This is a genomic window from Streptomyces sp. GESEQ-4 (genome assembly GCF_017948455.1).
Taxonomy (GTDB): Bacteria; Actinomycetota; Actinomycetes; order Streptomycetales; family Streptomycetaceae; genus Streptomyces.
Window position 1 is genome coordinate 57,672 of record NZ_JAFFSU010000029.1, and the last position, 50,170, is coordinate 107,841.

Sequence of the window (50,170 nt, forward strand, 5' to 3'; positions counted from 1 at the left end):
CCCCAGACCAGAGTGCCGCCGTATTTACGCTCGAATCCCTTGGCCTCCATGCGTTCGGTGAGGCCGAGTTCTTCCATGGGAACCATCACGCCGGGGATGAGGGACTCCCCGACGTGATACCGGGGGAACCGCTCACGGTCGAGCACGAGAACACGGTGCCCGCGTTTGGCGAGCAGTGCCGCCGTGGTCGCGCCGGCGGGCCCGCCGCCGATGACGACGACGTCGAAATCGCCAGAAAACCCGAAGAGATTGGACGACATATGAGACCTTCCCGTTCCGATGCAGCTGCACCAGCGATTCGCGTGAAGAACTCCTCCACGCACGCAGAACACGCTTCAAAGACCAGAATGCGGGGGCGTTTTCCCCGATGTCATCGCCCAGATTGCTCAGTGGAAAATCCACTGAAACAGGTTCGGGAGAGCGGCAGGATCCCGGTGCGGCGGCGCGGCCTGGAATCGTGCTGCAGCTGAACTCGACATTCCGCAGGGCGGGCGAGGGTTTCTGATCAGCTGCTCCTAGGGTGGATTCCGCAATTCCAACGGCGCACCCATCACCACTGCCCAAAGCAAGCAAAACCCCGGGGGAGCTTGGCCGCCCGTCGCCGCAGGGGAAGCGTCCGGCAGCAGCCCCGTCGACCAGGCCGGCGACACACCTCCTGCGGCTGCGACGCCGGTGGCCGGTGGCCGCAGCAGGACCCACACCCCAACCGGCTCGTCAGGGCCGCCCATTGGAGGAACGATGCTGAGTAGACGATCCCTTCTTCGCGGTGGTGGCAGCGTGGCGCTCGCGGCTGCCACTGTCGGGTCGTCGGTGAGGCCGGTATACGGAAGCGAAGGCACGTGGGGGCAGCTGCGCAGGCATCTGACGGGGGATGTGGTGCTGCCCTGGGACCAGGCCTACGCCTCCTCCAAGCAAGGCGTTCTGGTGGAGCTCGACGCCGTCACACCGCAGGCGATCGTCTACTGCGCCACTCCCCGGGACGTGAGCCGGGCCATCACGTTCGCCCGTGACCACGACATCGCGGTACACACCCGCAGCGGCGGCCACAGTCTGGCCGGCTGGTCCACCGGCCAGGGCATGGTCCTCGACGTGTCCCGGCTGAACCGTGTCTCGGTCGGCCACCACACGGTGCGGCTCGGCCCCGGGGTGCAGAACATCGACGCGCTGGCCGCGCTCAAGCCCTACAACAGGCAGATCGTCACGGGCACCTGCGCCACGATCCGCCAGGGCGGCTATCTCTCGGGCGGGGGCATCGGCTTTCAGGCACGGAAGTTCGGGATCGGCAGTGACCGCCTCGTCTCGGCCCGGATGGTCCTCTCGGACGGCTCCATCGTGCGCGCCTGCGAGGAGGTCAACCCCGACCTCTTCTGGGCCATACGCGGTGGCGGCGGCGGCAACTTCGGCGTGGCCGTCGACTTCGAGGTACGTCCGATACCGTCCCCCCGCATGGTGTACTTCGACACCCTGTGGCCGTGGGACAAGGCCCAGGAGGTCATCACGGCCTGGCAGCAGTGGTGCTCCAGCGGCTCGAACAACCTGGGTTCGACCCTGAACGTGCTCCTGCGCGACGGCGCCCCGGGCAATGTGCCGATCATCAAGATCAACGGCGGCTACCACGGGCCGCCATCCCAGATCGAGCAGGCCCTGAACGAACTGGCCGCCGAGGCGGGTGCCACCCCCACTCTCCGTACGGTCCAGGACCTCCCGTACGACGTGGCGATGAAGGCCGCCTACATCTGCGAGCAGTACACGGTGCAGGAGTGCCACCGCGTCGGCACGAACCCGGACGCCAAGATCCAGCGCACTCCCTTCCTGCGGGAGCGGACCCGGCTGCTCGACCGTCCCACCGGCAGCTCCGGGGTGGCCGACCTGCTCGCCGCCTTCGAAGCCAGCCGCCGGCCGGGCCACACCACCTACCTGTACTTCACGGCACTGGGCGGAGTCGCCAACGAGGTCCCCCGCGCACAGACCGCGTATGTGCACCGCGGCGCGGAGTTCTTCGTGGCCTGCGCGACCCTGCTGCCCACCGGGCAGCCCCCCGCGGAGGAGGCCGAGGCCGCCATGGTGTGGCCCACCCGCGCCTTCCGTGTCATCGACCCGCTCTCCAGCGGCGAGTCGTACCTCAACTTCCCCAACCCGGACCTGGGGGACTGGCGGCAGGCCTACTACGCCGAGAACTACTCCCGGCTGGTCTCGGTCAAACGCCGCTACGACGCGCCGGACTTCTTCCGGCACCCGCAGAGCATCGGCAGCTGAGCCCGGCCCGGGACGGCTTCTCTCCGGCGCCGGAGAGAAGCAGCCGGCCGCCTGCCGGCGGGCGACGGGCGGCCAGGACGAGCGGCATGATCAGCACGGCGCCGGGCCCCGCGGGCGTGCGGGCCGGGACGCCGCCGCCCGGGAAGACGTAGCCCTCCGGCCGCACCGGCACTCGCCGGCCGACCGCACCAGCCGATCCCCGCGGACCGCCCGCCGAGAGCTGCCGGGCGCCGGCGCGCCCCCGGCCACCGCACCGGCCAGTGACCCACCTCACACCCGGCTCCTGTCAGGAATCGCTGCGCTGTCCCGCTCAAGGGGCAAGCGATTCAGACAGGAGCCTCACCATGAAGCACCGCATCCTCGTCCTCGGCGCCGGCTACGCCGGGGCTTTCGCCGCCGGGAGCCTGGCCCGCCGCCTCTCGCCCGCCGACACCGAGATCACCGTCGTCAACGCCGAGCCGGTCTTCGTCGAGCGGATGCGCCTGCACCAGCTCGCGGCCGGCCGCCAGCCGGCGACCGTGCCGCTCGCCGACGTGTTCGCGGGCACCGGGGTACGGCTGCGCGTGGCGCGCGTCAGCGCGGTGGACCCGCAGCGCAGGACCGTCGCCGTGACCGGCGAGGACGGTGACGGCGAGCTCGGGTACGACACGCTGCTGTACACGCTCGGCAGCCGGGTCGCCGACCACGGTGTCCCCGGGGTGGCCGAGCACGCCTTCGACGTCGCGGGACGGGCCTCCGCGCTGCGGCTGCGCGCCCGCCTGGACAGCCTGGGCCCCGGCGCCACCGTGCTGGTCGTCGGCGAGGGCCTGACTGGCATCGAGACCGCCACCGAGATCGCCGAGTCGCGTCCCGGTCTGTGCGTGGCGCTCGCCGCCCGTGGCGAGCTGGGAGCCTGGCTCTGCCCGGGGGCCCGGCGCCACCTGCGAGAAGCCTTCGACCGCCTGGGCATCACCGTCCACGAGCACACCACCATCGAAGCCGTCCAGGCGCGGTACGCGGTCGGCGGCGACGGCACCTCCATCCCGGCCGACGCGACCGTGTGGACGGGCGGGTTCGCCGTCGACCCCATCGCGGCCGCCGCCGGTCTCGAGGTCACCGAGGACGGCCGGATCGTCGTCGACGACACCATGCGCTCGCTGTCGCACCCGGACATCTACGCCGCGGGCGACAGCGCGTACGCGATCGGCGCGAACGGCCGGCCGCTGCCGATGTCCTGCGCCTCGGCGGGACACACCAACATGCAGGCGACGGACGCGATCGTGGCACGGCTGACCGGACGCCGGGTCCCCAGCGTCAAGAAGACCTACATCGGCAACCACATCAGCCTCGGCTGGCACGACGCGATCTTCCAGATGGTCGACGGCGACGCAGAGGCGAAGTCCTGGTTCGTGGGCGGCCGCAAGGCCGCGCGGCTGAAGGCGGGCGTCCTCAAGGCCAGCCTGTGGGGCGTCTCGCATCCGACCTTCGGCATGCCCAAGCGCAAGCGCCGCCTGACCGCCGCCACGACGGCCGCCGCCGCCACGACCGCTGCCGCCGCGCCCGGGAACGCCGCCGCATAAGGCCGCCTGCATGGACAGCGCCGTCGCTGACCGCTTCGAGGCCGGCCGGGCGCGGCCGGCCTCGCTCGCGTACCGTCTGCTCGGCTCGGCGGCCGACGCCGAGGACATCGTGCAGGACGCGTACCTGCGCCGGCACGCCGCCGACCGGGAACGGATCGAGGTGCCTCAAGCGTGGCTGACCAAAGTCGTCACCAACCTGTGCCTGGACCGGCTCCGCTCGGCGCCGGTGCGCCGGGAACGCGCGGCCGGCGTCTGGATGCCCGAGCCGCTTCTCGACGGCGATCCGATGCTCGGCCCCCCGTTCCACCGGGGAGAGCCGCTCCATCAGGGTCTGCGCGAGGCGTTCTCCTACCGTTCCTCATCAGTGAGCAGGAGTGGGTCTTAGATCCATTCCTGCTCACTGCGGACGCCCCGAACGGTGTTGGGTGTCCTGGTTGCCCGCGTACTCGCCGCGTCCGGCGGCACGGATCGTGTCCGTGGTCCGGGGATGCGGGGGCGGGGTCCCTCACGCCCGGGGACACGCCGGTCGGCCTGGACGGTCCGATGCCCGTACACATCGCTCTGGTGTGCACGGGGCGGTGTCGTCCGTCGCCGGATCGGGTGTCCCTGAGCGCGTCGTCCGATCGCGATGCTGGCCGCATCGTGCCGGGTGGTCTTACGGGTGGGGCCGGTCATCGGCTTTTGCCAGTGCTGGGCGCCCCACTTGCTGGTGTAGGCCGGGTCCACGGCGATGATCGCGATACCTGTGGCGTCGGCCATGGAGGTCAGCCGGGCGCGGAGCTTGCCGGTCGGCATGCCGGAGATGAGATGCCGGAATCGGCGCTTGCGTCCGTGCTTCTCTCTGGTTTTCTCGGCCTGGAAGTCGAGGTCTTCGACCGCGATGGCTTTGACGCCGCAGGTTTTGGCCCAGTTCAGCAGCCGCGTGAGGGCGTGCCGGACCTGGGCGTCGCGGTGCTGCGCGCTACCCGTGAGGTCGAACAAGAACCGGCGCGGCTTCCCGGTCGGGTTGCCGTGGGCGTCGAGGCGCCAGGCCGCGAGGTGATTGGCGTTCATGTCGACGCCGATCACACCGTGTGCGAGGGCGGCGGTCATCGGAATGGTCCGGGAGACCGGGATCTGCCAGGAGGCCGTCACATACCAGCGGCCCCGTCCCGTGTCGTAGTGGATGCGGTAGGCCACGGCCCGGTTCGCCTCCGCCCGGTCCGCCCACTCCTGTCCCCGGTGAGGGAACCGCACCTGCGCGGCGAGTACGTACCGGCCGTGCTTGGCGTTCGCCAGGTCTGCGAGCGGAGCCGGGAGCTTGATCGACACTCCGCCCTCGGGCGTGATGCGAATCGTCTCGTTGCCGAACCTCTTCCCCGACTCGCCGTCCGCCTGGAGGAACCAGCGCCCGGCTTCCCACCGCTCACGCCAATCGGCCTCGGTGAGCGGCGCCTTGTCGAGGTGGTGACGGGCGCCCAGCAAATGCTTACCGCCCCGCACAACATGCACCCGGCCCGCTTCCCGGTCGGCCCGGACCTGCTCGAACCGGTCCTCCAGCACATGCAGGCGGCGTGCTTTGTTAAACCACTCGTGCGCGGAGCGGTAGCCTCCCGGAGCCCGCTTGGTGCCCTTCTGACCGACCGGCAGCGACAGCCGGTGCCGGATCGTCGTGATACCCGCTTCGAGGGACTGCACGTGCGCGGCCTGGCCGCGCCGGGCGAGCGCCCACTGGTCATGCGTGGCCCTCGTGATCGACCCGGCCCACCTGGACGACGACTGGGCCGTCAGGTCCCCCTTGCGAGCCGCCCATGACTCGGTGGAGTGCTCCAATCCGTCAGCGCAACGCGCTTTGAGGTCCTTCGAGGCGAGCGAGCCCAAGTGCGCACCCACCCAGCGCAAAACCGTCTCGTCCTCAGGCGTGAGGTCCTTGAGCCGGGTACGTACCGCCACACCGGAGGGGCCGGGAGCGACGAACGGCGCGGCGATCCGGCGGAGGTCAGCCATGTGCGGCGGCTTCCAGTGCCTTGCGGGCGCGGTTCTTCGCCGACCTGCGCCCGTACAGGCGGGCGCACAACGACGTCAGCACCTCCACCATGTCCGGCACCAGGTCGTCTTCGACCTCGCCGTCGTCCAGCACCAGCAGGCGACGGCCCGTCGCGGACAAGGCGGCCTCGACAAGCTCGACGTTCATCCGGCCGAGCCGGTCCTTGTGCTCCACCACCACGCAGGTCACGTTCGGGTCGGCCAGCAGACGCCGGGCCCTGGAACGGCAGCCGTTCATCCCGGAAGCGACCTCCGCCTCCACACGGACGACCCGGTGACCGGCCTTCACCGCCCACGCCGACAATCGTGCGACCTGGTGTTCCAGATCGCTCTTCTGATCGTGCGAGGACACGCGGGCATACAGGCCCACACCGCCGATGGCCTCAGGCGTGGTGTTCGCGTCGATGTTCACCAGGATCGTGCGTGGCCCGACCCGCTGAGCCGGTACCGGCAACGTCCCCTCACGGAACCAGCGATACGCGGTCTGCGGATGCACGCCCTGCGTCTTCGCCCATTCCGTCAGATTCACGCTCTGACAACGACACTCACTCATACATGGTTACGCTCACTTACCCGACATCGAGGACCAGCAGGTGGAGACCCCCACTGCGAGATCGCCCAGATCCTCGACATCTCGCAGTCCGCGAGCCAGCAGTACGTCCACCGGGCCCGGCGCCGGATCGCCGCCGCGCGCCGCGGCGGCGGTGAGGTGGACCCGGCGTCCGCGCGCAAGGTCCTCGAGGAGTTCCTTGCCGCCGCGTCCTCGGGGCGTGCCGAACGTCTGGTGGCGCTCCTCACCGACGACGCGACCGCCCTCTCCGACGGCGCGGGCCTGTCCAGGACGCTGTGGCGCTACGAGAGCCCCGCGCGGGTCGCCACCGTGATGCGGTCCGCCTTCAGGCCCACTCCCGCGAAGCGGCGCCTGGCCGGCGGCTCGCCCGCGATCCACCTCGGGCAGGTCAACGGCTGGCCCGCCGTGCTCGTCGTGCTCGGCGACCGGATCGTGGGCGCCACGGCGTTCGAGATCAGCGACGGCAAGGTGGCGGCGCTGCACGGCTTCGCCGCCACGCAGCGGCTCGCCCGCCTCACCGGGATGTGGCGGCAGCACGAGGCAGACCCGGCGGCCGTCGGCCAGTGGTGAGAGGGGTCCCGGCCGCCTCTGCGCAGGCGCAGAGGCGCCTCTGTGCGCAGGCGTTGGGGCCGTGGCCGGCTGCGTGCTCGATGATCCGGCCGGGCGCGGCCGGGCCGGGATCGACGCGGTCCGGGGCACGTGGATGTTTCCCGAGGCCGTTTCATGGCGGTTCGCCCGGGGGCGAGCGCGTGCTGCCACGGCACGGCCGGGCGTGGTGGAGACGAACGCCTTGGCACGGGCAGCCGGATGCCCAGGACATCGCTGCGGCGGCGTGCGCTTGAGTTCCGCTCCTACGGAGCTCGAGGTTCCGTAGACGCTGCGGGACGTGGTGGGGTGCCGCCCCTAGGTTGGTTCTGCCTGGTGTTGCGTCCGCTCGCCTCCGCACCCCCTCCGGGAGACGGGCGGGCGCCGTTTTCTGCCCGTGCCGGCTTCCTGCCCCCGCCCTCCCGCCCGCTGTACGCCGGCCGCCGGCCGGCACACAGCCGGCGGGAGGCCCAGGGGGAGTGGTGGCCGGGGCGGGATACCCCGCAGCCGGCCGGACAGGCCGTGGCGCGGGGACGGGACGACCGGGGGGCGGGGCAGCCTGCACGGCGGAGGAAAGCACGGCCGGGACATACAGGGTCCGCCCAGGCGGCCTGGATTCAAGGAGGGGCGTGGGTGAGCCGGAACGAGGAGTTCAAGGAGCTGCGGCCCCTGCTGTTCTCGATCGCCCACCGGATCCTGGGCAGCCGGCCCGCGGCCGAGGACGCGGTGCACGAGGCCTGGCTGCGCTACGAGGCCGCCCTCACGCTGCCCATGCCGGGCAGGGCGTTCCTGCCGGCCACCGTGACCCGGATCTCGGTCGGCTTGCGGCGTTCGGCCCGCGTCCAGCGGGACAAGCCCGCCGGGCCGTGGTCTTCCGAGCCGCTGATGAGCGACGCCGGCCAGGACCGGGAGCAGCCGGTGGAGCCTGCCGAGTCGTTGTCGACGGCGGCCGTGCTGCTGCTGGAGCGTCTGTCCCCGCTCGAGCGCGCGGTTTTCGTGCTGCGGGAGGTCTTCGGGTGCGGCCTGTCGCAGATCGCATCGGCCGTGGGGTCCTCCGAGGCGGCCTGTGACCAGCTCGCCGCCGCTGTGTCGCAAGCGGACCACGGAGGCATGGCTCTGCGCTGGCCGAGGCTCATCGTCGGCGCGGAGCATGTGGCCCGGGTGCTGGCCGCGATGGTCCCCGCGCTGGTCCGCATCGGCGTCACCATGGAGCCGCAGCAGGTGCACCACGGCCCCGGCGCAGTCTTCCGCGACCGCCACGGCACGATCCTCAGCGCCCTGGCGTTCGACATCCTCGACGGCCAGATCCAGACCATCCGCTGGGTGATCCACCCCAGTGCTTCCCGCGGTCCGGCAGCACACGCCCCCGGCGCCACCTGACCCCGCGCTGAGGGCCCCGGATCCTGCCGCATCAACGACGAGGAAGACGAGGCAGCATGACGAGCAGTGCCCCTGCGGCCAAGAGCTGCGCCCGCCGGCGACAGGCCCACCCGGCCGCCCACGCGCAGACGGCGATCAGCCGGCTCCGCCGTCAACACCGCCGGCCGCGCGTCGAGGCGATCGCCGCACGGGCTGCGGGCACCGCGGTCCTGTGCGTGGACAGCGGCCCGCGCGCACGGGTGACGGACGCCGGCCGCCGTTGCCGCCGTCACGGCGGTCAAGAGCAGCGGCACGTCCTGCTCGAAGCGACGGGGCGCGAGCAAAAGGCCGGGCAGGAAGCCAGGGGCACCCGGCACGGCCTCGAGCAGCGGCCCAGGACAGCCCGCCGTGGCCTTCGGTGTGCGGGCGAGCGCATCACCGGCTGCGGGGCCGTGTTCCGAGCCCGGCCGGCCCCGCACCGCGCGGCATGATCCGCATCCTGCTCGCCGACGGTCAGCCGCTGCTGCGCAGCGGACTGGGCGCGCTCCTGGACGCCGAGGACGACATCGAGGTGGTGGCCGAGGCCGCCCACGGGCAGCAGACCCTGGAACTCGCACGCAAGCACCTGCCCGACATCGTCCTCACCGACATCCAGATGCCCGTCCTCGACGGCATCGAGGCGACCCGCCGCATCGCCGCCGACCCGGCCCTGGCCCGGGTCCGTGTCGTCATCCTGACCAGCTACGGCCCCGACGACGACGTCTTCGACGCGCTGAGCGCCGGCGCCGCCGGATTCCTCGTCAAGGACATCGCGCCCGACGACCTCGTGCACGCCGTACGCGTCATCGCGCGCGGCGACGCCCTGCTCGCCCCCTGCGTCACCCGCACCGTGCTCAGCCGGCTCTTCGCCCAGCCGCACCGCATCCCCGCCGCGGCCGGCCTGGCAGAGCTGACCGGGCGGGAACGCGAGGCCGTCACCTTGGTCGCGCAGGGGCTTTCCACCCGCCAGATCGCCGACCGTATGGTGATCAGCCCGCTGACCGCGAAGTCCTATATCGAGCGGGCCAAGTCCAAACTCCGCGCCCGCGGCCGCACCCAACTCGTGGCCCACGCCTACGCATCCGGACTGGTCGCCCCCCATGAGCACTGACCTGGCACCGAGCCGGCCCGGCAGGCCCGCCCATCGGGCTCACTCAGCCGCCCATCCGTGTGCCGCAGGCGCGGGGCACGGCGCATACGGTCGCACCCCGTGCACCAGGCGGACCATACGGCCGGGCACGGCAGACGAGCCCCACCACGGTCGCCGCCTCGTGAGGGCGGCAGACGCCGCCGGGGCCGCGCCGCCCGCGCCGCGCCGTGCGTTCCATGTCCCCCGCCATGTCACCGACGGGGCGGGGGCCTCGTCCCAGATGCCGACGGCAGCCGCAAGCGGGGCCTCGGCCGACCCCTGCGCTGCCCGCCGTGGCGGCAGGGCTTGACGGAGGAGCCGGCATGAGGCGGACCAAGGAGTTCGAGGAACTGCGGCCGCTGCTGTCCTCGATCGCCTACCGGATCCTGGGCAGCGTGAGCGAGGCCGAGGACGCGGTCCAGGAGACCTGGCTGCGCTTCGACGCCTCCCCGACCCAGCCCCGGTCGGCCAAGGCCTTCCTCTCGGCCACCGTGACCCGGATCTCGATCGACGTCCTGCGCTCGGCGCGCGTGCGACGCGAGCAGTACGTCGGGCAGTGGCTGCCCGAACCCCTGCTCACCGACCCCTACGAGGACCCGGCCCGGTCCGCGGAGCTGGCCGACTCGCTGTCGATGGCCGCTCTGCTGCTGCTGGAACGGCTCAGCCCGCCGGAGCGCGCGGTCTTCGTCCTGCGGGACGTGTTCTCCTTCGGCTTCCCGGAGATCGCCTCCGCACTGGGACGCTCGCAGTCCGCGTGCCGCCAGCTCGCGGTGCGCGCACGCCGCCACATGGACGCCGGACGCCCGCGTTTCGTGGCCGACCGCCGCCAGCGCGAGGAGCTCGCCGAGCGGTTCTTCGCCGCTCTGAGGGAAGGCGACGTCGACTGCCTGCTCGACCTGCTCGCCGCCGACATCCAGGTGATCGGGGACGGCGGCGGGAAGGCACCGCAACTGGCCAGGACCATCGCCGGCGCCGGCAACGCGGCCCGGCTGCTCGCCCTGTTCGTCGACGCGCTCATGCGGGTGGACGTGACGGTGCAGCCGCACGAGGTGAACGGCCAGCCCGGCGCGATCTTCCGCGACCGGGACGGCAAGGTCCTCACCATCTGGACACTCGACATACGCGACGGGCAGATCCAGACGATCCACTCGGTCATCAACCCGGACAAGCTCGCCCACCTGGGCCCGGTCGCGGACGCCTGGGCACTCGACCGCGAAGTACGACAGGCACGCCGCTGCACCAACTGACCACCCCAGCCCCCACGCCGCCGGGCGCGGACGGTGTCCGGACGCTGCCCCGGCGTCCAGGGACGCGATGGCCGACCGGGGGGATACCGGTTCGCAAGGGTGCTGCCGGAGCAGGACGCCGCGGACGGGGAACGTGACGCCGCGCACGGGTCTGTGCGTGCGGGACTGGCGGCGTGGTGCGTCCGGCGGCCGCACCAGGAGCCGGATGAGGCGGGCACCGGCCTGCGGGCCGAACCGCTGCGGCGCCGCGGTCCGCAGGAGACGTCCCGACTGCCCGCAGGCGCGGACCGGCCGGACCTAACAGGCCGGGCGCGAGCAGCGTCCCGCCGTGCCTGCCGGGGCCGGCCCCCCTTGTGCCCCGCTGACGCTGCACGCCCGCAGCCGAAGACACCTGGCTGAACCGCATTACGAGCCGCGGCCGCGTGCAGCCCTCCCTCGTCCGCGAGCGGTCATCGGGTTCCTCCGCGGACACTGCGCGCCCCAGGCACGGCAGGCGGCCGCTGGGTCTGGAACCGTGCCGCAACTGAGCTCGAAGTTCCGCAGCACGTACGGGACTTGCCGGCCTGCCGCTCCTAGGGTGGAGCCCGCAAGTCCCCCCTGGGCGTGCCCGCCGCTCTCATCCCCCGACGGCGGGCACGCCCGCCTTGAGCACCGGGGGGCGAGGGCCGTCCACGATCCGTTTCCCGACTGCCTGCGCACCGCGTGGGACAGCCGTCCGGACCGCCTGCCCGGGGCGGGCGCGATGCCCGGGCGACGGCGGAGCCCCTTCCGCGCGGCCGGCATACCTCGGATGACCGCGGCCACCAGCGGCGGCCGGGAGCGAGCGGGAGCCCGCAGGAATTTCTAGGAGGAGCCGGTGAGACGGACCGAGGAGTTCGAGGAGCTGCGGCCGCTGCTGTTCGCGATCGCCCACCGGATCCTGGGCAGCGCGAGCGAGGCGGACGACGCCGTCCAGGCGACCTGGCTGCGCTGGGCGGCCACCCCGACGCGGCCCGCGTCGACCGAGGGCCATCTCGCGGCCGAGGTCACCCGGATCAGTACCGATGCCCTGCGGTCGGCCCACCTGCGCCGGGAGGGGCCTGGCGGGCCCTGGCCCGCCGAGCCGCTGCTGGGTGGCTTCCGTCAGGACCCCGAGCGGCCGGTGGAGCTGGCCGACTCGCTGCTGACGGCGGCCCTGCTGGTGCTCGAGCGGCTCTCCCCGCTCGAGCGCGCGGTCTTCGTGCTGCGGGAGGCGTTCGGGTGCAGCATCCGCGAGATCGCATCGGCCATAGGGTGCTCGCAGGCCGCCTGCCGCCAGCTCGTCGCCGCGATCGCCCTGGCCAGCGACGGTGGCCGCGAGCCCCTGCCCTGGCCCTCCTACATAGCCGGCGCCCACAACGTGGCCCGGCTGCTCGCGGCGATCGTCCCTGCGCTGCTGCACGTCGGCGTCACGCTGGAAGAGCGCCTGGTCAACGGCCGGCCCGGTTCGGTCTTCCGCGACCGCAACGGCAAGATCCTCAACGCCCTGGCACTCGACGTCTTCGAAGGACGGATCAAAGAGATCCACTTCGTCGTCAACCCCGACGAGCCCGGGCGCCCGGATCCCGTGGCCGAGGCCTACGCGATCATCCGCGAGGCGAACCGGGCCCGCTGAGCCGCCACACCTCCCCACACGCCCACACGTGCGCTGGGGACACCGAAAATCCAGCCGGCGGCTCCTGACGCCCGCTTCGAACGCGGACCGCTCGCCGGGCGAAGCGAGGGGCGCCGGTGGACGCGGCGTCAGGCTGCGGGCCGCCTGCTGGCGGGGAAGCTAGTGCCCGCGGCTCGTGGCGGAGGCGAAGCCCAGCCAGGTGTGGCGGTTGCCCCACCAGCACCAGCCGACCTTCGGGGCGTTGCGCCGCTTCGAGCCGTCCCGCCCTGTGCCGTTGCTGATCCAGATCGCCGGGGTGCGGGCGTCCAGGGTGCCGTTCGCCTTGCGCAGCCGGGAGCCGATGGTCATGAAGCAGCGGTTGCGTTCGAGGACGGCCGGCTGCTGGAGCACCCAGTGGATGCCCTCGGTGAGCAGCAGCGGGGTGCGGTCCTCCTTGGACAGGGCGGGCAGGGCCTCGTTGGGGCTCCAGTTGGCCAGGTGGTCGCCGCGGTCGAGGCCGGCGACGAGGTAGAGGGGAGCGTCAGGCAGCTCGACGGCGTGGGGGGCGAAGCGGTCGACGTCGGGCATGTCGGTGACGACGAAGCCGGGCTTGCCCTCGTGGCGGAGCAGCGGTGCGAGGACGGAGGCGGGGGCGCGGTCCGGGTGGACGGCGAGCAGGGCATCGCCGCCGGCACTGCCGGCGTCCTCGGCGAACGTACGCAGCGCGTCGGCGGGTATCCCCGCGAGCTCATGCACCCCAAGCTCGATCAGGTGCTCTGCCTGGGCGGTGAGCTGCGGGAGAGGGGAGGACGCGGCGGCGGATGACGTGTCGGGCAAGGCACTCCTCGGTTCGCGGGGCGGATTCAACCGGTCTTCAGCAGTGGGACTTGAGATCAACGACTCTGGCCTGACGGCATGTTCCCAGCGCGGTGTGACGTCGCGCCAGACGCGGCTTTCAGCCGTCGGCGATGCCTGTACGGCCGGTGAGCCGGGGCCGGTGGCCCGGTTCCCGAGGGCAGCCCATGGCCCGGAACGGCGCGCGGCTGCGGCCGCTCTCCCGGACTGCGGACCCGCCTCTCACGCAACCGGTGAGCCGGGTGAACTCACGCGGTGCGACCCGTGGTTGCCTCCCGCACAGATCCCGCTCGGCTCCGCGCGGACGGCGAGAGGGCCAGCACCGGCGGCTGGCGGCCGGCCACACGCGCGGGACCACGGCCAGGACCGCCAGCGTTCTCAACTCGCTGCAGCGGGCGGTTCGATCGGCCTGGCGACGTGTGTCACCGTCTCGTCGCACACCGGGGGGATGACCTATGCCGCGAGGACGGACGCGGCCACCGGCCCCTGCTGTGTCAGGGGCCGGTGGGCCCGGCCGCGGCGGGCGGCGAAGACGTACAGACGCAGGACGACGAAGCGGGCCGTACCGGCCAGACCGCAGGCGCCGAGGTAGACGATCTGCTCGGCCGGCAGGCCGGGGGAGGGCTGCACCAGATGCAGGACGTACACGGCCATGCTGGTCGCCAGATAGGCGGCGACGGCCGAGCCCGCCGACTGCCCGTGCTCCCGCCAGCTAGCGCCGCGCCCTGTGGCGAAGGTGTAGCGGGCGTGGAGCTCGGTGCACAGCAGGGTGGAGGCGGCGGTGATGACCGCGTTCGAGACCGCCCAGGGCATGGCCAGAGCCAGCAGCGGCACGGCGAAGCTGGACAGGACTCCGATGCCGCCTCCGAAGAGCACGAACCGCAGGAACGAGGCGAGGGGTCCGGGGCCGGCCGGCGTCGCCGGCCCGGGCCGGCACGCGCGTGGCGACGTCATGGGCGTGCTCCTTTCTGGCGGGGCGTCAGGGGCGTTGGGGGCCTTACAGGCTGCGGGCCGTGATGTCGCCGTGCTGGGTGGTGGCGTAGAGGGTGAAGCCGGCGCCGCGGAACTCGGCGTCGGCCGCCTTCGCCTCGACGCGGGAGCCGGCGGGCAGGACCTCGACGGTGGTGTCGGTGCGGTCGGCGGGGATGCCGAGGACGACGGAGACGGGGGCGGAGGTGGCGTACTGCTTCATGGGGTGATCCTTCGACTCGTCGTTTCTGATGACAGAAACGCTACGTTGCATTCAATGATCCGGCAACAGAATCGTTGCGCACATTCATCATAAACGCAGGTTAAAGCCGAGAAATCGTTGCAACGACTCTGGATGTAATGCAACAGTGTCTGCTTCGTTCATTGCAATGAATGGAGGTGAACGCTATGCCGGGCCCCGGGGTCGACCCGGCAGCACGGGCGTCCCGCCGGGACGCGGGCGAGGGAGCGGACGCACTGAGCTCTTTCAGCGTGCAGACCGGCGGATACGTCACTCAATCCGCACACGGGCGGCGCCTCCGCGCCAAGAACACCTGAAAGTGGCCTGGGTCACTCTCTGGTGGTGGCGCGCTGGGCGGAGCCCCCGACGGGCGCGCGGACGGCGCCGTGGTGGGCCCGGAAGAGGCGGGCATCCTTCGGTGAGCGGGCGTGAGGGCCGCCACGGGAGGGGGGAGATGGTCAACGCCAGCCTGTATCAGGCCCGGTGGGCCGGCGGTGGCGCTGCCTGCCGCACGGCCTCCGCCCTGCACCGCCGTCCACTACTACGGCAAGTGGCGTGACGACGGCACCGACCAGGCCGTGGGTGCCTTGCTCAACGCGCTCCAGGAGAAGACCGGACTGGATCCGGGCAAGAAGAGCCGGGGCTGCAAGCGGGGCATCGTCACTGACGCGCCGGACTGCTCATCGCCGTGATCGTGGTCGCCGGATCCGTCCACGACAACGCCACCGGCATCACACTGCTCAACAAGGTGGCTGCCGGCAGCACGGGCGTGACCCAGGGCTGGGTGGACGCCGGGTTCAAGAACGCCGTCACTGCCCATGGCCGCACCCCGGGCGTCGACGTCGAGGTCGGGCAACGCACGCCGCAGACAAGCGGGTTCGCGCCGGACTCGAAGCCGAAACGCCGGGTCACCCGCGTCATTCCGGCTCAGCCGACCGGTGCGCGAGGCGGGTTGGTCGGCCGTGGTCATGCTCGGCGCGGGCTTGCTCATCAAGGAGGCCGAGCTACGCCGCGCGTAAGCCGGCCGGGTCTTCGCGATCAGGGCCGATCGACGTTGCCTTAAGAGTCAACCCGAGCGCTGCTCGCGAGGGTCGTCCGGGCCTTTGGCCAATCAATGTCATCGACCTTGTTGAGCGTCATGGCCGAAGCGGCGGAGCCCTGGCTTACAGCAGAAGTGAGGTCGAGGTGTGAGCGCATGTCATCTCCAGACGGACGGGACTGGTGGTGAGAAGCGATGTGAAGAACTGCTGAACGGGCAGGTCATGCCCGGCTTGAGCATCATGGCCCGGTAGTGGGCGGCCTCATTGCGGTGTGGGGTGGTATTGGTATTGCCAACATTGTTAAAGTCAAAGGCAACATCGAGTTGCACATTTTGCGTCTCTAATCTCCATCCTGGCAATCGATCTTGTCATCAGTTGTTCGAGCGGTTACTCTGAGGCACGGTGGGCATGGGGTATCCCATCCCGGAATGGAATGCGGGACTCAACATGACTCAAGAGTCATCCTTCGGGTTGCGCCTGCGGGCCCTGAGGCAGCAACAAGGACTCTCTCAGGCCGCGTTGGCCGGTGGGGAAATCTCGACGGGGTACCTATCACGTCTCGAGTCGGGCTCCAGGCAGCCGACCGAGCGGGTGATCGTCTACCTGGCCGAGCGACTGGGAGTCGACCGATCGGCCTTTGACATCCTGCCGCGCAGCAGCTCGCTGACGCAGGCCCTGAGCATCGCGGCCACCACGGACAATGACGCGGCCGTCGAGGACCTCATCGAAGTGCTGGGCACGGCACAGGACGAGGACCCGCTGTTGCGCTGGCAGGCCATGTGGCTGATCGCCGGGTACTGGCGGCGGCGTGGTGACCGTGCGGCGGAGGAGAACTGCCTGGCGGACACCGCGAAGATCGCGGACGAGCTGGAGATCCCCGCACTGCAGTGCAGGTCCAGGACCCAGCTGGCGCGCTGTCTGCGGTCCACCGGACAGGCCGCGCGGGCCCTCGAGCTCGCGGTGGCCGCCTACGAGGGAGCCAAGCGCGCCGAACTGCCCGTGTCCGACACGGGAGACGCGCTGCTGGCGCTCGTCTCGGCCGAAGCCGAGGCCGGCAGGCTGCCCGATGCCCAGGCGCATGTGCAGGAACTGGTCGAGCTCGTCGCGGACGGTTCGTCCACGATGCGTGCCGAGGCCTTGTGGGCGGCGGCCACGGTCTCCTCCCGCCGCGGGGACGACGAGGCCGCGCGCGAGTACCTCCAGAAGGCGATGCAAACGCTGGACAGCCGCGTCGATCTCGTCCTGTGGGCGAGGCTCAGGCTGGCCGCCGCGTCGCTGTATCTGCAGTCCAGTCCGGCGCTCACCGTTCGCGCCCGTGAATGCCTGGAGGAAGCGGAGAAGGCCCTCTCGCTGGTCGGCACACCGGTCCAGGCGCAGGAACTGCTGGCGCTGCAGGCACATCTCGCGTTCGAGGAAGGTCGTTTCGCGGATGCCCGGGAGGCGCACGACCGGCTGGACTTCGACAAGTTGATGCTGGCCTATCGGGACCGCATCCGGTTGCGGACGCTCGACAGTCTGCTGCTGATCGTGGAGGGCCGCCAGGAGGAAGGGCTTGGCCGGCTCAAGCAGTTGGGCGAGGACGCTCGTCGTAACTCGAATCTGGACCTGGCTGCCGAGATCTGGCGTGTCCTGGCCGAGACGCTGGAGAAGAACGAGCGGCACAAGACAGAGAAGAACGAGCGGCCGAGGGCGGCGAGGAGCGAGCGGCCCAGGGCGGCGAAGAAGCGCTGACCGGCCGGGCCGCACGGGACCCGGGACCTGGTGAAGCATGACCGCACCCGTCATCGGCGCATGCCGCGTCGATGACGGGTGCGGTTCGCGTCCGGCCCTGGCCGGTCACCCGGCGACGTCCGCCAGTGCTTGTTCGAGGCGGGCGACGATCAGGTCCACTCCCTCGATGTCGATGGTCAGCGGCGGCGCGATCAGCACGCAGTGTCCCTGCGGGCCCTGCCTGCGGAGCAACAGTCCCCGTTCCTGGGCGCGGTCCAGCACCTGTTGGGCTTTCTCGGCGGATGTCATCTCCACGATCACGGCGAGACCGAGACCGCGTACGTCCGCCACCTCTTCGGTGTTGGCCAGCGGGGCCAGCCGGGTGCGCAGGCGGTCGCCGAAGTAGTCGGCATGGGCCACCAGGTTGTCCCGCTCCAGGACGTCCAGCGTGGCCAGCGCGGCGGCGCACCCCACCGCGTGCCCGGAGTTGGTGTGGCCGTAGCGGATGCCGCCGATCACGGGGTCACGGCCGAAGCTCTCATAGATGCGCTGCTGGACGGTCACCGCCGCCAGCGGTACGTAACCGCTGGTGAGCCCCTTGCTGGTGATGAGGATGTCGGGTTCGACATCCTCGCGCTGACAGGCGAACATGCGCCCACTGCGGCCGTACGCCGTAAAGACCTCGTCCAGTACGAGCAGTATCCCCGCCGCGTCGCAGCGTTCGCGCAGCCCGCTCAGGAACCCGGGCGGGAGGACGATGCCCCCGCCGACGTTGAGGAAGGGCTCGACCACCACGGCGGCGGGCAGGTCGGCCGGATCGTCGCCGATGGCCCGGTCGAAGGCGTCCAGCAGGAGCGGAAGCGCGGCCGGGGCGCGTGCTTCACGCGGCGCCACGGGCAGTTCCACGCGGGTGACGGGCAAGGGGGCGCGGAACGGGTGCGCCACGCGTGGCAGCGCGGACAGACCGCGGCTCAGCAGCGTCGAACCGTGGTAACCGAGGGCGAAGGTGACCATCCGTGAGCGGGACATGCCCAGGTGGGACCAGTAGCTGGTGGCGATCAGCATCGCGGCGTCGAAGCCCTCGGAACCACTGTTGACGAACAGCGTCCGTGACAGATCGGGTGGCAGGTACGAGGCCAGGCGCTCGGCGAGCAGCCCGGCCGGCTCATTGCTGCCCCGGGACAGATCGAAGTGGTGCAGCCGGCCGAGCTGGCGGGCGATGGCCGCGGTCACCTCGGGGTGGGCATAACCGCAGACGGCGCTCAGTGCCGAACTGGTGCCGTCGATGTACTCCTTGCCGTCGGCGTCCCAGACCCGGTAGCCCGCGCCATGGTGGAGCATCAGCTCGGACCGGTCGACCGTCAGTGGTGTCCAGGTGTGCCACAGATGACTGCGGTCCCGTGCCCGTACGGCCTCGATGGACTCGATCGTGTCGCTCTCGGTTTGCATGGCGTGCCTGCCTCCGCAGATTCGTCGTATCGGGCGGGTGGTTGCGACAACCGCGCGGGCGGCGACTGGGCACCCACCGACCTCATGGGCGGGCTTTCACACCGGCGTTACGACACGGCGTGCGACGCGCTCCGCCTCGCGCAGCACGGTCTCCCGGTACGGGGCGCCGAGCCGCAGCACGGGCGGCAGGAGTAGGCACTCGCTCACGCTGTGCTCGTCGAAGGGCAGCGCGAGTCCGACGAGCGGGAGCACCACGTCCGGGGCGCCTGCGTCGAACAGCGCATCGTGCTCGCCGTCGTGGATCCGTCCCTGCTCGTCGAGCACGGCACCGATGAGGAGGGTGTCGGCACCGTCGACGGTGCCGCGCGCGACCCCGAGCCGGAGACTGCTGTCGCCGGTGGCAGAGGCCACTTCGCTGCGAGCCTCGTCGTACCGGCGGTTGGCCTCCCAGCACTCGTATGCTCGATACAACTCGACTTCGAGCACAGGCCACTTGGCCAGGAAGTAGTCCTTGTTGACGCCGCAGGTGCGGAAGTTCGCCGCGACGTTGCGGGCGTGGGGCAGGTGCAGTCCGTACACGTCCTCGCCGCGCACGATCGGGGTGCCCGAGGCGCCGACGCGGTAGCCCCACTCCAGGTCCTCGCCGCCCCAGCCCCAGAAGTTCTCGTCGAAGTACAGATCATGGCGCCGGACCGCCGCGGCGGGCAGGGCGACGAAGCCGGTCCACACGATGGTCCAGGGCAGCACCACCGGGTCGAAGCGCCACCGCTTGTCACCACGGAGTCCGGATGCCGCGTCCAGTTCGGCGAGCCGCTCCCGGTGGTGCGTCTGCTCCGGAAGGTCTGCTTCCGCGACGTCCGTGAGGCCGTCGTGACCGATGAGCTGGCCGAGCACGCACACGTTCTGGCCGGTGGCATAGTAGCGGTCGTACAGCGACTCGAGGCACCGTTTTGGCAGCGCCACGTCGGCGTCCAGGAGCACGACCACCTCGCCGGCGGCCTGACGCAGCGCCATGTTCCTGGCTCGGCTGCAGTTCCACTCGCCGTCGGCCATCACCGTGACCAGGTTCAGCCGTCCGGCGAACTCCCGGCACAGCTCGAGGTATTCCTCGGCATACTCCATCGCGCCGACGACCACCTCGAAGCGCGAGCCGGGCAGTGTCTGCTCCGCGAGTGAGGAGAGCACGATCCGCAAGTTGCGCAGTCGCTGCTTGTAAGGGATCACAACGCTGAACGCAAACTCGCCCATGCCTTCTGCTCCTTGTCCCGCGACCGGTCCGGCTCACCTGACACACGATTATGTTGCCTAAGGTTGCCCAAATTGGCAAGACTTGGCAGTATGGCGAGTTGCCAGGTTCGGCTCTCAGGAAGGACCGCGTCATGCCCCAGGAATCGATCGGCGTCGTCACGGTGACGCGAGGCAGGCCGCACATCCTGCGGCGGGCCATGCTCTCCGTATACCGCCAGGACTACGCCGGACCCGTCGAACACGTGATCGTCGTCGACGACGACGCGGAGACGGTCGCCGCCGCATCCGCCGCACTGTCCCGGCCCGGACTGGGGGTTGTCGTCCAGCAGGTGCCGCGCCCGGCCGCCGAGGTCAACGAGCCGCCGGGGGACCAGCGCCGGATCTACCCGCGGCTGTCCCGGCTCTTCAATGCCGGTGTGCGGGCCTCGTCGGCCGACTGGATCGCCTTCCTCGACGACGACAACGAGTACGAGCCCAACCATCTGAGCAGCCTGATGGAGTGCGCCCGGGCGAACGGCGTCCAGGTGGCCCACTCCGGCCGGACCATGTGGCGCCCGGACGGCACCCCCTACCTCGACGAGGCCTGGCACACCGTCCGCGACCCGCAGGAGGCCTCCCGGATCTACCGGGTGATGTGCGACAAGGGTGTCCGCGTGCACGGCACCAACATCCTGCTGGACCGTGCCGATCCGGCGCGGCCGGGTGCGAAGTTCAGTACCAGCAGTGTGATGCAGGCCGACGACCCGGTCTCCCTCGTGGACCAGAGCGTGTGGCTGGTGCGCCGCGAGGTGCTGCTGCGGCTGCCGATCCCGGAGACCTTCACCGAGGAGGAGCACGCGGCGAACACCGGGCCGGACGACAAGCTCCTCAAGACCTTGATGGACAACGGCGTACCCATGGTTTCCAGTCGCCTGCCCACCGTTCGCTACTACCTCGGCGGCGTGTCCAACAGTCACCGCACCTACGAGACGGTCCGCGCCTGATCCGGATGGGGCGCGGCCGGTGCACACTGCCTCACGATTGTCATTTGGTTGCCTAATTTGGCAAGGTTCTGTCGTCCCGCGCAGTGCTGGGGCCGCCGGTGGAACGGACGAGTGGAGGCGGACTGCCATGAACGCGCTTCCCGAGCTGCGGGAGCAGGGCCGGCTGGGTACCGAGCGTCTGTCCTCGCCGCTGGTGGTCGACTTGGACCCGACGACGGTGTGCGATCTGGCCTGCCCGGAGTGCATCAGCGCCGATGTGCTCCACAACGGGCAGCTCGGCCGCGACCGCATCGTCCGGCTCGCCGAGGAGTTGGCCGGGTCCGAGGTGCGCGCGGTGATCCTGATCGGCGGCGGCGAACCCCTGCTGCACCGCTCCATCGGTGAGGTCATGGAGGTGCTGCACGGCGCCGGCATCGACATCGGCCTGGTCACCAACGGGACGCAGATCCGCCGTCACCTGGACCGGCTGGCCGAGACGGTGTCGTGGGTGCGGGTTTCCATGGACGCGGGCACCGAGGCGACGTACGGCCGCTTCCGGCCCGGGCGGGGCAAGCGGAACCACTTCTCCCAGGTGATCGAGAACATGCGGCTCCTCGCCGAACGCAAGTCCGGCCGCATCGGCTACTCGTTCCTGCTCATGCAGCGGTTCGACGCGGAAGGCCAGGTCGTCGACTCCAACTTCAAGGCCATGCTCGACGACGACCACTTCATGGTCAATCAGCGCGCCGAGGACATCGCCCTGGTCGAGGAACAACTCGACCGGCTCCGCGAGTTGGAGGACCCCGGCTTCCATCTGCTGAGCTCCTCCAACTGGGAGGCCGTGCGGGTGGGCGCCGACTCCGTTCAGGACAAGGACTGCCATCGTTGCCACGTCGCCGAGCTGCGCACCACGGTGACACCGAGCGGGGTCTACGTCTGCCCGTACCACCGGGGAAACGAAGGCAGCCGGATCGGCGACATCTCCAACGCCTCGTTCGCCGAGACCTGGGCCGCTGCCGACACCACCGCGATCGACCCGAACCGGGACTGCCGGTTCGGGTGCGCGCGGAACGCCACCAACCTCACCGTCGCCGGGCTGCGGGACCGGACAGGGACGGCTCGCCTTGCCGACGACTTCGACCCGTTCATCTGAAGGCAGGCACCCGTGACCGCGCCCCTGTGCTGCTCCGTGATCGTGCCCACATACAACCGGGTGGAGCGGCTGCGGCACACCCTCGACTCGCTGGTCCGTCAGGACCTGCCCCGCGACGCCTACGAGGTACTCGCGATCATCAACACCCCGGTCGACACCGAGGCGTTCGGCACCGCCTGCCCCTACTTCGAGGCGATAGCGTCCTGGGCGTTGCGGGTGTTCACCGGGCAGGCGGCCTTGCCGGACCGGGACACCAGGGCCCAGTGGTGCCGCACCCACATGGACCGGCTCGACGACCGGCGATACCACGACTGCTGGCTCGAGACGATTCGGATCGGCCTGCCGGCCGGCACGCTGCCCGATCCGGAGCAGCGCTTCGACGACTACTGGCGCCTCGCCGCCGGCCAGGTCGACCCGGCGCACCTGCGCCCCGGTCATACCGGCTCCCGCCCGGCTGCCTACGACGACGTCCTCTTCGACCTGGCGGAACTCAAGCACCGTGTGCTGGCTGCCCTGCCCGGTCGAGCGCGGGCGGACCTGCCGGTCTCGGGCCGGATCACCGCGGCCGACGACGCGGATGCTCGCGGCGCGGCCCCCGGGCGGCAGATCGCGCCCTGGTTGCCGTACCGCACCCGGACCGCGACAACGGAGGCCGCCCAGTGACGACGTCGCCCCGTGCCCCCGAGGCGCAGCGCCCGGCACGCGCCCGCCTCGGCCGCACCGCTGAGCTGATGCGGGACGGTGCCCTTGGCGGTCTGGTCGGCAGCACCGGTCTGATGGGCATCGCCGGAGCGATGATGGCCACTTCCGTCAGCCTGTTCCTGGCTGACGAGATCGGCGCCACCCCGCTGATGATCGGTCTCTTCGCCATGGGCCGAGGTGCGCTCGACATCTTCTTCGGGCTCACCCTCGGCGCACTGTCCGACCGGAGAGGCAACCGGCGTCAGCTGCTCGCCCTGTGCACGTTCCTGTCGGCGGCCGGCGCTCTGTCGTACATGGTGCTGCGCAACTACTACCTCCTGCTCGGCATCGGTGCGGTGCTGTTCGGCGTCGGCAGCGCGTGCTTCTCCCAACTCCTCGCCTACACACGGAACGTCGCGGAGGACCGGGAGCTGAACGTCACCTTCTTCAACTCGGTGCTGCGCTCCGTCATCTCGTTCACCTGGATCGTCGGTCCGCCGCTGGGCTTCATGCTGATCGCCGCCCAGGGGTTCGGCGTCCTGTACTTCACCGCGGGCGTGCTCTATCTGGCCTCCGGGGTCATGACGCTGTGGCTGCTGCCGAACCTGAATACGGTCACCACCCGTGAGACCAAACGCAAACGCAGCAGCCCGCTCTCCGATGTCAGCCGGGGGATCTGGCGGCTGCTCTGCGCGATCGTGCTGCTCATGGCGGTCAACGCCGCCTATCAGATCGACATCGCGCTGTTCATCACGCGAGATCTCGGGTTCGACGCGGGCTTCACCGGACTGCTGCTCGGGCTTGGCGCCGCCCTCGAAGTGCCGATCATGCTGCTGGTGGGGTCCCACGCGGACCGCATCGGCAAGTGGCGGCTGCTGGTGTTCGCCGCGGTCTGCGCCGCGGCGTTCTTCTGCGCGCTTCCTCTGGTCCACTCCAAGACCGCCCTGCTGCTGCTCCAGATACCCAACGCGCTGTGGACCGCGATTGTGCTGAGCATCCCGGTGACGATCCTGCAGGACGCCATGTCCGACCGCGTCGGCGCGGCCTCCTCGCTCTACACCAGTTCGTTCAACATTGGTGTGCTGCTCGGCGGCGCCACCACGGGGGTGGTGACCCAGTGGGTCGGGTTCACCGACGTCTTTTGGGTGTGCGCGATGCTCTCGGCCGTCGCCGCCCTGCTGCTTGCCCTTGGGAGGGGCAACGACACCGTCCACAGCTCAGTGCAGCGTGATCGTCCCGACGTACAACCGGCAACGTCTGCTCAGGCTGACGCTGGAGTCGCTGACCCGGCAGAGTCTGCCGACTGACCGCTTCGAAGTCCTCGTCGCGGACGACGGTTCGTCGGACGGCACCAGGGGGAGCGCTCCGCAGGCTCCGCGTGTAGTGGTGCCGGCAATGTCCTCTTGACGAGCCGTGGGCCCAACGACCAGCGGACTCGCCATGGACAGGCGATAACTTGCCAACTGAATTCCCAGTATTGCCAACTATTTGACAGTTAGGCAATACTGGGGGTGGCGTCCGACCGTCATGCCCGGTCCGCAGCCGGGCCGAACAGCCGACCAGCCGACCAGGAGGACAACGTGCGCGTCATTGTCACCGGAGGGGCCGGCTTCCTCGGGTCGCACCTGTGCGACGCCCTGCTGGAGCGGGGCGACAGCGTCGTATGCGTGGACGACCTGTCGACGGGACGACGGGACAACCTGCGGCACCTGGCGGACCACCCCGCCTTCCGGTTCGTGGAACACGACGTCACTCAGGGGCTCTACGTCCCCGGACCGGTCGACGCCGTCGCCCACCTGGCGAGTCCGGCCTCCCCGCCGGACTACCTGCAGCGCCCCCTGCAGACGCCGGCGGCCGGCAGCCACGGCACCGAGCACGCGCTGCGGCTGGCGCGGCGCCACGGCGCCCGCTTTCTGCTCGCCTCGACGAGCGAGGTCTACGGAAGCCCCAGCGTGCACCCCCAGCCGGAGGAGTACTGGGGCCACGTCAACCCGATCGGTCCGCGCAGCGTCCACGACGAGGCGAAGCGCTTCGCGGAGGCCCTGACCATGGCGCACGCGCGGAGCCTGGACACCAACGCCGGCATCGTCCGCATCTTCGACACGTACGGGCCCCGCATGAGCGCACACGACGGTCGGGTGGTCACCAATTTCATCACCCAGGCCCTCGACGGCGTACCGCTGACCGTCTACGGCGGTACACAGACCCGAAGTTTCTGCTACGTCGACGATCTCGTCCGCGGCCTCGTCGCCATGCTGGACTCCACCGAGACCGGCCCCGTGAACCTGGGCAATCCGCAGGAGCGGACGGTCCTGGAACTCGCCGAACTCATCCGCGGGCTGACCGGGTCGCGCTCGCCGCTCCACCACCGGCCGGTCCCGCAGGACGACCCGCCCCGGCACCGCCCCGTCATCGACCGCGCCGCGCGGACACTGGGCTGGAGCCCCACGGTCGGCCTTGAGGAAGGCCTGCGCCGCACACTCGCCTGGTTCGCGGGCCGGCCAGAAAAACCGCGCGACGTCGCTCTGGCGTCGATCGAACGATGAGCAGCGCCGCCATGACGACCACGGGCGTGGCCCTGGTGACCGGAGCGAACAAGGGCCTGGGCAGGGAGACCGCACGGCAGTTGGCACACCGCGGCCTGACAGTGCTGCTGGGCAGTCGCGACCGCGCACGCGGCGCCGAGGCAGCGCGCGCCCTGGCCGCCGACGGCGTCACGGTCACCCCGGTCGGGCTCGACGTCACCGACCCGCCCGACGTCCGGGCACTGGCGGCCCGGGTGCGTGAGGAGTACGGGCGACTGGACGTCCTGGTCAACAACGCCGGTACGTTCGTGGGGAGCCTGGCCCATGAGACGACCGCGGCCGAGATGCGGGACATCTTCGAGGTCAACGTCTTCGGTGTGGTCACCGTGACCCATGCCTTCCTGCCCCTGCTGAGCCGTTCCACCGCGCCGCGCATCGTCAACGTCTCCAGCACCACGGCCTCGCTCACGCTGACCAGTGACGGCGCCGACCTCCCCGGAAACGCGGAGGTGCGCATGGCGTACACGAGCTCCAAGGCCGCGCTCAACATGCTGACCGTGCAGTACGCCCGCGCCTTCGCGCGGGACCCGGAGCGTGCCCATATCAAGGTCAACTCGGCGACGCCCGGCTATACCGCGACCGACATGAACGACCACCGGGGCAGCCGCCACGTCAGCGAGGCGGCGCGCGCCGTCGTCGAACTGGCCACGCTGCCGGACGACGGACCCACGGGAGCGTTCCTCGGTGATGACGGCGTGGTGAGCTGGTAGCGGTCCGGCGGTCCTCGGCCTGGCGGACCGTCAGACGCCCATGCCTCCGAAAGGCCATCAGATCGGAAGCGAAGAAGGTCCGTCAGTACGTTGCGGTATCCGTCCAGACGGTCGACCGCGGCCGCGTGACTCAGGAAATCGGCGACGCGCGGATAGTCCTCCGGCTCTGCGGGTCGTTTCGGTCCGGCGCTGCCCTGCGCCGGACCGAAACCGTCCAGAGGATACGGAACAGCGTCGGCTCGGCATGGGCGGCTGTGGGTACACATCTGGCGCGGTGGCCGGTTCCTGACGGCCTGGTGCTCAAGGCGCTGGTCCGCGGGATACCCGCCGTCCGCTCCCGGCGCATACCGCGCGACGCCGCCCCGTCGAACTCCACGCCGACAAGGCGTACTTCTCCGCCGAGCGCCTTGCCTGGCTGCGGGACCGGGGCCTCGTCCCGCGCATCGCCCGGCGGGCATCGAAGAACTGCAGACATCCGGACTGTCACCGCATCCTCGCTGTCTTCCACGAGGTGGCCGGCCCGCTGCGGGCCAGGGACGTCTGCCGAGCCCTCGGCCACGAACCACTGCCGGGGCATGTCGCAGGCACCCGAGCCAAGCTGAAACGACTGGTCAGACTCGGCCTCCTCGCCGAAGCCGACATCAACTCACGAGCCGTCCTCTCAGAAGGTTGACTCGAGCCCGCCCATGGGGCGAGGGGGTCAGCTGACGTCCCAGTCGGCGAGTGCCGCCAGAATCTGACGGGACGTCACAGCGGCGATCCGTGGCGAGGTGGCCGCGTAGGAGGTATACGCGTTCAGGCCGGTAGTCAGGGCCCAGCCGCGACCCCGGGCCCAGGTGGCGTCGTCCACGTCGAGCGCCGCCCGGAAGATGGCCCGGCTCGTCGGGGTCATCAGTGTGTAGGCGATCATCATGTCGCAGGCCGGATCCCCGACTCCCATACCGCCGAAGTCGATCACCGCGCTGAGGCGACCGCCGGCCGTCAGCAGATTGCCCGTGTGGAAGTCACCGTGGAACCAGACGGGCTCACGGCTCCAGGAGGCGGCCGTGAGGGCCGCCTCCCACACCGCGGTCAGCGCGGCGGCGTCGAAGGTGTCCGCGACCTGCGCGATCGCCTCGCGGGTCGAACGGTCGCGTTCGGCCAAGGACTCTTGGGCGAGCTCCGCGAGGGCCGGCGCCGTAGCACCCGCCTGGCCGAACTTCTGCAAGGCGACGAGGAAGTCCGCGAGTTTCAGTGCCACGGAGGGGGAGTCGCCCAGGGTGTCGACCGAGGCCGCCTCACCGTCCAGCCAGCGGAACACCGACCACGGCCAGGGGTAGCCGAAGCCGGGCCTACCCTTGGCCACCGGGACGGGAATGGCCAACGGGAGATGGGGAGCCAGCTGCGGGAGCCACTCGAATTCCTTGGCGATGTGCCCGATGGGCCCCGAGTGGCAGGGCAGGCGTACCGCGAGCTCGGTGCCGAGCCGGTAGATGACATGGTCCGAGCCCGCCGGATCCAAGCGTCTCAGGGGAAGCTCGGCCCATTGGGGAAACTGGGCGGAGACGAGCCGCTTGGCAAGGGTGCTGTCGATGACGGGGCGCTCGCTCGTGCCTGTCCCGACTGTCAAGAGCTCCTCCTGGGCTGGGCTTCGATGTGCTCGACACGCCTGTGATCCACTGCAACTGCCGAGTCAGTGGACGATAACGCTCTTGGCATCGAAGGTGAACGAAGCGTTGAGGCCGTTGCCGCTCAGGGGAAGCGGGCTGCCGGTGCAGTCGCTTCCGGCAAACAGGACGGGCGTCTGCGGTGCGTTGTTCACCGCCGAGCGGGCCCTCGTGCCGCCCCAGCCGTGCTCGACAAGGTCGACGCAGACACCTGTGGGGGGATTCAGGGACTGCGCGGTGAACCGGGCCCCGTTGTAGTCAGGCTGGTCGAAGAGGCACAGGGTGCGACTGAAGGGGCATGCCGTAGCGGGGTCGGCCGTGGTGTCTGCCTGGGCCGTTCCGCTTCCCGTCGACAGCAGCAGGCCGATCGAGGCCGCAAGCGGCACTGCCACTCGAAGGGGACGTACACGTGCACTGATTGCGGACATTCTCATGGTGATTCCTCTCAACGTGGAAGCGCTGCACGGGCCGCGCGGCGTTCCTGGTTGCTTCGAAGCCGGAGCTCGTCCTGGGCTGCTGAGCGACGCGGGAGCGTCTTGCTGACATTGCTTGCGTGCGCCTCACGCAGTCACGGAGATTGTGCCACATGAGGCACGTGCCTGGTAATATATTTGCCACACATAGGCAACTCATGCCCGTCGCAGCACCGCATGGCACCTGTGGCCGCACGTGCGGAGAGGGAAGGGTCATGTCCAAGTTCGACGATCCGGCATTTTTCGGGCACCTTTGGGCGGACACCTACGACCAGAGCACCGACCTCGACCCGGCGCCGGCGGTGGACTTCCTCGCCCCGCTCGCCGGGGGCGGCGAGGCTCTGGAACTGGCCGTCGGCACCGGCAGGGTGGCGCTCCCGCTCGCCCACCGCGGCATCAAGGTTCAGGGTGTCGATGCCTCGCGCGAGATGATCGACAAAATGCTCGCCAAGCCGGACGGCGACCAAGTGGCGGCCACAGTCGGCGACTTCGCGGATGTCCCGGTCAGCGGCCCCTTCCGGCTGGTGTACCTGGTGTACAACACCCTGTTCAATCTCCGGGACGCCGACCGGCAGGCCGCCTGTTTCCGTAACGTTGCCGAGGTGCTGGAACCCGGTGGCGCGTTCGTGATCGAGTGCTACGTCCCCGATCCGCCGTCCTACGAACGCACCAAGCAGCTGTCGGTGAACGAGGTGACGGAGGACTCCGCGACGATCGCCGTCCACTCCCACGACCGCAACGCCCAGACGTTCCTGCGCCAGCGGATCACTTTCGATGCCCGGGGAGTGCATCTGCGACCCCACTCCGAGCGGTACTGCTGGCCGAATGAACTCGACCTGATGGCCTCGCTGGCCGGGCTGAAGCTCACCGAGCGCTACGCCGACTGGAACCGGGAGCCGTTCGGACCGGCCAGCCGCAGTCATGTCTCGGTGTACCGCTCACCGGCCACGGCCGCCCCGTGAACCGGTCGTCCGTGAACCGGTCCGTATCGGAGCGACGCAGGAAGCGGCGGCTTTACATGACTTGACATTTGCTTGCCTCACGTGACAATATTATTGTCAACTTGCGCCCCGACTTCTAGGGTTGTGCTATGGCCAATCCGAAGCTCAGCATCGTGATCCCGTACAAACAACGCCTGGACAACATCCGGGCGGTCTTCTTGTCCCTCGCGGAGCAGACCCTGCATCCGGCAGAGTTCGAAGTGGTCGTCGGCGTCATGGAATACGACCCTCACTATGTCGAGCTCTGCCGGGAGTTCACCGATCGGCTGCGTATCGTCTCGGTGCTCGTCGCTGACGAGTGGAACACCAGCCAGGCGCGCAATCTGGGCATCCGGCACGCCACCGGGCAGGTCCTCGTGGTCCTCGATGCCGATGTGATCCTGGCCCCCACCGCCCTGCTGAACCTCTGGGAGCAGTACTTTCGGCACGGACAGAACATCTGCGTCCAGGGCCAGGTCTTCGGCTACGACGACGTCCTCGACGACACCGTCGAAGCGGTGGACGTCCAGCCGTACAGCGTCTACCGGAAGACCTTCGCCGAGCTCGCGAGCACGGACTGCCCTCGTCTCGACCCTCGCTGGTCACCCGAGGCCGCCCCCGCCTTCGCCCGGTTCCCCTGGGCCTTCGTCCGCACCGGTTTCATGGCCCTGCCCACCGACACCGTCCGGCGGCACGGGCTGACGCTCGACGAGGGCTTCACCGGCTGGGGCGCCGAGGACCAGGAATGGGGCCTGCGTATCTCCCTGACCGGGACGCCTATCGTGCTCGGTCAGAACGTCTACGGCATCCATCTGCCACACCGGCGCGACTTCGCTGCGCAGGACCGCTCGGCGACCTTGACCAACCGCTACTACCTCGCCAAGTGGCCTCGCCTGGAACTGGAGTTGGCGCTCGCCTTCGGTGGCTGGCCGACGGCCGAACAGCTCTATGCCGAGGCCGAGGAACAACTGGCCGAGGCCGGATCGGGGCGCCGCCTGGGCACGGTGCTCGGCACCGTGGGCGGCGCCCGCGTGCTTGCCGTCGGGGCCCTGCTCGCCCCCGCACCGGCCGACGGACGCTATGACGTCGCCGACCCCGAGGTCGAGGCGCTGTTCGGGCCGGGGCCGTGGGCGTACGACGAGGTGGCCCCGCTGGCCGGGTTCGCGCTGCCCCACGCCGACGCGAGCATCGACGAGTGCCACCTCCTGCCGCCGGTGGACCGGCTCGGCGAGCGCTACCGCGAGGCGGTCCGGCGCGAAGCGGAGCGGGTAGCACTCATGGTCATGACGTCGCCGACGCCGGTTCGATGACCGTACGCGAACCGCACGCCCACCGTCCCCCTTCTTCTGTGGAGCTTACGTTGACCACCGCACCCATACGGCTTTCGGCCGCTGTGATGAGCCATCCCAAGCGCGCCGCGGCTGCCCATGCCCTCGCCGCCCGCTTCCCCGAGCTGAACGTCCAGGTCGCTCTCGATCCCGAACCGGACGGCCCGCCCAGTGCGCTGCGCAGCGCCCGCCTCGCCTGGGCGGCGGTCGCCCCCGACGCCACGCATCACCTCGTCCTGCAGGACGACGCGCTGCCGGCCGACAACTTCCTGGAGCGACTGCACGCTCTCATCGTGGCCCAACCCGAGGCCGCTCTCAGCCTGTTCGCCGAGTGGTGCTCGCGCACCTCGTACGCGGTGCGCATCGCGGCGATGCACGGTCACCACCTGGCCCCGGTCATCGACAGCTACGTTCCGTGTCAGGCACTGGTCCTGCCGGCGGAGACGGCTCGCGGATTCGATGCGTACGTCGAGGCGAAGGTGGACAAGTCCACCGAGGACGACGTGGCGCTGCTGCACTACCTGGCCGACCGCGGCATCAGCAGGCTGATCCCGGTGGCCAACCTCGCCGACCACGACACTGATGTCAGCCTTGTCGGCAACAACGTCCACGGGCTGCGTACCTCCGCCTGTCTGGTACCGGCGCACCTCGCGCCTCTGCCCGCCGTTCCCTCCGTCCTGACCGGGCTCGGCACCGTTCCGTGCTACGACTTCTGGGGCCAGTACGCCGACGCATGCATCATCGACCCGGCCTCGGTGGACGGCCGTGTGCGCAGCTCGGCGCGGGTCTTCCTGCTCGAACAGGGCATCACCGAGGGGGAGATGGCGACCGAACTGCAGGCGGCACTCGGCCGGTTGCCCGGGCGCGCCTTCCTCACCGACCGGGTCAGTGACATTGTCCTGACCGAGGTGTGGATCGTGTCGTACCTGCTCGGCTTCCTCGCTGCCGACCTCGATGGACGGGGTGGTGCCTCGCTGGACCTCACGGGGCCGGTGGCGAGTGCCGCCCTCGCCAGCCTTGCGCCCGGTGCGATCCGCCGGATCGTTCCCGTCCGCTGGCTCCCGGCCGTGGGGGAACTGCTCACGCTTTTGGTCCTGGACGGTGTGCGCGCAGGGATGGCTCGGGTGCCCGTGCGGGGCTGAGCATACGAAGGGAGCCCTTCCGCCGGTCGGTACCGGCGGAAGGGCTCCCTTCGTATGACGGATGAATCGAGCTGTGAGGACAGCGGTCAGCGATAACTGCGGGCCTGCAGCGAGAACAGGTCCGCGTACAGGCCGTCCCGGGCGAGCAGTTCGGCATGCCCACCGGTCTCGGCCACGGTGCCGCCCTCCAGCACCACGATCTGGTCGGCCATCAGTACCGTGGAGAAGCGGTGCGACACGAACAGCGTGACGCCGCCGCGGCTGCCCACCTCGCCCGCCGATCCCGCGTACCGTTCGAAGACGGCATGCTCCGCCGTGGCGTCGAGGGCGGACGCCGGTTCGTCGAGCACCAGCAGCAGCGGCTCCTCGCGCAGGGCCGCGCGGGCCAGGCCGAGTGACTGCCATTGCCCGCCCGAGAGTTCCGCCCCGTCGGTGTAGCCCCGGCCGAGAGCTCCGTCGAGCCCGTCCGGTACCCGCCGCAGAACGTGCTCGGCGCCTGCCGTGCGCACGGCCGCCAGGATCGCCTCGTCGTCGCCGAGCCGCCGCAGCTCGCCCAGGCCGACGTTCTCGCGCAGCGTGAGTTCGAATCGGGCGAAGTCCTGGAACAGCGTGGACACCCGGCTCTTCCACTCCTGGGCAGGCAGGGTGCTCAGGTCGACGCCGTCGACCAGGATCCGCCCTGCCGTCGGCTGGTAGAGCCCGCACAACAGTTTGACCAGGGTGGTCTTGCCCGCCCCGTTCTCACCGACCAGGGCGATGGTGCGTCCGGCGGGCAGGTCGAGGGTGACATCGCTGAGCACCGGACGGTCGGTGCCCGGGTAGGTGAAGCCGACGCCTTCGAGCCGGATGCCACGGTGCAGCCGTTCGGGCGCGGAGCCGGTGGCGGGGCTCGCCGCCGGTGGGCGCGTGGGCCAGGTCCGCAGCCGCTCCAGTCGGCGTGCGGTGTGCCCGGCGGACTGCAGCGTGCCCAGCAAGCCCAGAGCAGCCGCGACCTGCACATTGATCTGCACGGCGACAGTGATGACCATGACGACCTCACCCATGGTGATGCCTCCGTCGACCGCTCGGCGCAGCACGACGTACAGGGCCGTGAAACAGGCCAGGGCGAAGGCGAGCTGGCCCAGGGCACGGAGCCCCGCCCCGGTGAGCTGGCCACGCCTGATATGCGCGGACGCTGTGCCCCAGCTCTGATCGTGCAGCCGCACCAGCGCCTCGTCGGAGCCGAAGAGGCGAGCCTCCTTCGCGGATTGGGACGAGGTGGCGACGTGCAGCAGATGGCGGGATCGCCGGTTGTGCTCGGCCGCCGCGGCCTTGCCCGCATCGACGCGGCGCTGGGCGATCCGGCCCATGACGACGGGCGGCAGCGCACCCAGCGGGAGCAGGAGCAGCCACGGCTCGAGGTTGCCGAGGATCGCCGTGGTCAGCGCGAGCTGCGCCGACAGTGCGGAGATCTGCAGTAGGGACTCGATGTAGACGCGCATCTTCTGGATCTCATGGCGGACCAGGACCATGGTGTCGGCGAACTCGGAGCTGTCCAGGTGCTCCACGCCGTCGGTCCCGTTGGTGTGGTGGATCAGCTCGGAGTTGATCCGCCACTCGGCCTCTTCGCCCAGCTCGAAGTAGTAGAGGTGGGCGAAGTGGCCCAGCATCAGTTCGGCGATGAGGGCGAGCGCGATGACGCCGCCCAGGATGAGGGCGACACGCAGGTCGTCGGCGAGCAGCCGGTCGGTGAATTCGCTCAGGGCGAGTGCGACGGCCGGGGTCGCGAGATAGCCGACGAACAGCAGGACGGCCGCCTTGAGGAACCGGCCGCGGTCCGTGGTCCACGCGAGCTTCAGCAGCCAGCGCGCGGTGTGGGTGAGGTTCCTCATGAGGTCACGTCCGTCATCGTCTCCGAAGCCAACTCACCTGTATGCAGGACCTGTTGAGGCGTGGAATGCTCACTCTCCCCGCCGGTGTGGGGCCGGCGGGTGTCGACGGCGTCGTACGACGCTGCCTGCGCGACGTCGTAGGAGTCCTCGTGCTGCTGGGTGAACCGCTCGGCCTGCAGGCGGAACAGCGCGGCGTACCGCCCGTCCGCTGCCATGAGTTCGTCATGGGTGCCGCGCTCGGCGACCCGCCCCTGTTCGAGGACGACGATCTGGTCCGCCCGGCGCACGGTGGAGAAGCGGTGCGAGATGATCACCGAGGTGAGGCCGCGGGTGAGGTCGAGGAAGCGGTCGAAGAACTCGGCTTCGGCACGCACGTCGAGTTGTGCGGTGGGCTCGTCGAGCACCATCACCGAGGCCCCCGCACCCACGGCGTACAGGGCCCGAGCCAGCCCGATGCGCTGCCACTGTCCGCCCGACAGATCGCGCCCTCCCTGGTACTGGCGCGACAGCACGGTGCGCAGTCCGTCGGGGAGCCGGTCGAGTACGTCCTCGGCACCGGCGCGCCGGGCGGCGTCGCGCAGCGCCTCGTCGGTCGCCGGTACATGGGGTGCGCCGAGGGCGATGTTGTCGGCGGCGCTGAGTTCGTAGCGTACGTAATCCTGGAAGATCACCCCGAAGCGGCCGTGCCAGTCGCGGGCGTCGATGTCCGTCAAGGCGTGGCCGTCGACGGTGATGCGGCCCTCGGTGGGGTCGTAGAGCCGGGTGAGCAGTTTGACCAGGGTGGTCTTGCCCGCGCCGTTGAGACCTACGACGGCCGTGGACATGCCTGCGGGCAGTTCCAGGTCGAGTCCGTCGATGACCGCGGGGCCGTCGTCGTGGTAGCGGAAGCCGACGCTCTCGAACCTGATGGACTGCCCCGGCAGACCCTGCGCCGGTACGGAACGGCTCGGGGCCAGGGCCGGCAGAGCGCGGGAGCCGTCGCGGAAGGCCCTCATCGCGTCGAGGGCGATGAGCCCGTACTGGGTCTGCACATCGCACTCGGGGAAGTACACGCCGAAGCGCAGCAGGATCAGGATGGCCTGCAGTGCGAGCCCCAGATGCAGCAGATTCAGCCCGTCGTGCACGCCGGCGAGGGCGAGTTGGGTGACGGCAACGGTACCGCCGGCCAGGCCGACCAGCGCGAGCGCGAGGAAGGGACGGCCGAGGATGCGCCGTCTGCCCTGCCACATCGTGGACAGATACGCCATGGTCTCGCTGCGATGGCGGGCCCGCAGCCAGTCGACGAGGCCGAGCAGCCTGATCTCCTTGGCCGCGTGGGTACCGGTCGCCAGCTGCTTCACATAGGTCGCCCGGCGCTTCTCGGCGGTGAGCCCGTCGTAGAAGTCGCCGAACGCGCCGAGTGAACCGCGCTGCCCGAACCGGATGGTCATGGCCGTCGCGCCGATGACCACAGCGGCGAGCGGGTTGAGGGCGTATCCCACCAAGGCGATGGCGCCGACGAGTTGGGTGTACCGGGCGACGAGCGCCAGCACCCCGGCAGCGGCGTCGCCGGGTGAGGCGGCGGCACCGTCGAAGGCCTCGCGCGCCACATCGAGCCGGTCGAGCAACCGCTGGTCGTCGAGGGCCATGGCGGGCGCGTCGGCGAGCGCGGCGCGCATCAGCTCGCCCCGGCAGCGCTGGTCGACATGGCGGATGACGAGCTCACCGGCGGCCGCCTGGAAAGGCGCCAGGGCCTGTTGCGTGGCGAAAGCGGCACCCGCGATGCCCAGGACGATCAGCAGGGTGGCCCAGTTGTCGCCCCCTGTGCTGCCGATGGCGTCGGGAATGCGCTGCAGCAGCACGCTCATGGCGGTGACGAATACGAGAGGCAGCAGCCCGAGAGTTACGTTGAGCAGCAGTGTCAACATCCTGGTGCCGAGCGGCACATGGCGGAGCAGGGCAAGAATGTCGATCCAGCGCCGCGCACGGCGGTGGATCCTGGCGGTCGGCTTCGTCACAGGGACGTCTCCCTCGCGGGTGAGTGGGCAGGGCCGGTGTACGGTGCCGGGCAGCGGCTCGGCGCCCCTTCGGGGCCCGCGTCACCGCAGGACGGGCGACTCCCGGTTCCCCTCGTTCCTCCGGTGCGGCCGGTCACCGACTTCATGCTGTGAGTACGCGCCGCAGCCAGGCCACACGTGCCTGGTGCGCGGCCTGGGAGACGACCGCGTCGGGAACCCATTCGTCGAAGCTGTGGAAGGCGCCCGCCCAGACGTGCAGTTCGGCCTGGCCCCCGGCCTGCCAGATCCGTGACGCATAGGCGAGGCCCTCGTCGCGCAGTGCCTCGACGGATCCCACCTCGATGTAGGCCGGTGGCAGGCCCGAGAGGTCTTCGGCCCGGGCCGGCGCGGCGTAGCCCGACACGTCCGGGGTGCCACGCCGTTCACCGAGCAGGGCGGTCCAGCCGGTCCGGTTGGACAGGCCGTCCCACAGGCCCACGTGCTCCATCTGTCCTGCCGAGAACGTGTCGCAGCGGTCGTCGAGCATCGGGAACTGGAGCAGCTGGCCGCGGGGTGCGGGGCCCGAGCGGTCCCGCGTCAGGAGCGAGAGTCCGGCGGCGAGCGCGCCGCCGGCACTGTTGCCGCTGAGGATGATGCGGTCCGGATCGAGGCCCAGGTCCGGGGCGTGATCGGCGAGCCAGCACAGACCGGCGTAGCAGTCCTCCACCGGAGCCGGATCGGGATGCTCGGGAGCCAGCCGGTATTCCACGGCCACCACCGCCAGTTGCAGCTCCTGAGCGCGGTTCAGCTCGCCGACCAGCTCCGTACTGCGATGGCTGCCCGCCACCATGCCGCCGCCGTGCGTGTGGTAGATGACCGGCAGGGGTCCGGTGGCGGCAGTCGGCCGGCAGATCAGCAAGGTGATCTCGGGAGCACCGGCCGGCCCCGGCACGTTTCGTTCCTCGATCTCGAAGGCCGAACCGCGGCGGATGTCCTCGTCGCGGAGGCGGCCGGCGAGAGAACGCCGGCGCCGGTCCTCGATCAGCTGCGGTGTCAAAGGCATCGGCAGCTCCCGCAGGATCTTGCGCAGGGGGGCTGCCAGCTCGGCGTCGAAGGGCGGGGGCGGCGCTTGCGTGCCGTCCTGGTGGCGGGTGAGCTGGGCGGAGGTCACGGTGCTCCTCACAGGGCGGTCAGCATGGCGAATGCGTCGACTTCGAGCAGCAGGTCGGGTCGGTAGAGCGCGGCGATCTGCACCACGGTGCTCGCGGGCGGCCGGCTCGTGTCGATGAACTCGTCCCGGACCGCCAGGATCTGGGGTACGAAGGCGATGTCGGTGACGTAGTAGGTGAGCTTGACGACATCGTCGAAAGTGGCGCCGGAGGCCGCGAGACAGCGGTCCATGTTGGTGAAGACCTGGCGCGCCTGCGCCACCGGGTCGTTCGCCCCGACCAGTTCACCCTGGGTGTCGAACGCCATCTGCCCGGCGATCGCGGCCATCCGTCCGGGCCCGCTCACCACATGGGTGTATCCATCGCTCGGGAAGACCCCCGCAGGGGCGGACAGCCGGGTGAGCGCACGCTGCTCGCGGGCCGCGTCCGCGGCCCCGCCGGCGTCCTGGCGGGCGGTCGACTGCGCCCGGAACCACTCGGTGAGCTGCCACATGCGGGTGATGAGCTGCTGCTCGTCCTGGCCCTCCACAACGGCCACGGCGGCAGGAGCGGCTTTCGCGTCGGTGAGTGCGGCGTTGGCGTCGGCGGGCGTGGCGGGCACCTCGGCCGGACCGGTGGGTGCCGCTCCCCGGCCTGCCCCGGTCACCACCCGACGGACACCTTCCTGCCGGGCCAGATCGTCCTCGTCCGGGCCGGAGCCGAGGATGCCGTCCACGGTGAAGAGGGACACCCAGCCGATGGACGTCGGGTCGACCACGGGTGCCGGCACGGACTCCAGACCGAGTACGGCCCGTGCCCACTCCTCGTCCAGGTCCACCCCGTGCTGCAGGCGGATCATCGAGGCGGTCGCACCACCGGGTGTGCGCACCGCGTACTCACCGAAGACGAGTCGGTCCTCCTGCTCGACGACCTCCATGCAGAAGACGCCGTCCTGGTGCCCGAGGGACTTCGCCGCCCGCTGTGCGATGCCCTGAGCCTGGACATGGACTGTCTCGTTGGTGCGGGGATGCAGCACATACGCGGCTTTGATCCCGCCGGTGCCGCTCGCGCGAAGGCTCCGCAGAGCGCAGCTGACCGAGACGAACCGGACCTCTGCGCCGCGGACCACCCCGTGGAGGTGCAGCTCCCGTCCGTCCACCCGTTGCTCGGCGAGCCAGGGGCCCTGGGGGCCCTCGTCGGTGAGCCGGTGAGCGAGGGCGATGCGCTCGTCCTCGCCGGTCCAGGTCCGCACCCCGGTGGCCGTGCCGTCGAGCGGCTTGAGCACTCCTCGCTGGTGGGGAAACGTCTCGAGCTCGAGGGCGCGCACGATGAGCCGGGAGTGCGCTACGGGGATTCCGGCCTCGCGTATGCACCTCTTCTGCAGGTCCCTGTCGCGGAGCAGCAGCGTGTCCTTGATGGTCCGTCCGCCCGAACTGCCCGCCAGGACAGCCGCATTGACGAGGGCCGGTTCGCCGGGCGAGCAGATCACGTCGAAGTCCGTGGCGGCCATGCCGTGGCGCGTGAGGCCGGCCAGCACTGATCCGGTGTCGGCCGGATCCTGGACGGGGACCGTGTGAGCAGCGTCGAGCAGGCCGGCCCTTCGCTCGTCGTCCGGGGCGGTGAACGCACAGGTGACGTCGGCTCCGAGGCTGCGCAGAGCGGCCACGGACTCGGGCCGCCAGCCGAGCAGCAGCACTTTCTTGTCCGCCATGTCCGTACTCCTAAGCGAGGGGTGCGAGGTGGGATGGTGAAGTGGCCCCTGCATCAGTGCGCGGTGATCCGTACCGGCAGGCTCTCCGGTCCGTTGACGGCGATGGACCGGAGGCGCCGGACCGGCCCGTTCTGGTCGATCCGGCGCACGGAGTCGAGCAACTCCGTGAACAGGACGTGCATTTCGGCCCTGGCGAGCGTGCTCCCGATGCAGAAGTGCTCCCCGGAGGCGAGGGCGATATGGCGGTTCGGAGTGCGTGCGATGTCGAATCGGTACGGGTCGTGGAACACCTCTTCGTCGCGGTTCGCCGAGGGCAGCCACAGCACGACCCGGTCCCCGGGGCCGATTCGCGTGCCGCGGATGTCGCACGGCCGGGTGGCGACGCGCATGCTGTGTGTCGCGCTGGACGTCCAGCGCAGGATCTCCTCGATGGCGCCGGGAAGCAGCCGCCGGTCCTCGCCCAGCCTCGCCCACTGATCAGGGTGCTCGAGGAAGGCCTGCATGCCCCCGATCAGTGCGAGGCGCCCATTCTCCGTGGCACCGATCAGGTTCTCGCAGTTGAGGACGGCCTCCTCCTCGGTCAGCAGCTCACCGTCCACCGTGCCGTTGACGAGAGCGCTCACCAGGTCGTCGGTCGGCTGCTCCATCCGCAGATAGAGCATCTCCGTGAAGTACTCCATGAGCTGCGGATGCGACACCAGTGAGATATGGGCATCGAAGGCCTGGTTCGTCCACCGGTACAGGTCCTCGTGGTCCCGGTCCGGAACGCCCAGGATGTGGCAGATGACGGAGAGCGAAAGCCGCCCGGCCACGTCGTGGGCGAAGTCGCACTCACCGAGGTCGACGGCGCGGGCGAGTACGGTCCGGGTCGCCGCGCGGACGTAGCCCTCCAGGCCGCGTACGGCACGGGTGTTGAACCACTCCGCCATGAGCCCGCGCAGCTGCTTGTGGCGTGGTGCGTCGGTGAGCGCGAGCGTCAGACCGCCGCCGGGATCGTCGCCGAGGTGGGCCGGGCGCAGCAGCACGCCCCGCGTCGAGGTGAACGTGGCGGCATCCCGGTACACCGTGCGGATGTCCTCGTAGCGGGTCAGCGACCAGAACTCGGGTAGCTCCGCGGCCGGTTGGCGGTGCACCGGCGCGTTCGCGCGCATCCACTGCCACAGGGCGTGCGCGTCGTCGGTGGTGTGCAGCTCGGGGTCGGTGAGCTGAGCGGGGGACACGAGGGCTGTCGTCATGACGAGGCTCCTGACGAGGTGGTGTGCACGCGCTCCGTGAAGAGCTTGGCGGCATCCCTGGCGGTGCTTTCGGTGACGGAGTCGGGGCGGAACGCGACGTCCAGCCGCAGCCCGCCGTGCTCGTCCGGCCAGAGTTCGGCGTGCAGCTCCAGAGGGAGCTCCAGATAGGGGCTCCGCACCAAGGAGGTTGTGGTGCCGTGCAGGGCGAGCTCGGGCGGGGTGTTGTCCTGATACGCGAACAGGGTCTGGTAGAGCGGTGGCCGGTCGTCGCGCCGGCGGTCGAGCAGGGCCAGCACGTCGGGGAACGCCACGTCCTGAGCGCCGAACGCACGCGAGGCGATCTCCGCGACCCGTGCGACGGCGGCCGTGTCGCCGTCCAGTGCGGTGTCGCGCAGCCGCAGGCACACCATGTTGATGTGACATCCGACGGCCTGCTGCAGCGCGATGCCGTCGCGCTGGGCGACGGGGACACCGACCGTGAAGTCCCGCTGGCCGGTTGTCTCCGAGAGACTCGCGGCCCACAGCGACAGCAGTACGGCGAAGCGGGTGACGCCCGCCTCCTGGGCGATGCGGTCGACACCTGCGAGCGCCGAGGCCGGCAGCACCACCTCGGTCCGGTCGGCAGAGCCCGGCTTCGGCGGCACCGGACCGCTCGGCCAGCGCATGACCGGTGCGTCCGTCAACTCGGAGCGGAAATAGTCACGTTGGGCGTCGGACACGGTCTCCTGCCTCCGTGCGGCGCACTCCAGGAACACCGCTGCGAGGGTGGGCCCCGCGGGGAGCGCGGCGGACCCGGAGCGCAGCGCACTGCGGTAGGCGGCGCTGAGGTCACCGGCGAGGACTCCTTCCGACCAGCCGTCGAAGGCAACGTGGTGGACCACGCAGCCGAAGACCGCGGTGGCCCGTCCCGGCGCCGCTCCCGCCACGGGGACCAGGACGGTGCGCCACACTTCGCCCTCGTCCAGGGCGAGTTCACCGGCGAGCTCGCCGCGCGCCGCGCACAGCGCCGCGTCGACGTCATCCTCATCGGGCAGCACCTCGAGAGGGGGAGGCGGCATGTCCACGACCCGCACGGCGGGCCGGGGGTCGAGCAGATAGGCGGCACGCAGGGCTTCATGCCGCTCGTGCACCGCGCTGATGGCCTCCTCCAGGGCGTCTGGGTCGAGGTCGCCCTCGATGACCCAGGTGAGCAGGCAGTGCCCCGTACGGTCGGCGGGGTCGATCAACTGCTTCGTCACGTACACCAATTGCATCGGCGACAGCGGTATGTCCGCCGGGTGGGCGTCGGCGGAGGGCGCGGGCAGGGGGACGGGCGCGTCGCGCAGCCGGCCGGCGAGGGCGTGGACCGTCGGATGCCGGTAGAGCCAGGAGACGGCCACCGGTCGGTTGAGCCGGGCCGACAGCCGTGCGCACAGCCGCCCCGCCCCGAGAGAGGTGCCGCCGAGCGCGACGAACGGCACGTCCAGGGGGAGCACTTCGCGGTCCAGAGCCGTGGCGAAGGCCTCCGCCACGGCGCGCACCACCGGATCCCGGAGGTCGGCGGGGCGGACATCCGCGCAGGAGGAGGGCGAGGCCGCTTCCTCGGCTGCCGATGCGACCGCCGGCGCGGCCGCCGGTGCCAGGGCGAGCAGCGCCCGTTCGTCCAGCTTGCCCTGCGCGGTCACGGGGAAGGCATCGACGCTCACCACCACGGCGGGCCGCTGGTACGGAACCAGGGCGTCGTGCAGCACGGCCGGTGCCGAGTCAAGCGGGTCGCCGGCGCGGACCGGCACACAGAACGCGACCAGCTCGCGCTCGCCGAGACTGGCATCGCCACGGGCCAGCACCCGGCAGTGGCGCACCTCCGGCACCAGCTGCTCCACCTGGCGCTCGACCTCGGCGGGCTCGACACGGTGCCCGCGGATCTTCAACTGCCGGTCGGCACGCCCCTGATAGTGGAGCAGGCCGTCCTCGTCCCAGTAACCGAGGTCCCCGGTGCGATAGATCCGCACGTCGTGGCCGTCGATGCGCACGCACGTGAACTTCGCGTCGGTGAGAGCGGTGTCGCCCAGGTATCCCAGCGCGAGCCCGTCACCCGCGAGACAGATCTCGCCCGTCTCCCGCACCGCGCACGGACGGGCACCGTCCAGCACATGGATCTGCGTTCCGGGCACCGGACGGCCCAGCGGAATGCCGCCGGGCCGGTCACAGTCCGCCTCCGTGATGCGATGGGTGGTGGCGAACACCGTGCACTCGACCGGCCCGTATCCATTGAGGAGTACGACGTCCGGGTGGTCACGCAGGAAGCGGCGGACGTGGGCGGCCGAAAGCCGCTCACCGCCGATCGCGAGCTGTCGTATCCCCCTGAAGGCGTCGGGTGCCTCGTCCACGATCATGTTGAAGAGACTGCTGGTGAGCCAGGCGGTGTCCGCTCCGTGCCGGGCGACGGCGTCGGCCAGCGCCACGGGGGAGAGGTAGGGGTCCGTCACGACCAGTGAGGTGCCGCCGTTGAGCAGCACCGACCACAGCTCCAGGGAGAACGCGTCCCAGGGGATGGCCGCGGCCAGCGGCATCACCGTGGAGTCGGTGAACCGGGCGATGCCGCCCTGCTGGAAGAGCCGGGCGGTCGCCCGGTGCGGGCTGAGCACGCCCTTGGGGCGGCCGGTGGTGCCCGAGGTGAAGAAGACGCAGCACGGATCGCCCGCGTCGACGCTCGCGGGCCGGAAGTCCGGCGGTGCCGCGGCCTGCCCGTCGGGCGGCGACCACACGCGTACCGGGGAGTCCTCTGGTGCGGTCCGGCCTGCGGCGGCGATCAGGAGCGGCGGGCCGAGCTCCTGGAGCACGTCCTTGATCCGCGGCTCCGGCCAGTCGGGGGACAACAGGGCGTATGCGGCACCGGTCTTGAGGACCGCGAGGAGCGCGGTGACGAGTTCCGTGCTCCTGGGCAGCAGAACGGGCACCAGTGAGCCGGCACTCACTCCAGCGGCCGTGAGCTGCGCGGCCCAGGCGTCGGCGTCGGCGTTCAGTGCGGCGTAGGTCGTGGTGCGTTCCGACTCGATGAGAGCGACCGCATGAGGGCGGGCGAGCGCCCTGCGGGCGAACGTCTCGTGCAGCCCCTCGTCGGGGGCGGTGTTCGGTGGGCCGGCGGTCCACTCCGGGTCTGGTCGCAAGCCGTCCCTCTCCCCTCGGGTTCTGCGCGGCGACGAGCAGGGCAGTGCCACTGCCCAAGACAGTGTTGACAAAGACATTGCCACCAAGTTGCCTATCAAGGCAACCTTGTGGATCGGGCTGGCGACTTCTGGGCACTGGCCGGTCTCGCGCCCTGCGGCCCGAGGCGGGGGCGGCCCAGCGTTGAACGAAGGTGGATTCCATGGCACGCGACCGCTCCCTCGACATCGCCGTAACCGGGATATCCGGCCGATTCCCCGGATCGCCCGACCTGGCCGAGTGGTGGGCCTCCCTCACCGCCGGACGGGTCCTCACCACGCGCCGCGACAAGGACCGGCTGCGTGCGGACGGGGTGGCGGACGACCTGCTCGAGGATCCCGACTTCGTGCCGGTGCACGGCCACTTGCCCGATGCCGACCGCTTCGAGAACACGCTGTTCCGGATGAGCCCGCGCGAAGCCGAGATGATGGATCCCCAGCACCGGCTGATGCTGGAGTGCGCATGGGCGGCCCTCGAGGACGCCGCCGTGAGCCCTCTCGGCTCCGGTCTCTCCACCGGCGTGTACGCCTCCGCGAGCGGCAGCGGCTATCTGCACAGCATGCTGGCGGGGGGCGCGCTGACGCCGCATTCCCTGGAAGACGCCGTGCACGGCAACGAGCCGGACTTCCTGGCCAGCCTCATCTCGTACAAGCTCAACCTGGACGGCCCCGCGCTCGCCGTGCAGACGGCCTGCTCCTCCTCCCTGGTCGCCGTCCATCTAGCGGTCCAGGCCCTGCTGAACGGCGAGTGCGAGCAGGCGCTCGTCGTGGCCGCCGGTGTGGCCTTCCCGCAGGCCGGGCATCTGCACGTGCCCGGTGGCATCCACTCCGCCGCGGGTCGGTGCCGCCCCTTCGACGAGAACGCCGACGGCGTGGTGGCCGGCTCCGGCGTGGCCTGTGTCGTACTGCGCCGGCTGTCCGACGCGCTCGAGGACGACTTGGAGCCGTACGGGGTTCTGCTCGGCACGGCGGTCAACAACGACGGGGCGGCCAAGGCCGGTTACTACGCCCCGTCCGTCGGCGGACAGGAGGCCGTGATCCGCGCCGCACTGGAGGCGGCGGACGTGGACGGCGCAGGCATCGGCTACCTGGAGACGCATGGCACCGGCACCCGGGTCGGCGACCCGATCGAGTGGTCGGCGGCCTCGTCTGCCTTGCGCGCGGCGGGAGCACGTTCCGGGCAGGTGGCGGTCGGCGCGCTCAAGGCGAACACGGGCCACCTGGACAACGCGGCCGGACTGGCCGGGCTGATCAAGGCCCTCTTCGTGGTGCGGGAGGGCGTGATCCCGCCCGTGGCGGGCTTCACCGGGCTCAACCCGCTGCTGGAGACGGACGGTTCGCCGCTGTACGTGCCCACCGAGGCGACGCCCTGGTCCGGCCCTGAGCCGCGCCGCGCCGGAGTCAGTTCCTTCGGAGTGGGCGGCACCAATGCGCACGTCGTCATCGAGCGATCCCCCGTGCCCGCGCCCCGGCCGGAGTCCGAGGGCGCGCCCGCAGCCGGTCACCTCGTGCTGCTGTCCGCCGCCGACGGCGCGGCGCTGACCCGGTCCGCCGACCGTCTCGGCCGTCATCTCATCGATCACGGACCGCAGTTGGCCGACGTGTCCCGCACCCTCGCCACCGGCCGCGCCGCCCTGCCCGAACGCCTCGCCGTGGTCGGACATACCGCCGCGGACGCCGCCGCACGCCTCCGCACGGGCGTCGGCGTCGCCACGGTGCGCGGCACTTGTCCCGCACAGGGCCCGGCCCCCGTGGTCCTGGCCTTCCCCGGCCAGGGCTCCCAGCACCCGGGTATGGCCCTGCCGTTCGACCGGGCACTGCCCGGCTTCGCGGCGGCCCTGGCCGAGTGCCTGGGCGCATTCGAACCCGAACTGGCGAGGCTGCTGACGCGAGCGCTGACCGATCCGGACTTCCCCGCAGGCGAACTCGCGAGGACGCAGCTGGCCCAGCCCGCTCTGTTCGCCGTCGAGTACGCCATCGCCGCCGCACTGCGCGGACTCGGCGTCGTACCGGCCGCAGTGGTGGGACACAGCCTCGGCGAGATCAGCGCGGCCTGCGCGGCGGGAGTCCTCGAACTCCGTGACGCCGCCCGGTTCGTGACCCTGCGCGGGCAGGCCATGCAGGCCTGCCCCGAGGGTGCCATGCTCGCCATCGGCTGCGGTGAGAGCGCGACCCTGGAGCTGTTGACCGCATCCGGCCTCGGCCTGGAGCTGGCCGCGGTCAACTCGCCGCAGGGCAGCGTGGTGGCCGGTACCGCGACGGCCGTCGAGGCGTTCGACGCCTGGCTCGACGGGCGCGTCCCCTCCCACCGGCTGCGCGGCACCCGGGCCTTCCACTCTTCCCTCATCGAGCCCGCGGTCGTGCCGCTCGCCGCGGAACTGTCCCGGGTCGTCACGCATCCGTCGCAGCTGATCTGGGCCACCAACAGCGGCGACCTGGTCCGCCCTGGCGGAACAGTCCCCGCGGGTGCCTTCGCCGAACAGGCCCGCGACACCGTGCGGTTCGCGCGAGCGCTGGACGCCCTCGCCGAGCACCTTCCCGGTGCGGTGCTGGTGGAGGCGGGGCCGGGCCGGGCACTGTCGGCCATGTCCGAAGCCGTGGGCCTGACCGCTGTGCCCCTCACCTCGGGGCGTATACCACGGGCCTCTCAGGTTCTCGCCGCACTGGGTGCCCTGTGGACCATGGGGCAGTCGCTCGACACCGAGGCGTTGTGCGGTCGTGGCCGGCGGATCCATCTGCCCGGCTACCCCTTCGCCGGGCCCCGGCGGCTCGCGCCGGAGGCCACCGCCCGCCGCACCGCGGCACCCCTGGCCGCGGAGGGGGAGCCCGGCCGGGCCGGGGCACCCGTGAGCCACGTGGGCAAGGGGGAGGAGCCGGTGCCCGCCGGGCCGGCCGGCCCGGCGAGGCCGGATGCCGATATGGCTGCCCTGCTCGCTCGGACCTGGACGGAGTTGCTCGGCCATGAGGACATCACCGAGGAATCGGACTTCTTCCTGCTGGGCGGGGACTCCCTGCTGATCACCCATCTCGCCCGCAGGCTGGGCAAGGAGCTCGGCGTACGGATTCCGATACGCGACCTGCTGGTCGCCCGGACCCTGGGCGGGCAGTGCGCGACTGTCCGTGAGCTGCTGGAGCCGGCGCGCGTCGGGGTCGCGGCAGGCTGACCGGCATCGGCGCGCCTGGTATTGGCGGATCACCTAAGACCTGAGGCAAATTGTTGCCATTACTGTGCCAAGGCTGGCAATATCTGGGCTCATGATGCTCCTGAAGAAGTCAGAGGTGACTTCGGAACCAGTCCGGCGGCGGCCCACCGTGACGCTGTGGCTGGAGTCGCTCATGGGGGCGCACTGGGCCTGTACAGCGTCAGCCCCGCCCTCGATGGATTCACCAGTCGTGCTGCGGCAGACCCTCATCACCCTCCCGGTGGGCAGTCTGGTGCGGGCCGGCGCCTTCCCGCTCACCGTCCTTTCTCGCACCGGCGCGGGGATCGCCGTATCCACCATTCGATGATCAGTGGAGGAACTCTGATGGCAACAGCGATGCAGACGGACACGCCGGCCGGACGGCTCGGCGTACCACAACAGAGCGGAATCGGCGCCCAGTTGCCTGCCGGTCCGCTGGCCCCTGTGCACGAGCTGGTGACCGGATTCGCCAGGGTGAGCCCGGCGCGCACCGCCGTGCACAGCGGGGAGAGCCACATCGGCTACGGGGACCTGGACGCCTGGGCAGGCCGGCTCGCCGCACGGCTCGCCGCTGCGGGCGTGGGGCAGGGCAGTCGGGTCGGCGTACTCGTCGAACCCTCCATCGCGATGGTCGCCGTCGTGCTCGGCGTGCTGCGGTGCGGCGCTGCCTACGTTCCCGTGGACCTGTCCCACCCCGACCGGCGCATCGCCGACATCCTGAGCGATGCGCAGGTGGGCGCTGTCGTCGTCGGCGACTCGGCCCGCGGACGCCTGGCGGGTCTCGAACTACCGCTGGTCGGTGCGGAGTACGGGAGCTCGGATGAGGGTCCCGAAACGATGCCGGGCCCGGACCTCGAGGCCAAGCCGCCGGCCGTCCCGGTGACCGCGGACGACGCCGCGTACCTCATCTATACCTCCGGCAGTACAGGGGAGCCGAAGGGCGTCGTGGTCGAGCACGGCCAGCTGGCTGCCTCCACCCTGGCGCGCCGCACCGTCTATCCGGGCGCGCCGGTGTTCCTGCTCGTCTCGCCCCTCGCCTTCGACTCCTCCGTGGCGGGGCTCTGGGGGACGCTCACCGCGGGCGGCCGGCTGATCGTGGCCACCCCGGACGAGGTCCGCGACCCCGAGCGGCTCGTCGAACTCATCGAGTGCCATCGGGTGACCCACATGCTGTGCGTGCCCTCCCTCTACAGCGTCGTGCTCGATGCCGCCGCCCGCCTGGGCCCGTCCCGGCTCGCCTCGCTGGACAGCGTGATCGTGGCCGGAGAACCGCTGCCACCGGAACTGCTGGCGCGCCACTTCGACCAGCGCATGGGCGCCACCGCCCTGATCAACGAGTACGGCCCCACCGAAGCGACGGTCTGGGCCAGCTTCCACCGCTTCGAGGCTCCCGGCCCCGTCACCATCGGACGGCCGGTGCCCGGAGCACGGTTGTATGTGCTCGACGCCGAACTGCGCCCGGTGCCGCAGGGCACCGAGGGGGACCTGTTCATCGGCGGCGCCGGTGTGTCCCGCGGCTACTACGGACGGCCCGACGCCACGGCACGTGCCTTCGTACCGGACCCCTTCGCGGATGAGACGCAAGCTCGCATGTACCGCACGGGCGATCGCGCCCGCTGGAACCCGGACGGCACTTTGGACTTCCTCGGCCGTCGTGACCACCAGGTCAAGATTCGCGGCCACCGAGTCGAACTCTCTGCGGTCGAAGCCCAGTTGAGTGTGCTGCCCGGCGTCCGGGACGCGGTCGTGGTCCCGGACGGCGCCGGCGCCTCGCTCGTCGGCTTCGTGCTCGCTCCGCAAGGCCGGGCCCCGGCTCCCGAGTTGCTACGGGAGCAGCTGGCCGCGACCCTTCCCGCCGCCATGGTGCCCGCCCGGATCAAGGTGCTCGACACGTTCCCCCGTACCGTGAACGGCAAGACGGACCGCGCGGAGCTGCGGGCACGCGCCGACGAGCGACCGCCCGCGGTGGCCGACCGCCAGGCCGGCGCCGCGGACGGCGGCCGGAGCGAACTCACCGCCAAGGTCGCCGCGGCGTGGGCCGAGGTGCTCCAGAGGCCGCACGTGCCCGTGGACGTCAACTTCTTCGACCTGGGCGGCCATTCGCTGGCAATGCTCCGGCTCCGCGAGGCCCTGGAGCGGCACACCGGTGAACGGCCCCCGGTGGTCGCCTTGTTCACCCACACCACCGTGTCGGCGCAGGCCGCGATGCTCAGTGGCGGAGCGGGACGGACCGAGGGCACGGGCGGCCCCGAGCCCGGCGCGCGGCAGGCCGCCGCGAGGCGGGCGCGCGCACTGCGGGCCCGGCGCCAGGGTGCGGCCCGGGGGGTGACGCGGTGACCACCGAGACCGACATCTGGCTGCACCGTACGATCGCCGTTCCCGACCCCGCCGTACGCCTCATCTGCTTTCCGCACGCCGGAGGAGCCGCGTCCTTCTTCCGCGACTGGGGCGGCCGGCTCCACGGAATCGAGGTGTACGCCGTCCGCTACCCGGGGCGCGGCGAACGGATCGCCGAGCCGGTGCCAACGGATCTGCGGCAGCTCGCCGCATCGGTTGCCGACGCGGCGATGGCCCTGACCGACCGCCCGCTCGCCCTGTTCGGGCACAGCATGGGGGCGCCGATCGCCTTCGAGACGGCCCTAGCCCTGGAAGCCCGCGGCATCGACCCGGTCCGCATCTTGGCGTCCGGCTCCCGCGATGCCCCGTATCCGCCGGCCGAGGACTGGCAGTCCCCGCCCGACGAGGACGATGCGACCGTCGTCGAGCAGCTGCTCACCCTGGGGGGTACGGACCCCGAGCTGGCCGCCGACCCCGAGTTCCAGGAACTGGTGTTGCCCTACATCCGAGCAGACGGACGGATGTTCCACGCCTATCAGCCCCGCCCCGGACGTGCCGTGCGATGCCCGGTGACGACGATCACCGGAGACGTCGACGCCGACGCCGACTGCCGCCCGTGGAGCGAGCTGACCCGGGGCGGCGTCCGCGAACAAGTGGTCCCGGGCGGGCATTTCTACCTGGTCGACAACCCTCCCTACGCCCTGATCCAAGAGTCCCTGCCGGCCCGGGCCGGGGAGGGCATCGCCCGCTGAACGGTGGAAATCCGCTCGAGCCCCATCCGGCCATGGGGCTCCTCGGCGGATACTCCGGCGGTGCGCGCAAGGGCATGACCATCGACGAGATCGGATGATCGGGCACCACATGGCCAAGATGCATGCGGACGAAGCGGATATCGACGTGGACCTCGTCCAACGGCTGCTGCGCACCCAGTTCCCCCAGTGGGCAGATCTGCCCCTGCGGCGTCTGGCGTCCGGTGGCACGGTCAACGCGATCTACCGGATCGGCTCCGAACTGACCGTCCGGCTGCCGCTCAACGCGGGTGGCGTCGCAGCGCTGGACCTCGAGGCGCGGTGGCTGGCGAAGCTGGCGCCCCTGGTTCCCGTCGACATCCCGACGGTCGTCGCCCTGGGGAAGCCCGCCGAGGGCTATCCGTGGCCGTGGGCCGTGCACCGCTGGATCGAGGGAGACGTCCTGGTCGAGGGCCAGGTGGCCGAGCCCGAGTCGCTGGCCCGCGACCTCGCGGCCTTCGTCCTGGCGATGCGCAAGGCCGACCTGGACGGCGGACCCCCGGCACACCGAGGCGCACCGCTGGCGACCTGCGATGCCGAGACCCGGGCCGCGATCGAGGCCCTGCGGCACACGGACGAGCCCTTCGACGCCGAAGGGGCCCTCGCCGCCTGGGAGTCGGCGCTCGCCGCCCCCCTCTGGCCGGCAGCGCCGTGCTGGACGCACTCCGACCTCATGCCGAGCAACCTGCTGGTCACCGCCGGCCGTCTGGCTGCCGTGCTCGACTTCGGCACCGCGGGCATCGGTGACCCCGCGGCCGACCTCATCCCGGCGTGGAACCTGCTGCCGGCCTCGGCACGGCAGGTCTTCCGCGACGGCCTGGACGTCGATGACGCCACCTGGGCGCGCGGCCGCGGCTGGGCCCTGTCCATGGCGGTCGTTCAGCTGCCGTACTACCGGAACACCAACCCGGTCATCTCCGCCAACGCCCGCTACGTGATCAACCAGGTCTTTTCGGACTGAGGAACAGGCGCTCCCGGACCGAGGAACGCCCGCCGCGGACCAGCGCCGCGGACCGGCTCCGCCGAGAAGAAGGGGCGGGCGCCGCCCCCCCGGCCGCCCCCCCCCCCCCCCCCCCTTTCCCCCCCCCCCCCCCCCCCCCCCCCCACCCCCCCCGCCCCCCCCCCCCCCCCCCCCCCCCCCCCCCCACCCCGCCCCCCCCCCCCCCCCCCCCCCCCCCCCCCC

Annotated in this window: 42 protein-coding genes and 2 pseudogenes (1 of these 44 running past the window's edge); 28 read left to right on the forward strand and 16 right to left on the reverse strand. The window is 70.9% G+C overall.

Annotated features, from left to right (window positions below):
• A protein-coding gene (locus KCH48_RS35990; protein WP_210581233.1) for an NAD(P)/FAD-dependent oxidoreductase crosses the window boundary here: on the reverse strand, positions 1-260 show its beginning. Its footprint begins 1,003 nt before the window's first position; the window shows 260 of its 1,263 coding nt (coding positions 1-260); its start codon is at positions 258-260; its stop codon lies off the left edge, out of view.
• Positions 261-738: 478 nt separating this feature from the next.
• On the opposite strand from KCH48_RS35990, the gene KCH48_RS35995 reads away from it, so the two are divergent.
• From KCH48_RS35995 to KCH48_RS36005, 3 genes and pseudogenes are all read left to right on the forward strand, one after another.
• Positions 739-2,256 (forward strand): FAD-dependent oxidoreductase, encoded by a 1,518-nt coding sequence (locus KCH48_RS35995; protein ID WP_210581235.1) that lies wholly within the window; start codon positions 739-741, stop codon positions 2,254-2,256.
• A 344-nt stretch (positions 2,257-2,600) separates the two neighbouring features.
• On the forward strand, positions 2,601-3,815 hold the full coding sequence (locus KCH48_RS36000; protein ID WP_210581237.1) for an NAD(P)/FAD-dependent oxidoreductase: 1,215 nt from the start codon (positions 2,601-2,603) through the stop codon (positions 3,813-3,815).
• A 10-nt stretch (positions 3,816-3,825) separates the two neighbouring features.
• Positions 3,826-4,113: pseudogene (locus tag KCH48_RS36005) on the forward strand (sigma factor); the annotation flags it as partial.
• An 83-nt stretch (positions 4,114-4,196) separates the two neighbouring features.
• On the opposite strand, the gene KCH48_RS36010 reads toward KCH48_RS36005, so the two are convergent.
• Both KCH48_RS36010 and KCH48_RS36015 read right to left on the reverse strand, forming a co-directional pair.
• Positions 4,197-5,801 (reverse strand): transposase, encoded by a 1,605-nt coding sequence (locus tag KCH48_RS36010; RefSeq protein WP_210581239.1) that lies wholly within the window; start codon positions 5,799-5,801, stop codon positions 4,197-4,199.
• The gene (locus KCH48_RS36015) at positions 5,794-6,369 is read right to left on the reverse strand and encodes an IS607 family transposase (protein ID WP_210581241.1); all 576 of its coding nucleotides are present in this window, start codon (positions 6,367-6,369) and stop codon (positions 5,794-5,796) included. Before KCH48_RS36015 ends, KCH48_RS36010 begins: the two co-directional genes overlap by 8 nt.
• 75 nt (positions 6,370-6,444) lie before the next feature.
• Between KCH48_RS36015 and KCH48_RS36020 the strand changes: the two are divergent.
• The 6 genes and pseudogenes from KCH48_RS36020 to KCH48_RS36050 form a co-directional block, all read left to right on the forward strand.
• Positions 6,445-6,981 (forward strand): annotated as a pseudogene (locus tag KCH48_RS36020) (RNA polymerase subunit sigma-70); the annotation flags it as partial.
• A 648-nt stretch (positions 6,982-7,629) separates the two neighbouring features.
• Positions 7,630-8,376 carry a sigma factor-like helix-turn-helix DNA-binding protein gene (locus KCH48_RS36030; RefSeq protein WP_210581245.1) on the forward strand — a complete coding sequence of 249 codons (747 nt, stop codon included), beginning with the start codon at positions 7,630-7,632 and terminating at the stop codon, positions 8,374-8,376.
• 56 nt (positions 8,377-8,432) lie between these two features.
• Positions 8,433-8,846 carry a hypothetical protein gene (locus KCH48_RS36035; RefSeq protein WP_210581246.1) on the forward strand — a complete coding sequence of 138 codons (414 nt, stop codon included), beginning with the start codon at positions 8,433-8,435 and terminating at the stop codon, positions 8,844-8,846.
• Positions 8,843-9,505 carry a response regulator transcription factor gene (locus tag KCH48_RS36040; RefSeq protein ID WP_210581248.1) on the forward strand — a complete coding sequence of 221 codons (663 nt, stop codon included), beginning with the start codon at positions 8,843-8,845 and terminating at the stop codon, positions 9,503-9,505. The genes KCH48_RS36035 and KCH48_RS36040 overlap by 4 nt, the downstream gene beginning before the upstream one ends.
• Positions 9,506-9,846: 341 nt before the next feature.
• Positions 9,847-10,770 (forward strand): RNA polymerase sigma-70 factor, encoded by a 924-nt coding sequence (locus KCH48_RS36045; protein WP_210581250.1) that lies wholly within the window; start codon positions 9,847-9,849, stop codon positions 10,768-10,770.
• A gap of 856 nt (positions 10,771-11,626) precedes the next feature.
• On the forward strand, positions 11,627-12,403 hold the full coding sequence (locus KCH48_RS36050; RefSeq protein WP_210581252.1) for a sigma factor-like helix-turn-helix DNA-binding protein: 777 nt from the start codon (positions 11,627-11,629) through the stop codon (positions 12,401-12,403).
• Positions 12,404-12,562: 159 nt separating this feature from the next.
• On the opposite strand, the gene KCH48_RS36055 is transcribed toward KCH48_RS36050, so the two are convergent.
• From KCH48_RS36055 to KCH48_RS36065, 3 genes are all read right to left on the reverse strand, one after another.
• Complete coding sequence (locus tag KCH48_RS36055; RefSeq protein WP_210581254.1) at positions 12,563-13,219, reverse strand: DUF5701 family protein; 657 nt, start codon at positions 13,217-13,219, stop codon at positions 12,563-12,565.
• 471 nt (positions 13,220-13,690) lie between these two features.
• Positions 13,691-14,191 (reverse strand): GtrA family protein, encoded by a 501-nt coding sequence (locus KCH48_RS36060; protein ID WP_246886404.1) that lies wholly within the window; start codon positions 14,189-14,191, stop codon positions 13,691-13,693.
• A 43-nt stretch (positions 14,192-14,234) separates the two neighbouring features.
• Positions 14,235-14,429 carry a hypothetical protein gene (locus KCH48_RS36065; protein ID WP_210581256.1) on the reverse strand — a complete coding sequence of 65 codons (195 nt, stop codon included), beginning with the start codon at positions 14,427-14,429 and terminating at the stop codon, positions 14,235-14,237.
• 185 nt (positions 14,430-14,614) lie between these two features.
• Here KCH48_RS36065 and KCH48_RS36070 point away from each other — a divergent pair, with 185 nt between their 5' ends.
• The 4 genes from KCH48_RS36070 (at position 14,615) to KCH48_RS36085 (ending at position 17,218) form a co-directional block, all read left to right on the forward strand.
• Positions 14,615-14,764 (forward strand): hypothetical protein, encoded by a 150-nt coding sequence (locus KCH48_RS36070; protein WP_210581258.1) that lies wholly within the window; start codon positions 14,615-14,617, stop codon positions 14,762-14,764.
• Positions 14,765-14,941: 177 nt separating this feature from the next.
• Positions 14,942-15,139 (forward strand): hypothetical protein, encoded by a 198-nt coding sequence (locus tag KCH48_RS36075; RefSeq protein ID WP_210581260.1) that lies wholly within the window; start codon positions 14,942-14,944, stop codon positions 15,137-15,139.
• Positions 15,136-15,510, forward strand: coding sequence for a hypothetical protein (locus KCH48_RS36080; RefSeq protein WP_210581261.1), 375 nt, complete (start codon positions 15,136-15,138; stop codon positions 15,508-15,510). The genes KCH48_RS36075 and KCH48_RS36080 overlap by 4 nt, the downstream gene beginning before the upstream one ends.
• A 424-nt stretch (positions 15,511-15,934) precedes the next feature.
• A complete protein-coding gene (locus KCH48_RS36085; RefSeq protein WP_210581263.1) occupies positions 15,935-17,218 on the forward strand; it encodes a helix-turn-helix domain-containing protein in 1,284 nt (427 codons plus the stop codon).
• Positions 17,219-17,323: 105 nt separating this feature from the next.
• Here KCH48_RS36085 and KCH48_RS36090 read toward each other — a convergent pair whose 3' ends face one another.
• Both KCH48_RS36090 and KCH48_RS36095 read right to left on the reverse strand, forming a co-directional pair.
• The gene (locus tag KCH48_RS36090) at positions 17,324-18,646 is read right to left on the reverse strand and encodes an aspartate aminotransferase family protein (RefSeq protein ID WP_210581265.1); all 1,323 of its coding nucleotides are present in this window, start codon (positions 18,644-18,646) and stop codon (positions 17,324-17,326) included.
• 96 nt (positions 18,647-18,742) lie between these two features.
• On the reverse strand, positions 18,743-19,894 hold the full coding sequence (locus KCH48_RS36095) for a glycosyltransferase family 2 protein (RefSeq protein WP_210581267.1): 1,152 nt from the start codon (positions 19,892-19,894) through the stop codon (positions 18,743-18,745).
• Between the two features lie 131 nt (positions 19,895-20,025).
• Here KCH48_RS36095 and KCH48_RS36100 point away from each other — a divergent pair, with 131 nt between their 5' ends.
• From KCH48_RS36100 to KCH48_RS36125, 7 genes are all read left to right on the forward strand, one after another.
• Complete coding sequence (locus KCH48_RS36100) at positions 20,026-20,877, forward strand: glycosyltransferase family 2 protein (RefSeq protein ID WP_210581269.1); 852 nt, start codon at positions 20,026-20,028, stop codon at positions 20,875-20,877.
• 127 nt (positions 20,878-21,004) lie between these two features.
• Positions 21,005-22,009 carry a radical SAM protein gene (locus KCH48_RS36105; protein WP_210581272.1) on the forward strand — a complete coding sequence of 335 codons (1,005 nt, stop codon included), beginning with the start codon at positions 21,005-21,007 and terminating at the stop codon, positions 22,007-22,009.
• A gap of 12 nt (positions 22,010-22,021) precedes the next feature.
• The gene (locus tag KCH48_RS36110) at positions 22,022-22,672 is read left to right on the forward strand and encodes a glycosyltransferase (RefSeq protein ID WP_210581274.1); all 651 of its coding nucleotides are present in this window, start codon (positions 22,022-22,024) and stop codon (positions 22,670-22,672) included.
• Complete coding sequence (locus KCH48_RS36115) at positions 22,669-23,997, forward strand: sugar efflux transporter (RefSeq protein ID WP_210581276.1); 1,329 nt, start codon at positions 22,669-22,671, stop codon at positions 23,995-23,997. The genes KCH48_RS36110 and KCH48_RS36115 overlap by 4 nt, the downstream gene beginning before the upstream one ends.
• Positions 23,918-24,097, forward strand: coding sequence for a glycosyltransferase family 2 protein (locus tag KCH48_RS43530; RefSeq protein WP_374104746.1), 180 nt, complete (start codon positions 23,918-23,920; stop codon positions 24,095-24,097). The genes KCH48_RS36115 and KCH48_RS43530 overlap by 80 nt, the downstream gene beginning before the upstream one ends.
• Before the next feature lie 173 nt (positions 24,098-24,270).
• Positions 24,271-25,236, forward strand: a complete 966-nt coding sequence (locus KCH48_RS36120) for a UDP-glucuronic acid decarboxylase family protein (RefSeq protein WP_210581278.1) — start codon at positions 24,271-24,273, stop codon at positions 25,234-25,236.
• Positions 25,233-25,985: an SDR family NAD(P)-dependent oxidoreductase gene (locus KCH48_RS36125; RefSeq protein ID WP_246886405.1), complete on the forward strand. Its 753-nt coding sequence runs from the start codon at positions 25,233-25,235 to the stop codon at positions 25,983-25,985. The genes KCH48_RS36120 and KCH48_RS36125 overlap by 4 nt, the downstream gene beginning before the upstream one ends.
• Before the next feature lie 700 nt (positions 25,986-26,685).
• On the opposite strand, the gene KCH48_RS36130 is transcribed toward KCH48_RS36125, so the two are convergent.
• Complete coding sequence (locus KCH48_RS36130; RefSeq protein WP_210581280.1) at positions 26,686-27,594, reverse strand: aminoglycoside phosphotransferase family protein; 909 nt, start codon at positions 27,592-27,594, stop codon at positions 26,686-26,688.
• Between the two features lie 63 nt (positions 27,595-27,657).
• Positions 27,658-28,059 (reverse strand): peptidase inhibitor family I36 protein, encoded by a 402-nt coding sequence (locus KCH48_RS36135; protein WP_210581282.1) that lies wholly within the window; start codon positions 28,057-28,059, stop codon positions 27,658-27,660.
• Between the two features lie 260 nt (positions 28,060-28,319).
• Here KCH48_RS36135 and KCH48_RS36140 point away from each other — a divergent pair, with 260 nt between their 5' ends.
• From KCH48_RS36140 to KCH48_RS36150, 3 genes are all read left to right on the forward strand, one after another.
• Positions 28,320-29,066, forward strand: a complete 747-nt coding sequence (locus tag KCH48_RS36140; RefSeq protein WP_210581284.1) for a class I SAM-dependent methyltransferase — start codon at positions 28,320-28,322, stop codon at positions 29,064-29,066.
• Positions 29,067-29,194: 128 nt separating this feature from the next.
• Complete coding sequence (locus tag KCH48_RS36145; protein ID WP_210581286.1) at positions 29,195-30,394, forward strand: glycosyltransferase family 2 protein; 1,200 nt, start codon at positions 29,195-29,197, stop codon at positions 30,392-30,394.
• 50 nt (positions 30,395-30,444) lie between these two features.
• Positions 30,445-31,554, forward strand: a complete 1,110-nt coding sequence (locus KCH48_RS36150; RefSeq protein WP_246886406.1) for a hypothetical protein — start codon at positions 30,445-30,447, stop codon at positions 31,552-31,554.
• An 86-nt stretch (positions 31,555-31,640) separates the two neighbouring features.
• Here the strand turns inward: KCH48_RS36150 and KCH48_RS36155 are convergent, their stop codons facing one another.
• The 6 genes from KCH48_RS36155 to KCH48_RS36180 all read right to left on the reverse strand — a co-directional run bounded on the left by KCH48_RS36155 (position 31,641) and on the right by KCH48_RS36180 (position 42,644).
• Positions 31,641-33,425, reverse strand: coding sequence for an ABC transporter ATP-binding protein (locus tag KCH48_RS36155; RefSeq protein ID WP_210581290.1), 1,785 nt, complete (start codon positions 33,423-33,425; stop codon positions 31,641-31,643).
• Positions 33,422-35,422 carry an ATP-binding cassette domain-containing protein gene (locus KCH48_RS36160; protein ID WP_307841046.1) on the reverse strand — a complete coding sequence of 667 codons (2,001 nt, stop codon included), beginning with the start codon at positions 35,420-35,422 and terminating at the stop codon, positions 33,422-33,424. The genes KCH48_RS36155 and KCH48_RS36160 overlap by 4 nt, the downstream gene beginning before the upstream one ends.
• Positions 35,423-35,564: 142 nt before the next feature.
• Complete coding sequence (locus tag KCH48_RS36165) at positions 35,565-36,572, reverse strand: alpha/beta hydrolase (protein WP_307841047.1); 1,008 nt, start codon at positions 36,570-36,572, stop codon at positions 35,565-35,567.
• A gap of 8 nt (positions 36,573-36,580) precedes the next feature.
• A complete protein-coding gene (locus tag KCH48_RS43295) occupies positions 36,581-38,260 on the reverse strand; it encodes a Rid family hydrolase (protein WP_307841048.1) in 1,680 nt (559 codons plus the stop codon).
• A 53-nt stretch (positions 38,261-38,313) separates the two neighbouring features.
• Positions 38,314-39,495 carry a cytochrome P450 gene (locus KCH48_RS36175; RefSeq protein WP_210581292.1) on the reverse strand — a complete coding sequence of 394 codons (1,182 nt, stop codon included), beginning with the start codon at positions 39,493-39,495 and terminating at the stop codon, positions 38,314-38,316.
• Positions 39,492-42,644 (reverse strand): amino acid adenylation domain-containing protein, encoded by a 3,153-nt coding sequence (locus KCH48_RS36180; protein WP_246886407.1) that lies wholly within the window; start codon positions 42,642-42,644, stop codon positions 39,492-39,494. Before KCH48_RS36180 ends, KCH48_RS36175 begins: the two co-directional genes overlap by 4 nt.
• Before the next feature lie 200 nt (positions 42,645-42,844).
• Between KCH48_RS36180 and KCH48_RS36185 the strand changes: the two genes are divergently transcribed.
• The 5 genes from KCH48_RS36185 (at position 42,845) to KCH48_RS36205 (ending at position 49,948) form a co-directional block, all read left to right on the forward strand.
• Complete coding sequence (locus tag KCH48_RS36185; protein WP_210581295.1) at positions 42,845-45,844, forward strand: type I polyketide synthase; 3,000 nt, start codon at positions 42,845-42,847, stop codon at positions 45,842-45,844.
• Between the two features lie 115 nt (positions 45,845-45,959).
• A complete protein-coding gene (locus tag KCH48_RS36190; protein WP_210581297.1) occupies positions 45,960-46,190 on the forward strand; it encodes a hypothetical protein in 231 nt (76 codons plus the stop codon).
• Between the two features lie 17 nt (positions 46,191-46,207).
• Positions 46,208-48,199: a non-ribosomal peptide synthetase gene (locus tag KCH48_RS36195; protein WP_246886408.1), complete on the forward strand. Its 1,992-nt coding sequence runs from the start codon at positions 46,208-46,210 to the stop codon at positions 48,197-48,199.
• Positions 48,196-48,951, forward strand: coding sequence for a thioesterase II family protein (locus KCH48_RS36200; protein WP_210581301.1), 756 nt, complete (start codon positions 48,196-48,198; stop codon positions 48,949-48,951). Before KCH48_RS36195 ends, KCH48_RS36200 begins: the two co-directional genes overlap by 4 nt.
• Before the next feature lie 109 nt (positions 48,952-49,060).
• Positions 49,061-49,948: an aminoglycoside phosphotransferase family protein gene (locus KCH48_RS36205; RefSeq protein WP_374104747.1), complete on the forward strand. Its 888-nt coding sequence runs from the start codon at positions 49,061-49,063 to the stop codon at positions 49,946-49,948.
• The last annotated feature ends 222 nt before the right edge of the window (positions 49,949-50,170 follow it).

Bases quoted from the DNA above. Each gene is read 5' to 3' on its own strand.
- KCH48_RS35995 (WP_210581235.1), top strand. From the start codon at position 739: ATGCTGAGTAGACGATCCCTTCTTCGCGGTGGTGGCAGCGTGGCGCTC.
- KCH48_RS36000 (WP_210581237.1), top strand. From the start codon at position 2,601: ATGAAGCACCGCATCCTCGTCCTCGGCGCCGGCTACGCCGGGGCTTTC.
- KCH48_RS36010 (WP_210581239.1), bottom strand. From the start codon at position 5,801: ATGGCTGACCTCCGCCGGATCGCCGCGCCGTTCGTCGCTCCCGGCCCC.
- KCH48_RS36035 (WP_210581246.1), top strand. From the start codon at position 8,433: ATGACGAGCAGTGCCCCTGCGGCCAAGAGCTGCGCCCGCCGGCGACAG.
- KCH48_RS36040 (WP_210581248.1), top strand. From the start codon at position 8,843: ATGATCCGCATCCTGCTCGCCGACGGTCAGCCGCTGCTGCGCAGCGGA.
- KCH48_RS36045 (WP_210581250.1), top strand. From the start codon at position 9,847: ATGAGGCGGACCAAGGAGTTCGAGGAACTGCGGCCGCTGCTGTCCTCG.
- KCH48_RS36060 (WP_246886404.1), bottom strand. From the start codon at position 14,191: ATGACGTCGCCACGCGCGTGCCGGCCCGGGCCGGCGACGCCGGCCGGC.
- KCH48_RS36065 (WP_210581256.1), bottom strand. From the start codon at position 14,429: ATGAAGCAGTACGCCACCTCCGCCCCCGTCTCCGTCGTCCTCGGCATC.
- KCH48_RS36070 (WP_210581258.1), top strand. From the start codon at position 14,615: ATGCCGGGCCCCGGGGTCGACCCGGCAGCACGGGCGTCCCGCCGGGAC.
- KCH48_RS36085 (WP_210581263.1), top strand. From the start codon at position 15,935: ATGACTCAAGAGTCATCCTTCGGGTTGCGCCTGCGGGCCCTGAGGCAG.
- KCH48_RS36090 (WP_210581265.1), bottom strand. From the start codon at position 18,646: ATGCAAACCGAGAGCGACACGATCGAGTCCATCGAGGCCGTACGGGCA.
- KCH48_RS36095 (WP_210581267.1), bottom strand. From the start codon at position 19,894: ATGGGCGAGTTTGCGTTCAGCGTTGTGATCCCTTACAAGCAGCGACTG.
- KCH48_RS36100 (WP_210581269.1), top strand. From the start codon at position 20,026: ATGCCCCAGGAATCGATCGGCGTCGTCACGGTGACGCGAGGCAGGCCG.
- KCH48_RS36105 (WP_210581272.1), top strand. From the start codon at position 21,005: ATGAACGCGCTTCCCGAGCTGCGGGAGCAGGGCCGGCTGGGTACCGAG.
- KCH48_RS36125 (WP_246886405.1), top strand. From the start codon at position 25,233: ATGAGCAGCGCCGCCATGACGACCACGGGCGTGGCCCTGGTGACCGGA.
- KCH48_RS36135 (WP_210581282.1), bottom strand. From the start codon at position 28,059: ATGTCCGCAATCAGTGCACGTGTACGTCCCCTTCGAGTGGCAGTGCCG.
- KCH48_RS36140 (WP_210581284.1), top strand. From the start codon at position 28,320: ATGTCCAAGTTCGACGATCCGGCATTTTTCGGGCACCTTTGGGCGGAC.
- KCH48_RS36145 (WP_210581286.1), top strand. From the start codon at position 29,195: ATGGCCAATCCGAAGCTCAGCATCGTGATCCCGTACAAACAACGCCTG.
- KCH48_RS36155 (WP_210581290.1), bottom strand. From the start codon at position 33,425: ATGAGGAACCTCACCCACACCGCGCGCTGGCTGCTGAAGCTCGCGTGG.
- KCH48_RS43295 (WP_307841048.1), bottom strand. From the start codon at position 38,260: ATGGCGGACAAGAAAGTGCTGCTGCTCGGCTGGCGGCCCGAGTCCGTG.
- KCH48_RS36175 (WP_210581292.1), bottom strand. From the start codon at position 39,495: ATGACGACAGCCCTCGTGTCCCCCGCTCAGCTCACCGACCCCGAGCTG.
- KCH48_RS36185 (WP_210581295.1), top strand. From the start codon at position 42,845: ATGGCACGCGACCGCTCCCTCGACATCGCCGTAACCGGGATATCCGGC.
- KCH48_RS36195 (WP_246886408.1), top strand. From the start codon at position 46,208: ATGGCAACAGCGATGCAGACGGACACGCCGGCCGGACGGCTCGGCGTA.
- KCH48_RS36205 (WP_374104747.1), top strand. From the start codon at position 49,061: ATGGCCAAGATGCATGCGGACGAAGCGGATATCGACGTGGACCTCGTC.